Origin of the sequence: Paenibacillus tianmuensis, from assembly GCF_900100345.1 — a bacterium.
Classification (GTDB): Bacteria; Bacillota; Bacilli; order Paenibacillales; family NBRC-103111; genus Paenibacillus_G; species Paenibacillus_G tianmuensis.
The window spans coordinates 57672-115342 of the sequence record NZ_FMTT01000010.1 but is presented as its reverse complement, the minus strand read 5'-3'; the positions used below and the strand labels follow the sequence as shown (position 1 = coordinate 115342).

At 54.5% G+C, this 57671-nt stretch carries 24 protein-coding genes and 1 pseudogene (2 of these 25 cut by a window edge); 4 read left to right on the top strand and 21 right to left on the bottom strand.

Going from position 1 to position 57671, the window contains the following annotated elements; translation table 11 throughout:
* From BLO51_RS09215 to BLO51_RS09190, 6 genes are all read right to left on the bottom strand, one after another.
* Window positions 1-2690 carry the 5' portion of a non-ribosomal peptide synthetase gene (locus BLO51_RS09215; RefSeq protein ID WP_090670154.1) on the bottom strand. Its footprint begins 1798 nt before the window's first position, so 2690 of the gene's 4488 nt are visible here — the first part of the coding sequence; it begins with the start codon at window positions 2688-2690; the stop codon falls past the left edge of the window.
* A gap of 32 nt (window positions 2691-2722) precedes the next feature.
* Window positions 2723-10315: a non-ribosomal peptide synthetase gene (locus BLO51_RS09210; RefSeq protein WP_090670151.1), complete on the bottom strand. Its 7593-nt coding sequence runs from the start codon at window positions 10313-10315 to the stop codon at window positions 2723-2725.
* 6 nt (window positions 10316-10321) lie between these two features.
* Window positions 10322-16102 carry a beta-ketoacyl synthase N-terminal-like domain-containing protein gene (locus tag BLO51_RS09205; protein WP_090670148.1) on the bottom strand — a complete coding sequence of 1927 codons (5781 nt, stop codon included), beginning with the start codon at window positions 16100-16102 and terminating at the stop codon, window positions 10322-10324.
* Between the two features lie 61 nt (window positions 16103-16163).
* Complete coding sequence (fabD, locus tag BLO51_RS09200; RefSeq protein WP_090670145.1) at window positions 16164-17522, bottom strand: ACP S-malonyltransferase; 1359 nt, start codon at window positions 17520-17522, stop codon at window positions 16164-16166.
* Window positions 17523-17549: 27 nt separating this feature from the next.
* Entirely contained in the window at window positions 17550-24299 is a 6750-nt protein-coding gene (locus tag BLO51_RS09195; protein WP_217266708.1) for an AMP-binding protein, read from the bottom strand.
* A gap of 102 nt (window positions 24300-24401) precedes the next feature.
* Complete coding sequence (locus BLO51_RS09190) at window positions 24402-25061, bottom strand: MBL fold metallo-hydrolase (RefSeq protein ID WP_245719591.1); 660 nt, start codon at window positions 25059-25061, stop codon at window positions 24402-24404.
* Between the two features lie 275 nt (window positions 25062-25336).
* Between BLO51_RS09190 and BLO51_RS09185 the strand changes: the two genes are divergently transcribed.
* Window positions 25337-26932, top strand: coding sequence for a spore germination protein (locus tag BLO51_RS09185; protein ID WP_090670137.1), 1596 nt, complete (start codon window positions 25337-25339; stop codon window positions 26930-26932).
* Between the two features lie 16 nt (window positions 26933-26948).
* On the top strand, window positions 26949-27326 hold the full coding sequence (locus BLO51_RS09180; RefSeq protein WP_090670134.1) for a GerAB/ArcD/ProY family transporter: 378 nt from the start codon (window positions 26949-26951) through the stop codon (window positions 27324-27326).
* On the opposite strand, the pseudogene ltrA reads toward BLO51_RS09180, so the two are convergent.
* The 6 genes and pseudogenes from ltrA to BLO51_RS31165 all read right to left on the bottom strand — a co-directional run.
* Window positions 27319-28061, bottom strand: a pseudogene (gene ltrA / locus BLO51_RS09175) (group II intron reverse transcriptase/maturase); the annotation flags it as partial. The gene BLO51_RS09180 and the pseudogene ltrA sit on opposite strands and share 8 nt — an antisense overlap.
* A gap of 620 nt (window positions 28062-28681) precedes the next feature.
* Entirely contained in the window at window positions 28682-29236 is a 555-nt protein-coding gene (locus tag BLO51_RS29725) for an SAVED domain-containing protein (protein ID WP_245719590.1), read from the bottom strand.
* Window positions 29237-29247: 11 nt separating this feature from the next.
* Window positions 29248-29823, bottom strand: a complete 576-nt coding sequence (locus BLO51_RS29720) for an HNH endonuclease (RefSeq protein ID WP_217266706.1) — start codon at window positions 29821-29823, stop codon at window positions 29248-29250.
* A 166-nt stretch (window positions 29824-29989) separates the two neighbouring features.
* Window positions 29990-30313, bottom strand: coding sequence for a type II CBASS E2 protein (locus BLO51_RS31360; protein WP_483825083.1), 324 nt, complete (start codon window positions 30311-30313; stop codon window positions 29990-29992).
* Window positions 30201-30857 carry a helix-turn-helix transcriptional regulator gene (locus tag BLO51_RS09160; RefSeq protein WP_090670128.1) on the bottom strand — a complete coding sequence of 219 codons (657 nt, stop codon included), beginning with the start codon at window positions 30855-30857 and terminating at the stop codon, window positions 30201-30203. The genes BLO51_RS31360 and BLO51_RS09160 overlap by 113 nt, the downstream gene beginning before the upstream one ends.
* Window positions 30844-31161, bottom strand: a complete 318-nt coding sequence (locus BLO51_RS31165) for an HTH domain-containing protein (protein WP_090670125.1) — start codon at window positions 31159-31161, stop codon at window positions 30844-30846. Before BLO51_RS31165 ends, BLO51_RS09160 begins: the two co-directional genes overlap by 14 nt.
* 79 nt (window positions 31162-31240) lie before the next feature.
* Between BLO51_RS31165 and BLO51_RS09150 the strand changes: the two genes are divergently transcribed.
* Window positions 31241-32107 (top strand): SDR family oxidoreductase, encoded by an 867-nt coding sequence (locus BLO51_RS09150; RefSeq protein WP_090670122.1) that lies wholly within the window; start codon window positions 31241-31243, stop codon window positions 32105-32107.
* A 111-nt stretch (window positions 32108-32218) separates the two neighbouring features.
* Entirely contained in the window at window positions 32219-32644 is a 426-nt protein-coding gene (fabZ, locus tag BLO51_RS09145) for a 3-hydroxyacyl-ACP dehydratase FabZ (protein ID WP_090670118.1), read from the top strand.
* A 55-nt stretch (window positions 32645-32699) separates the two neighbouring features.
* Here the strand turns inward: fabZ and BLO51_RS09140 are convergent, their stop codons facing one another.
* The 9 genes in view from BLO51_RS09140 to BLO51_RS09100 are tightly spaced (at most 57 nt apart) and all read right to left on the bottom strand, a layout consistent with a single transcriptional unit that may run on beyond the window.
* Window positions 32700-40484 carry an SDR family NAD(P)-dependent oxidoreductase gene (locus tag BLO51_RS09140; protein ID WP_090670115.1) on the bottom strand — a complete coding sequence of 2595 codons (7785 nt, stop codon included), beginning with the start codon at window positions 40482-40484 and terminating at the stop codon, window positions 32700-32702.
* 14 nt (window positions 40485-40498) lie between these two features.
* Window positions 40499-40891 (bottom strand): hypothetical protein, encoded by a 393-nt coding sequence (locus BLO51_RS09135; protein WP_090670112.1) that lies wholly within the window; start codon window positions 40889-40891, stop codon window positions 40499-40501.
* Window positions 40892-40948: 57 nt separating this feature from the next.
* Window positions 40949-52498, bottom strand: a complete 11550-nt coding sequence (locus BLO51_RS09130) for a PfaD family polyunsaturated fatty acid/polyketide biosynthesis protein (RefSeq protein WP_090670109.1) — start codon at window positions 52496-52498, stop codon at window positions 40949-40951.
* A gap of 53 nt (window positions 52499-52551) precedes the next feature.
* Window positions 52552-53301: a polyketide synthase gene (locus BLO51_RS09125; RefSeq protein WP_090670107.1), complete on the bottom strand. Its 750-nt coding sequence runs from the start codon at window positions 53299-53301 to the stop codon at window positions 52552-52554.
* 22 nt (window positions 53302-53323) lie between these two features.
* Entirely contained in the window at window positions 53324-54097 is a 774-nt protein-coding gene (locus BLO51_RS09120; RefSeq protein ID WP_090670104.1) for an enoyl-CoA hydratase/isomerase, read from the bottom strand.
* The gene (locus tag BLO51_RS09115; protein WP_090670101.1) at window positions 54097-55356 is read right to left on the bottom strand and encodes a hydroxymethylglutaryl-CoA synthase family protein; all 1260 of its coding nucleotides are present in this window, start codon (window positions 55354-55356) and stop codon (window positions 54097-54099) included. Before BLO51_RS09115 ends, BLO51_RS09120 begins: the two co-directional genes overlap by 1 nt.
* Entirely contained in the window at window positions 55329-56594 is a 1266-nt protein-coding gene (locus tag BLO51_RS09110; protein WP_090670098.1) for a beta-ketoacyl synthase N-terminal-like domain-containing protein, read from the bottom strand. Before BLO51_RS09110 ends, BLO51_RS09115 begins: the two co-directional genes overlap by 28 nt.
* Complete coding sequence (locus BLO51_RS09105; RefSeq protein ID WP_025683541.1) at window positions 56572-56820, bottom strand: acyl carrier protein; 249 nt, start codon at window positions 56818-56820, stop codon at window positions 56572-56574. Before BLO51_RS09105 ends, BLO51_RS09110 begins: the two co-directional genes overlap by 23 nt.
* Window positions 56817-57671, bottom strand: partial view of an SDR family NAD(P)-dependent oxidoreductase gene (locus BLO51_RS09100; protein ID WP_090670095.1) — the final stretch only. It continues 15537 nt past the right edge of the window; only the last 855 of its 16392 coding nucleotides appear in the window; its start codon lies off the right edge, out of view; its stop codon occupies window positions 56817-56819. Before BLO51_RS09100 ends, BLO51_RS09105 begins: the two co-directional genes overlap by 4 nt.

Sequence of the window (57671 nt, the reverse complement as noted above, 5' to 3'; positions counted from 1 at the left end):
TCATGTACGGTCACAACCGCATCCCGCACGCCACTCAGCTTCCGGAGCGCGCTTTCGATCTCTCCCAATTCGATGCGGAAGCCTCGGAGCTTGATCTGCTCGTCCATCCGCCCCACATACTGCAGATTGCCGTCCGGCAGCCATCGGACCAAGTCCCCGGTGCGATACATCCGCCCTTCCCCGAACGGGTCGGCTACGAATTTCTCCGCCGTCTGCTCCGGAAGATTCAGATATCCTCTCGCTACTCCGTCTCCTGCGATACACAGCTCCCCGATCATCCCGATTCCACAAAGCTTCCCTTCGTTCACTACATAGGCCCTCGTATTGGAGATGGGCTTTCCGATCGGCGTCTTCGCTCGGAGCGTGCGGTCCTCAATCGGATACCAGACGGCAAACGTCGTCGTCTCTGTCGGCCCATAGATATTCGCAAAATCGATCCGCAGGTTCCGCTCCACCAGCTTTCGGACATGCGTCTCGGACGTCTTCTCCCCGCCGAATAACAGGGTGCCCAGACCGTCAAATACCGTCTCATTCATGCTCATCAGCTGGTTAAACAAAACCGTCGTGGTAAACATGGTCGTGATCGTCTTCTCTTGTATGACTCCTTTCAGTCTCCGGGCATCGAGGATAACATCGCGGTCAGCCAGATGCACGTGTCCCCCATGAAGCAGCGCTCCCCAGATTTCAAAGGTCGAGGCATCGAAGCTGAGAGCTCCCGTCTGCAGAATCACCGTCCGTTCATCCAGCTTCGCATAGCCAGCGTTCTTCACCAGGCGGATCACGTTTTTGTGCTCGACCATGACGCCCTTCGGCCTTCCTGTCGTTCCCGACGTATAGATGACATAGATCAAGTCGTTCGGCCGACTGACCGGCTCCAGCTCCGACTCCTCATCCTCGGCTTCCCGCCGGTCCGCCTCGGACAGGTTGATGACCGGCACACCGGCCTGATCGTCCGCATCATAGGTCAGCATCGCCTTCGGCTTGCAGTCCTTCAGGATGTACTCGATTCTTTCCCTGGGGTTGGCCGGATCGATCGGCACGTAGGCACCGCCCGCCTGAACAATGCCGCAGATGGCGACGATCGTCTCGATCCGCCGCTCGGCCATGACCGCCACATAGTCGTCGCGGCGGACTCCCAGCTTCCTCAATTGCGCGGCAAGCCGGTTGGCCTTGCGGCTTAGCTCCCGATACGTGAGCGCTTGATCCTCGCAGCTAACGGCGATATGATCCGGCACTTTGGCTGCCTGCTCGTTGAACAGCTGCGCGACAGACTTTTCTTGCGGCATGGCCGCATCCGTGTCATTGAACGTTCCCAGGATTCTCGCTTGTTCCTCCTCTTCGAGCACCTCAACCTCCGCGATCCGCCGTTCGGGAAATTCAACCATTTGCTTCAAAACGATGCGGTACCTTTCGAGCAGCATTTGCATTTCTTCCTTGCCATAGCGCCTGGGATCGTACAAAATATCCAAATTCAAGGTTTCTTCCATCGAGACGCTCACATTAACCGGATAATTCGTTTGTTCTCTGCTTTCGCCCAGCTCGATCTTCAGCCGGCCGTCCAAATCCTCCAAGCCTTGAGTGAATGCCTCTCTATCGATAAAATAGTTTTCATAAACAAAGAGCACATCGATTAATCCGCCGCCACGGCCGTTTAGCTGCTGAATATCGGATAACGGGCAATAATCGTAACAAGAGCTATCCAGCGCTTGATGATGCATGGCCTTCAGCAATTGCTCGCAGGTCGTTTCCGCATCCGTTTTTACCCGCACGGGAATCGTATTGATAAACAAGCCGACAATCCGGTCAATCCCCGACAAATCCGCGTTCCTTCCGGACACGACTTTTCCGAACACCGCGTCGCTGCTCCTGTTGTATTTTTGAAGAAGGATGCCTAAGGCGCTTTCCAGAATTGTATTGATCGTGATGCTCTTGCGCTTGGCGGCCCGCTTCACCTGATCTGTAAATTCGCGGCTCGTACGAAGCGTTATTCGTTCCATTTCCTCTTTGGTTTCCGCACTTGGCCCGATAGGCAGCAGGGCTGTAGAGCCCGAATAATCTCCGAGCAGCGCCTCCCAATAGGTCATTGCCGCCTGCTTATCCTGCTTTTCCAGCCAATGTATATATTCTTTATAGGAAGCCGTATCGGCTGCCGAAGCGCTGATGGCATGCTTCAGCTCGCCATACGTTCTCCCTTTGCCCAAAGCCGCATAGTACTGCATAAACTGAATTAACACCGTAGAGCTGCACCATCCATCCAAAATGATATGATGCAGGCTCCACAACGCAATGCTTTCCTCAGCGGACAGCTTGATGATCGTCATTCTGAGCAGGGTGTCCTTCTCCAGATCAAATCCGCGCCGGAGATCCTCCTGTTTGATGGCTTCGACCCGCTCCGCCGCCGAGGGCTCTCCCGATACATCCACGACGTTCAACTCGATCGGCCGGGCTTTCAATACGACCTGCCACGGCCGCCCCCCCTTTTTGGGCATGACGATGGCCGTGCGCAGCACTTCATATTTTTCCGCGAGCAGGTCCAAAGCTTCTCTGACCCGCTTGACTTCAAACTCTCCGGTCCATTGGAGGACATGCCGGACAACATATTCGGTTGATTGTTCGTTAAATAATTTGTGGAACAGCATCCCTTCCTGCATCGGGCTTAGCGGATAAATCGAATCAATCTTATGGTCCATCCAGCAACTGCTCCTTTCCTGCCGATCGTCATTTAGAAACTATTGATAATATCCTTCAAGACGTCATCTGTTAATTCCTCATGATAATCAGAGGCTGTTTTTACCGTTTCTTTCCGCGAAATGCAGAATTGGACGACATTCGTCAAAGCCTTTTGATAATCCATGTTGAGCGTTTGAATGGATGAGTGGCTGAATTTGCTCTTGTCATATTCGATGGTCATCGCGAGCTTTCCGTTATAGATGCTTCCGTTCAGCGATATGCTGTTCGTTCGTTGATTCTCTTCTGCTATATTCACTCCGCTGGACAGTGTCGAGGCGGTTATTCCCGTCCCCTCATTGGATTCCATATTCCACTGGCCCAAATAATTAAATCCGATATCCGGTACCGTTTCGGGAATTTCGTATTTTCCGCCGTAACGAATCACCCCATAGCCCATCCCGCGGTTAGGAATATGCCTCAGCATCTCCTTCGTTTGAACAATAACGTCTTCCATCTTCTCCGAGGCTTCCAGAATAACCGGGTAAATGCTGGTAAACCAGCCCACCGTTCGATGAATATCGATCGCTTGATTAATTTCTTCCCGGCCATGCCCTTCCAAGTAGATTGCGACTTTATTCTGACGCTTCCACGAATTCACCGCCATGCCCAGCGCCGAAAGCAGGATATCGTTTATTGCCGTATTGAAGGCTTTACCAGCTTCATACAGCAGTTGACTTGTCAGTTCTTCGCCGAATTCAAAAGTTAGGCTCTCATACCCCTGCTCCGTACCGTCCGCATCGGCTTCGATGATCCCGGTGTTCATTTGGGCATGAATGCCTTCCCAATACTGGATTTCACGTTTCAGCTCCCCGGATTCGCTGTAGGCCAATAAAGCTTTCGACCAGTCGAGATACGATGCGGTTTTCCCGGGAAATAGAATCGGCGTCCCCCTCCTTGCTTGGAAATATCCCGCTACAAGGTCTTCAAGCAGGATTCTCCACGAAATGCCATCGACAACGAGGTGATGTATACAAATCATCAAATAATCGTATGCCGGCGCCCGATACAGAGCGGTTCTCAGCAGCGGCCCCTTCGATAAGTCCATACTTCGCTGAATCGCGGTGCTTTGCTCAAACATCGCTGACTCCAGCAGACTTTCATCCATGATGCCGCTGTAATCAAAGCTCTCCAGATGAAACAAGCAACTCCCGTCCACCTTCCGTATTTCCTGCCTGCCATCGGTAAACACAGCCCTCAAAAGGTCATGATGCGCGGCCAAGGCTCGCAACGCTTCCCTTAGTGCCTCTTCCTCCAACCGGTCTCTTGATTGCAGGGTCACAGCCTGATTGAAATGATCGGGCTTCTTTAAGTTCCATTGAAAAAACAAATGCTGTATCGGTGTCAAAGGAACTTCTCCCGTAACCTCCCCCTGCTCGTACTCCACCCTGTCTGCGTCCTTTCGGACACGGGATATCATGTCCTCGATCACTTGCAGCTGCAGCATTTCTTTGACCGTCAGCTCAAAATTCAATTCTCTAAGCCGCGATATAATCCGGATCGCCTTAATGGAATCGCCGCCAAGTTCATAAAAACTGTCCCTCATCCCCACTTGATCGATTCCGAGGATGTCCTCAAACACCTGCACGATCGCCCGCTCCGTCTCATTCCTTGGCGCCGCATAGGCGCGCTCGCTCTTGATCTCGATTGGGGACAGCGCTTTTTTATCGATTTTGCCGTTTCGGTTCACCGGAATACTCCCGATGGTCATCATATATACAGGGATCATGTACTCCGGCAGCTCCTTGCGAAGCTCTTCCCGGATGCGGCTGATCGACACATCCGCTTCTTCCGCCACCAGATAAGCGCAAAGATGCTTTTCTTCCCGCTCTTCATGTACGGTCACAACCGCATCCCGCACGCCACTCAGCTTCCGGAGCGCGCTTTCGATCTCTCCCAATTCGATGCGGAAGCCTCGGAGCTTGATCTGCTCGTCCATCCGCCCCACATACTCCAGATTGCCGTCCGGCAGCCATCGGACCAAGTCCCCGGTGCGATACATCCGCCCTTCCCCGAACGGGTTGGCCACGAATTTCTCCGCCGTCTGCTCCGGAAGATTCAGATAGCCTCTCGCTACGCCGTCTCCCGCGATGCACAGCTCCCCGATCATCCCGATTCCGCAAAGCTTCCCTTCGTTCACTACATAGGCCCTCGTATTGGAGATGGGCTTTCCGATCGGCGTCTTCGCTCGAAGCGTACGCTCCTCAATCGGATACCAGACGGCAAACGTCGTCGTTTCCGTCGGTCCGTAAATGTTCGCAAAATCGATCCGCCGGTTCCGCTCCACCAGCTTTCGGACATGCATCTCGGACGTCTTCTCCCCGCCGAACAACAGGGTGCCCAGACCGTCAAATACCGTCTCGTCCGTACTCATCAGTTGATTAAACAAAGCCGTCGTGGTAAACATGGTCGTGATCGACTTCTCTTGTATGACTCCTTTCAGTCTCCGGGCATCGAGGATGACATCGCGGTCGGCCAGATGCACGTGCCCCCCGTTAAGCAGCGCTCCCCAGATTTCGAAGGTCGAGGCATCGAAGCTGAGGGCTCCCGTCTGCAGGATCACTGTCCGTTCATCCAGCTTCGCATAGCCAGCGTTCTTCACCAGCCGGATCACGTTCTTGTGCTCGACCATGACGCCCTTCGGCCTTCCTGTCGTTCCCGACGTATAGATGACATAGATCAAGTCGTTCGGCCGACTGACCGGCTCCTCCTCCGCAGCTTCCCACGGGTCCGCTTCGGACAGATTGATGACCGGCACACCGGCCCGATCGTCCGCATCATAGGCCAGCATCGCCTTCGGCTTGCAGTCCTTCAGGATGTACTCGATTCTTTCCCCGGGGTTGGCCGGATCGATCGGCACGTAAGCGCCGCCCGCCTGAACAATGCCGCAGATAGCGACGATTGTCTCGATTCGCCGCTCGGCCATGACCGCCACATAGTCGTCGCGGCGGACTCCCAGCTTCCTCAATTGCGCGGCAAGCCGGTTGGCCTTGCGGCTCAGCTCCCGATACGTGAGCGCTTGATCCTCGCAGCTGACGGCGATATGATCCGGCACTTTGGCTGCCTGCTCGTTGAACAGCTGCGCGACGGACTTCTCTTGCGGCATGGCCGCATCCGTGTTGTTGAACGCTCCCAAAATTCTCGCTTGTTCCTCCTCTTCGAGCACCTCAAGCTCCGCGATCCGCTGTTCGGGGTCGAACGTGACCTCCTTCAAGATTTTGCAAAAGTGAGCCATCATTTGACGTATGCTGCTTTCAGCAAACAGCTCGCGGCCGTACTCGAAAGTGACTCCGTAACCTGTATCCCTGTTCGATACGGTTACGGTCAAATCAAATTTGGCGATGGCATGCTCGATAAAAATTTCCTTGAATTGAAATCCGTCCAGATCAAGCTCCACATCATCGGCAGGATTCTCCAAACTGAACAGGACGTCAAACAACGGATTTCGTGACAGATCCCGATTCACTTCGACCTCTTCTACAAGTTCGTCGAACGGATACTCCTGGTTTTCCTGCGCATGGAGGCATGTATCCTTCATCTCATTCAAGAAGGAGCCAAAGGTTTTGTCCGCTTCGGGCTTTCCCCTCAAAGCCATGGTGTTTACAAACATGCCCAGTATGTTCTCCGTGTCCCGGTGTGTTCTTCCCGAAATCGGGCTCCCGACGACAATATCCTCCTGCCTGCTGTACTTGCTAAGCAGCACCATCAGTATGGAGAGAAGCACCATATATTCCGTGGTTCCTGTTTTTCTGCATAAAGCCATCACCTTCGTCTTCAGCTCTTGATCAACAAAGCATTCCACGCTGTTTCCGAGAAAGCTTTGGATTGGCGGCCGCTTATAATCAAGCGGCAGATGAAGGACAGGAACGCTGTCCTTAAATTCATGAATCCAATAGGCCCGTTGACCGGAAAGATCCCTTGTCCGCATCCATTCGCTATAATCTTTATACTGGATACCGGGCTCCTCTAATGTCTCGCCTGAGTACAACCTTGTAAAATCCTCAGCGAGAATATTGATGGACATTCCGTCCGAAATAATATGATGCATATCAAAGAACAACAGGTCGTTCCCTTGCCCGACACGAATGACCTTGATGCGAAGAAGCGGAGCCTTGCCCAAGTCAAATGGCCGCACAAATTCGGACAGCAGCCTGATCTTGTCGGCTTCGCCGACCTCCTCCGCCTCATCGTATTCGATCTCGGCGCTAACTTCGTCGAGTACCTGCTGCACAGCTTCCCCATCCTTCATGAAAAAGCCGGTTCTCAAAATTTCGTGACGGCTCACCAGTTGAAGGTAAGCATGCTTCACTTTAGAGACATCCAATTTTCCGTTGATTTCCATGCCTTTGTACATATTGTAAACGACGCCCGTGTTGTCCATGCTGGAAATGACAAATATTCGCTTTTGTGAAGACGACATTGGATAGCAGGGCTTCGATTCCGCTTTGGGAATCTGGACATACGGTTTTTCTTTATTTTTGATCTTCCTGCTTAAAGCTTCAACCGTTGGTTCTTTGAGCATTTCGATCAGCGATAATCGGATCCCCGTCACTTCTTCGATCCGGTTGATTACCTTCGTCGCCTTTAAAGAGTGGCCTCCGGCCTCAAAAAAATTGTCATAGATCCCTATCCGCTCGACATCCAGCACTTCTTCGAAAATTCGCGCAAAGGACTTCTCGATGTAGGTTCCGGGAGGCACGTATTCCATCTCGCTGCTTGCCTCGATCTCGGGCAGCGCTTTTTTATCGACCTTCCCGTTAACGGTCATCGGTATTTCCCCGATCTGCTGCATATAGGCAGGGATCATATACTCGGGCAAATGCTCCGCTAGGGCACTGCGCAAGGCGCTCAAGCCGATGGAATGATCTGAAACAAGGTAGGCGCACAAGCAGGATTCTCCGGCCTTTTCTCTTGCCATGACAGCGGCGTTCCGAATTCCGGGCTGACGCTTGAGGATCGTTTCGATTTCGCCAAGCTCCATGCGATAGCCCCGTATTTTAACTTGATCATCGATTCTCCCGATATACTCCAGCTCGCCGTTAGGCTTCCATCTGGCCAAGTCGCCGGAACGATACAATCTTCCTTCCCCAAACGGGTTTGGAACGAATTTTTCCTGAGTGAGCTCCGGTCGATTCAAATACGCTCTTGCCACACCGCTTCCGCCCACGTATAGTTCGCCCTCGACGCCGATGGGAACGATTTGCTGCCGGGAATTCAGCACATAGACTTGATAATTGGGAAGCGGTACGCCGATCGAATTCACATGGGATGCGATTTCTTCGTCCGTCACCTTCTTGAACGTTGCGAGTATGGTTGTTTCCGTAATCCCATAACTATTCACAAATGTCATTTCCGGATATTTCTCTCTTAGCTCCCGTAAATCCCCTACACTCAAAGCTTCTCCGCCGAAAATGATCGTTCTGACTTTCAGGTCAGCCCCGGGATGCTTGATTTCCTCATGGATAAGGGCGTTGCATGCCGTCGGGGTCTGGCACAGCACCGTCACGCCGTATTCGCTTAAATAATGTCTAAAGCGCGCCGTATCCTTGACAACACTTCGCGGAACAATGACAACCCTTCCCCCTGTCAGTAGTGCGCAGTACATTTCCCATACCGAAAAATCAAAGCTGTAAGGGTGGGACATGGACCATACATCGTCTGCCGTATAGTCAAACAAGTGTTGACTGTGGCAGACGATTCTCGCCAGGTTTCGATGCTCAAGGAGGACGCCTTTAGGCTTGCCGGTCGTACCGGACGTATAAATCACGTAAGCCAGATTCGCATGATGGCATGGGCTTGTAACTTCCTTCGGCTCGCCGGCCTTGTTCTGCAAGAGAGACTCCAGAATCACAGCCTGTTCCCCGTGGGCCGCGTCGGCATAACGCTCTTCAACAATGACGAGCTTGGGACGGCTATCCTCTAAAATATACCGCCGCCTCTCCACCGGGGCATCCGGCTCGATCGTCAAATAGCATGCGCCGGCCTTCAAAATACCGAGCATCAGTTCCACGGTGTGAATATTTCGATCCATGACAATGGCAATGATGTCTTCGCTTTCGATCCCGTGACGCTTGAGCCAATTCGCAATTTGATTCGACGATTCCTCCAATTCCCCATAGGTCATCGTTTGTTCATCATACTGCACGGCAATATGATCGGGAGTTTTGAGGGCTTGCCGCGAAAAGAGATGATGCACGCATTCCTCGGTCATGGCCTCGACATTCGTATTCGTCCATTGAGATAGCAGAAGATTTTTCTCGTCTTCGTCAATAAACTCGGCATGAAGAACCGGTTGATCCGGGTCCCCGCATAACGCCTCGCATAACGTCATGAAGCTATGCGCCAGCTGCGCGGCCTGCTGCCCGGAATAACAACAGGAATCGTAAGTAACATACAGCCTGGTCTCCGACTCCTCTTCCTGAACCAGAACGTGATAATCAGCCTTGCCCCATCCGATATTCGACTCTATGACCTGAATTCGGGATACGGGCATATCTTCGTCGGCATCCCAATAATGGAACAAAATATCGAAGAGCGGAGCCGCATCGCCGCTATTCCGCAACTTCATTTCCTTTGCAATTCTTTCAAAAGGAATGATACTGTGGTCCTTGGCCTCTTGACAGGTTTGAGCGATCTGCCTCGCGATGTCCAGAAACGGCTTGCTGTCGTACAATTCGTCATGGAGAATCAACGGATTCGAAATCGGGCCCACCGTATCCAATAATTCCTCACTCATCCCCTCGGATACGGTTGTGCCGATATGGATCTCTTTCTCCCCCGTGAATTTCAGCAGCAGTATCTTAAGCACCGTCAGGAAGATGATTCTTTTTTCCAGACCGGCTTGAATTCGCAGCCGCTCCACTTTCTCCATCAGCTCCGGCTGGAATACAAGCCGGTACTCCGCAGGTTGATACGCAGGGGCTTCCGTTTTTTTCCTCTGCATCGGCAATACGATCGGCCGAAGCTCTTTATTCAGCTTTCTTTTCCAATACATGAGATGAGTTTCGAGAATTTCATCGGGCAATTCGTGTTGCCACTCCGAGAAGTCGGCATACTGCAAAGGAAGCTCCGCCGCATCATCCGGTTGTTCATCGTTGGCATAAGCGGTAAACCGTCGAATAAAGTCTCTTTTCAGGATTTTGACTGACCGCTCATCACAGATCGCACGATGGATCGTAAGCAAGAGGTAGGAGATTTCCCGATTTAAGGGCAGAAAGACGCTTTTGACCAGCGGAGCCTCTAACCCGTCCAGAAAAGCCTGCGCGTTGAGTTCCTTGAGAACAGCTAACGCTTCGATCTCCGTTCGATTCTCGCCAGACCAGTCCAGAGTGATCAAGACGGGCTCCGCTTGCTCGCGAATGTGCTGCGTGACCGCTCCGTTGCTCATCAGAAGCGATGTTCTCAGCGCTTCGTGCTTTTCCAGCAGCCTTGTTAATGCTTCGCGTATCTCATGCTCATGAACGATGCCATTGATTCGAAAGATGATTGGAATGTTGTAATAATCGGCGCCATAAGCCGATAAACGCTTTCTTTCGAATGCATCATGCAGCCAAAGCTGTTCCTGAAAAGCCGAACTTTGATATTCCATGTTCTTCTACCCTCTTTTCCTCTTTTGAATGGGCGAAATACGGCTATACGGGCTCTCTTCCGTTTGCAATTCACGAACCGTCAATTGTGCGTTATTGGAGTATTGTTCAAAGATCCGTTTTAATCTTGCGATCATTCGTTCCATCGTTTCCTCTTTAAACAAGCTATCGCTATACTCCAACTCCAATGTAATTTCTCCGCGTCTCTCGAAGAAGTTGAAGACCAGATCATATTTGCTTTCCAAGGATTCGATCGGGATTTCGCGGATGCAGCCATGATTTACCCGCATGCTATCGTCATTCGACGGATCAATGATAAACTGCGCCAAGACATCGAATATCGGGGACCGGCTCTGGTCCCGCACAACATGTTCGTTGTCCATCATCAGCACTAACGGATAATCTTGATGTTCAAGCGCCCCCAGTGACTGCTGCCTGACTCTGCCGAACAATTGGATGTAGGTATCCTTGCTGTCGATTTGGATTCTCAGAGGCAGCACATTGACGAAATAGCCGACTTGATCCTGCAACTGATAGTGCTCTCTTCCCGATGAATTGATCCCCACAATCATATCGTTCTGCCCGGAGTACAAATGCAAGAGCGAAAATACTCCCGATAACACGGTCATAAACATGGTTCCTTGATTCACGTCCGCCATATGTTTCAGACGGCCCATCACATCCATATCGAATTTTGCATCCAGTCTTTTGCCGCCCAGATCTTTTTGAAGGGGGCGCTCAAAGTCGGTCCTGAGGTTCATCACTGGCAGCGGACCTTGAAGAATGCCGTTCCAGTAGCACTCCAGCTTTTCTTTGTCGGTCTCCATTTTTTCTTTATGCCACGCTACAATATCCGAGAATTTGACCGACAACGGTTCCAACTGCGGCGCCGTATTCGAACTGAACGCGTTATAATACTTGACCAAATCATTCATGATCAAATCGATGGACCACCAGTCGGAGATGATATGGTGAATGACAAACACCAGAAAATGGCGCTCCTGACCGATGTTGGCCATCGTCAGACGAATTAGCGGATCACGCTCCAGATGAATCGGTTTCTTGACCTCGGTCCTCTTCAGCCTTTCTAACGATTCTTCGATCCCTTCACTGCCGCTAAGATCAAGATAATGATATGCCCTCGCTATCGTGTCGCCGGAATCAAGGGTCTGCCGGGGCTCTCCGTCTTCGATAACGACGCGTGTTTTCAAGATGGGATGACGTTCCACGACAGCCCAGAACGCTTGGAGCAGCAAGGCGATGTCCACCTTCTCCAGCAGCCAGCCGGAGGTTATATTCATGGCGCTGGTGTCTTCATACAGCTGTGTCGACAACCAGAGATCCTTTTGCTTAACGGTTAAGTCGTAAAATTCCTGCTCCGGCAGTACCGGTATCCTTGTCATGGTCTTATTGTCTTTAACCAGCTGTTCGATGTGATTCACAAAATCCCGAACCGACGGATAGATCAAAATATCGCTCAACGGCATCAGCACTTCCAGCAGCTGATAAATCTTGGAAGCCAGCTTCGTCGCTTTCAGGGAATTTCCCCCAAGCTCGAAGAAATGATCCTCCAATCTTACCTGCTTGATTCCCAGAACTTCCTTAAAGGCTTGAATGACCGCATGCTCAATCTCCGTAAGACCGCTCATCGCCTCTGCGCCGGCAGCGGCGACCTCGGTCTCCATCCGCCTCCGATGTTGTTGTTCCAATTCAAGGAGCTCATAGTCGTTCACTACATCCTCTTCCACAATGGAGAAGCTTCTGTTTCTGGCTTTTGGCTGAAACCAGCATCTCTTGCGCATAAACGGATAGGTCGGCAGCGGCAGGACATGCTTCTCATGCTCTTCGTACAGCTTGTCCCAGGGAATATCGGCGCCTGCCGCATAGGATAAGCAAATCTGTTTTAAGCCCGCCGGACTCCTTGTCATTTCGTGGATGCGGCTTTCTTCCCTGACGCTTCCTCTGGGAATCGACGCTGATGTTCCGTAATAAATGTCTTCCAGCCGGATGTTTTCCCCATGATGCAATAATAACTGGTTTAATTTATGTTTCAGGTCGTCTTGATCCTTCACGATTAACGCCAGTCTTTCATTATAATGACCTCTGCCTGCATTGGTTGTAAAACTCAATCGCCCCATGTCGATATCCGGTCGCTGCTCCAAAAATTCCAGGTAACTGCGAACCAGATTGTGCAGCACCTCTTTGCTTTTCCCGGACAATGTTACAATATATGGCCCCGTGGCTCCCTGCTGCTCTTGATCGTTCTCGTCATATTCTTCAAGGACGACGTGGCCGTTCGTTCCGCTGAATCCAAACGAGCTTACACCGCACCGCCTTGGAATGCCATGGGTCTCCCAATCCCTCAATATATTGTTGAAATAAAAGGGAGATTCTTCGAAATCGATGAGCCGGTTGGGCCGGTCGAAGTGCAAGCTGGGAACCAGCTTTTTGTGCTGCAGCGATAAAACCGCCTTGATGACGCTGGCGAGTCCGGAGGCTTGGTAAACGTGCCCCAAATTGGTTTTAACGGAACCTAGCGCAATATACTGCTTCTCGTTCGTATATTTCCCGAACGCTTTTTTCAGCCCGTCATATTCTACCAGGTCACCTAATTTCGTGCCCGTTCCATGCGTCTCGATATAAGTGATGGAGGCCGGGTCAATTCCGGCGTCTTTCCAGGCATCCAGAATGACTTGCGTCTGCGTTTCGGACCTGGGCGCCATGATCCCCATACCGGTGCCGTCTTGATTCACGGCGCTTCCCTTGATCACCGCACGGATATAATCGCCGTCTGCCATGGCCTTCTTGAGCGGCTTGATCATGATCGCAGCGACAGCTTCACCTTCCGCAATGCCATCCGCATCGTCATCGAATGCCCGGATCATCGCATGCTCCGATTCCACGCCGACACGGCTTTCCGGATTATGAATCGGAATCAGCTTGATTTTGGCGCTGCCTACAATGGCAGTATCGCATTCGCCTGTTTTTAGGCTTTTTAAGGCCGCATTCAGAGCGACTAAAGATGAAGAGCAAGAGGTATCCAAGACAACGCTGGGGCCTCTTAAATCAAGCGAGTACGATATTCTGGCCGATATATTCGCGCTCAGGTTCCCCGACAACGAATACTTGGTTAACGAAGGGTCGGAATCGTATATAAATCTCCGGTAATTATATAGATACTCGTCGATGTAGCCGACAAAAACGCCCGTATTGCTGCCAACCAGCCGGTTACCGCCATAGCCGGCCTCTTCCGCCATTTCGTACACAACCTCCAGGAAGCAGCGTTGGGCAGGGTCCATAAGGGTTGCTTCTTTCAAGGTCAATCCGAAAAACTCATAATCAAACTTGTCAATCTCCTGCAAATACCCTGCTTTGGCAAATTGGATGTCGTTCTCGTCATACCCCAGCTGTCGAATATAGTTTTTCAAATCTTCTCTTCTATTCGCGGGAATGTCTCTGACACAGTTCACTTTGCCACAAATGTTTTCCCAATACTGCTCAATATGATCGGCCAGCGGAAACTTGCCTGCCATACCGATGATTGCAAATTCATCATGTGCATCCTGCGCCGGCGTGCGGTCTGCCGGAACGGTCCATTCGCTTGCTTCGCTCTTCGATAAACATTTATCGATATATTGGGACAGCAGCGCAATGGATGGATAGGAAAAGATGTCCGCCGCTGAAATATTCACTTGGAACCATTCGTTAATTTTGGTATAGGCTTTCATGGCGAGCAACGAATCGCCGCCAAGCTCATAGAAATTCTCATAAATATTGATTTGGTCATAACCCATGACTTCTTTTACGATGGCTCCAAGCTTTCTCTCCGTAGCCGAATAGCTGCCGTCCGTACGTCCGTCAAGCACAATTTCGCGGTGTTCCTCGGCCCATTCTTCCACGTGGTCCGCTCGCTCAGGCCTTCTTCCAGCTTGAGGAACATCAATCCAGTACCTTTCCAGCTCAAAGACCCAGGATGGCAATCTTGCTCTTTTTCTTTTGGCGGAGCCGTACAAATCAGCCCATTGTATTTCAAGATGATGGACATAGGCAAGGGCCAGCTGCCGCAGGTCTTCTTCTTGATTCGGTGCGTTCAAGTCGAGGGTGTTTATTTTTCCGACAAGGTCGGGCTCATGGTTTCCTTCGATGTCATTGTAGTAGATGCTTGCGTGATTCAATTCGGCCAGCGGAGTTTCGGAGATTTCCCTTAAAGCTTCGAATAATTGATCATAGGTAGAGAACACAATCGCCACTCGATGCTTGTAATGATGTCTTCCTACCGCTGCCGTATAACAAACATCTTTCGGATGCTGCGCTCGAATGCGTTGAAACTGCGTCAAATACCGATCCACAAGCTCCTTGACAATGCCTTCCGCTTTTCCCGACAACGTCAGCACCGAAGGGCCTTGCTCTTCTATAGCCGGGCGCTCGCGCGTCTCTGGTTCTTCCAGAATAAGATGACAGTTGGTCCCGCTCAGGCCGAACGAACTCACCCCGCAAATTCGTTTCCCGCCCGCGTGGTTCCATTCTCTTGTCTTGACATTGACGTACACGGGAGAGTCATGAAAATCGATCGCCCGATTCGGAATATGATAGTTGATCGACGGCGGAATGATCCGCTCGTTTAAGGCATATATGCATTTCACCAAAGACGCGAGCCCAGCCGCTTCATATAAATGGCCGATGTTGCTTTTAACCGACCCGATCGCGCAAAATTGTTTTTTCGATGTATATCTGGAAAATACTTTATTGATCCCGTCAATTTCAATCGGATCGCCCAATCGGGTCCCCGTTCCGTGAGTTTCCATATAAGAGATATCTTCCGCTGAAACCCCCGCATCCTTCCACGCCCTTTCGATCACATCCGCTTGAGCGTCGGCATTGGGAGCTGTGATGCCAATCGAATTGCCGTCTTGATTGATGGCTGTTCCCTTAATCACCGCGTAAATGTGATCGCCGTCTGCTTTCGCTTTTTGCAGCGGTTTCAACATGACGACGACCGCGCCCTCGCCGACCCCGGTTCCGGTAGCCGTATCATCGAATGCCTTCGTTCTTCCATCTTTGGACTCGAATCCGATGCGGTAATTGGTCTGAAGTGGCAATAAGTGCAGACGTACGCTCCCTACGATGGCTGCGTCGCATTCCTTGTTGCGTAGAGCCCGACAAGCCAAGTGAACCGTGACAAGCGAAGAAGAGCAAGCCGTATCAACTACCATGCTCGGACCTTTTAAATCAAGGAGGTAGGAGATTCTGGTCGGAATAATGGCCTGAAAATTCCCTGTGCTCCCGATCTCGATGGAGCCGGGATCGACATGGGTCAACATATCAAAATAAGTTTCACTGCCGAAATCGCTAAGTCCCGTGTACACTCCGATTCTTTGTCCCGTTATTTCCTTCAGGCTGTATCCGGCATCCTCAATCGCATTCCACGTATGCATTAAGAAGAGCTTCTGTTTCGGGTCCATCACCTTCGCTTCCTTGGGCGTAAGGTGAAACAGCCTGGGGTCGAATTGATCGATACGATCCAAAAAAGCGGCATCGTAATAGCTCAGCTCTTCTGCCGCCATGCCCTTAAACGTTAAATATCGATCGGCATCTTGTTTTCTTGTGGCAGAAAATTCTTTTACACATTCGATTTTATTCAGGATATTTTCCCAGTATTGATCGAGATGATCTGCCATGGACATCTGCCCGGATATCCCGATGACCGCAATATCTTTGGAATTCGCTTCCTTGATCTCGATATCCGGTTCATCCGAATTTCGAATACTGGAGAGACGCATAAAATCCATTATCGATCCGACCCCTCTCTTCAATCATGAGCAGATAATAACGCTGTTACGATCGGCATTCCTAGTACAATGCCTCTTCCTTCGGGATCAGCCGCTCGCAGATCAGCTCCATTTGCAGTTGCTGCTCGCAAATGGGAACCTTCTTGGTCTTGAATACGGAAAGCAGCATTTGAAACGCTTCTTCAATCTCTTCTTCCCTGGGCATCCTTTCCTCCTGTTCAATGACCGCCTGCATCTTCCGCACTTTTCGGTAGGGCTCTACGACACCCGTTTGATATTCCTGTTCATTCGGATTTTGATTGGGAACACAAACCGCGCCGGCAAGACATAACGTCACCGGAGTCACTCTGTTCAAATCCGCTCCGGTCTCCTTCATCGTCCGCCATCCCGTCTGATGATAGCGGGATAATTCCTTCAATAGGTTGATATGAGTTCTTAGCGAGCTTTCCAGTTCCTTTTGCGCTTCAAGCGCCGCTGCCGATTTTCCGGTTATCTCGTCCATGAAACGATAGAACGAATCATTGCGGTCATCATACGAAAAGGCCTCGATCCGGTCCGTACAATGGGTCACCAAATTTCTCAGTATGTTTTTGGGCCCCAGTTCAACGACAAACCCGACATCATGATCAACGAAATAATCTACGGTCGTTTTCCACAGCACCGGACGGACCAGATGCTCGGATAAGCTGGGTACAATCTGCTCCGGCCCATGATACGGTCGGGCTGTCCTATTGGAAATGACAGGACATTGCAGGTCGCGATAAGTATACTTGATTAATTCATTCCTGAATTGTCCCACGGCCTCTTGAAGCAAGGGGCTATGAAAAGGCGCACTGACCTGTAAAGCCGTATATTTGCCATTCTGGCGTTCGACCGCCTCGCCTACCTGCACCACGGCTTCTTTGTCACCGGAGATGACAATCTGATCGGTCGAATTATAGTTGGAGATCACCGCTATTTTGCCATTCACGGAATAGGCTTCGCATAATTGTTGAATCGCCTCAACCCCGGCCCCCCTGATCGCAACCATATTTCCCAGCGATTTCTCTGCCACCCGCTGCATCAGCAATCCTCTGGCCCTTACCAGCCGGATCGCATCTTTGAAGGAAATCGCTCCGGCGCATGTCAACGCAGTGATTTCACCCAAGCTGTGTCCGGCCATGAAAGAAGGCTTCAAGCCTTCCTTCATGAATACCCGATAGGCTGCATAGGAAGCTGTCAATATGGCAGGCTGCGCGTTTTCGGTTCTTGTCAGTTCATTCATATCCGTATCGAAACAAAGCTTCTTCAGATCCAAATGAATCATGTCGCTCGCTTCCTCAAATACGTGGCGCGCAACTTTATCACGATCATAAAGATCCTTGGCCATGCCCGGATACTGCGAACCTTGTCCGGGAAATACAAACGCTACGCTGCCCAATCTCGTCAACCTCCATGAACGTTATAGTTAGTTATTTTCCATATAGGCTCTGACTGTCCTGACATAATCCTGAATCAAAGCTTTGGCTTTATCGGCTCTCAGCTTCGTTCCATTGTATTCGCAAGTAAAATTGAGCTGACCCTCGTCCTCTTCCATCTCCAATATCAAATCGTAAAATCCGTGAAGCTCGATTGAACTCGCGCACAAACCTTTCTTTACAAATGCAGGCACGACGGATGTCTGCTCCTTCGTCATATTCACAGAACGAATGTCGCGGATATCATAGTGATCCCCATGACTTCTCTCCTGGAGGCTGCGGAGCAAGTCATCGAAACGGGCAAGCCGGTTAAAGTCCACTTTCACGGAACATGCGGTATTTCTACGATCCAGCACGGCTTGAATAGTTACCCTGTTCTCCCCGGTAACCTGATGAATAACGTACATATACAAAGCGGCCAGCAATTCATCCAGAGACAGATGTCGGGTTGCCGCTATCCCTTTCAGCCGCTTCGTCATCATGGGTTCCAAAGTAAACAGGAACGCAGGCGCGCTTTCTGCCGCATTTCCCGGATCGGCGTAATAATCCGGAGGAAATGTGACCGCGCCGATCTCCACTTTCTTCCTCAGCGCGAGCTTTTTATTCAGAAATTCAGTTGCAGCCGATATGGACGTATGAGCAAACAAATCTGTGACTTTCAGCAGCTTGGGATATAGTTCATTGAGCTTGGAATAAACGTGGGACAGCTGCATGGAATCACCGCCTGCTTCGAAGAAATTATCATTTACTCCGAAATCGTCCCTGTTCAGCACAGCCTTCCACAAATCGAACAGCTGTTGTTCCAATTCATTTCTCGGCTTCACATGATCCCGATGACTAGTTTGGCTCACATCCGGCTTGGGCAGAGATTTTTTATCCACCTTGCCGTTGGAGGTCAAAGGGATCGCGCTGACTTGAATGAAATAGGCCGGCAGCATATAGTCGGGCAGCTCTTTTAATATATGCTCCTTTAATTCGCCGGCAATCATTTGTTGATCCGACACGATATAAGCGCACAAATAGGTTTTCCCGTCAGTTTCCGTAACATCAACGACAGCCGCACCTTTGACCACCGGATGCTTCAACAGACCATGTTCGATTTCCCCAAGCTCGATTCGATGCCCGCGAATCTTCACCTGATGATCCATTCTCCCCAGAAACTCGATCAGCCCGTCTTCCTTCATTCTTCCATAGTCGCCTGTTCGATACAGGCTTCCAAGCACGGGATGGGTGATAAAGGCTTTGCCGGTTTTCTCCGGGTCGTTCCTATAACCTTTAGCCAGTCCGACACCCCCGATGTACAGCTCGCCGGTAACGCCAAGATGGCACGGGTTCCCCTTCTGATCCAGCACATAAAATTTCTGGTTCGCCAGCGGTTTCCCGTAAGGAATGCTTTTCCACTTCGGGTCTTCATAAGCAATGGGATAATAGATCGACCAGATGGATGCTTCCGTCGCACCGCCTAAACTAATCACCTCAGCACCGGCAAAGTGATGCTTTATGTTTTGGGGAAGACGGAGCGGAATCCAATCGCCGCTGAGCAGCACCAGACGCAGGCTCAGTCGCTCCTTGTGCCGATTCCCGCTTGCTGCCGTTACAGCCGCCGCCGTTTCTCGCACGGTCTCTCCCGCCGCATATTCGGGCCGCTTGACATCGACATGCTCTTTCAAGCCCATTTCAACGGCATGGATGAACAGCTGATTGGGGCCAAGCTTAAAGTAATCCTTAATGCTGTCAAAATTCATATCCCCGATCGAGCAGGTGCCAAGGTTCAGCTTTTCTGCAGCATGTACCATGGCGCCCACCATGATTCCCGTATCAAGGCAAGCATACAAATAACCGGAGCCCCCATATTGGGGCATATTGGCTTCCGCATTATAGACCAAGTAGACGGAGACGGCGGAAGAGTTGAAAATTCCCCTATTGATATAAGCGTGCGCGTCATTCGGGATCGTGCAGTGTTCATTTACCATGCGAAGACTATGATCTACAGGACTATAGTAGTAAATCCCCTGCTTAAGATGCTCTACCCTGTTCTTCTTTACGTAGAGAAATACATCAATCGGGTATAACCCGCCTGCAGAAGGATAATAGTATTTGATCTGGCCGCCGCTCTTCCTTTGCTTGAAGACTGACAAAAACTGCGAAAGATAAGCGAATGGGATGATTTCCTTCTCGTTAAATCTCCGGTGAGTCGACCTGTTCTCCCATGCGTCCGAAAGCGGATAACCCGCTTCTAAATAGACGGTTTCGCCTGCCGCTCCGGCAAACCTTCGATTCAATTGCTCTTTCTTAAACCTCTCATACGATTCGGGATTATACCTGATGTCCTCATCATAAGGATTGTCAAACAGCTTCTCCTGAGCCTTGAATACGTCATGTGGGCGATTCATCGAGGTGACGAGCACTCCGCTTTGAATTAACTCTTGTACAAATGCCGTCAGCTTCTCCTTGGGAATGTCCGTAAAGCGATCGCAGATTTCCTCCGGGAAGCGCCCCTTTTGCATAAAGAAATAAAATCCGGGGAATAGAGTCAACAGCTCCGGGTCCACTTGGACATCATCGTCGATATGATGTTCTTCATCCCATACGACAACCGGCGACCAGAAATATTTTACTTCTTTACGCTGAGTTGTTGGAATGCCGATCTCTTGTTCTTCAGAGGAGATGTCCTGCTTATGCTGAATCAACATATCCATAATTGCGGGAACGGAATTCCATATGGTTACTTTTTCCCGCCGGATGACCTCAAGTAAGTGCGGAGTATCCCGATGATCCGGAATCTGCACCAACGCCGCCCCGGAGAACAGCGCTCCGAAAATGTCGTAAACGGACAGATCAAAGCACAAGGAGGAAATTCCCAGAATTCTGTCCTGTTCGTTGACCTTGAATTTGCGGTTGATATCCAGAATGGTGTTGACAACCGCGCGATGAGTCACCATGACCCCTTTGGGTGTTCCTGTACTTCCCGACGTATAGATGACGTAAGCCAATTGTTCTAAGGAAACCCCGGTTTCCAGATTTTCTCCGGAATAGCTTTCCAGCCCATGCTGGCTATAAAAATCGGGCTCAAGCATGAACTTGCAGTTGCTATGCTCCAAAATATAGTCCATTCGTGCCCGAGGGTATTGAGGATCAATAGGAACATAAACGCCGCCCGCTTTAAGAATTCCCATGATGTTGACGATGGATTCTTTTCGTCTTTCCGCATAGACGCCGATCGAATCCTCGCTTTTTACCCCAAGCTCGACAAGCTTTCTTGCCACTCGATTGGCCCTTTCATTCAGCTCCCGGTACGTCATTCGATAAGTACCTTCAATAATGGCAATATGATCGGCGCTTTTCTCAACCTGTCTCTCGAACAGCTGATGCAGCAAGGCCGGTTTGATTTCCTCCTCCGTCCTGTTGTATTGCTCGATGATCGGCCGTTCTCTGGCCGTGAGCGCCGTCAGTCCGGAGCGATCTATACCGGCCGGGCTTCCGATGGACAAGAGCATGTCGATATACTGGTGAAACATATCCTGTACCATTTCGTCATCCAGAACGTTGGAGACATAATCCCAGTTCAGGAGCAGCTGCCCGTCCATCTGCGACACCTGGTAATCCAGATACACCTGCGAGGTTTGGCCAATCATGTAATGAATATCGCCAATTTGATTCCATTTGCCCCATATTTCATTGGTCAACAGACTTGTAAAGACAACGGGGAGAACCGCCTTATTGCCGTAATGATTGAACTTAGCCAATTCCCGGATGAATTCGACACCGTCATAATGTCTATGCTCAAGCCCCGCCATAATCGTGTCCTGAATCGTCTTCACGCGGTTCCAGAATCCGTCTGCCCGGCGCAAATCGGCATCGACCGGAATGACAGAGGTAAAATCTCCAAGCAGAGCATCCACTTCTTCATGGAATGGAAACCGGTTCACATGCGTCAGACTAATGGCTAATCGAGGCTGATTGCTCCAGACGGCCAGCACCTCTAGGAAGATCGTACATAGCACCGAAGACGGAGTCACTTGATGAGCTTGCGCTTCTTTTTTAATGCGTTCCCAGCTTCCGGGTTCAATCAGCCTTTGCACCCTCTTGAAACAGGGCTTTTTAATTTCAAATAAATCGGCTTTGGCAGGTAAGTTGGGGGCAGCAGGAAAGTCGCTTAATTTCCCCAGCCAATACTTCTTGTCATTCTCGTACATTTCCGACTTTTTCAGCTCTCTATAGGCCAACACATAATCTCTAAAAGAAAATGCGCTTTCTTTCGCTTCCAGCTCCTCGTTGTGATAAAACTGTACCAAGTCGTTAGCGATATTCTCAAAGCTGGCGGCATCAATAATTAACATATCAAGGCCAATGCATAAATAATGGCTGTCAGGACTATATTTAAGAGCTTTAAATTCGAAGAGCGGCCATTGCTCCGGTGAAAATACATGATGCGACATTCTGTCCCGCTCGGCCAACAGCCTTTCCTGAATTTCATCTGCCTTCCTGTGACTCAAGTCTTCCACTTCGATCACATATTCCGGCACCTGCTCAAGTATTTGCTGCTGGTTGTCTGCAAAAACCGCCCGCATCATGGCATGCTTCCGGATCAATTTATGAAGCGCCCGGTTCAGTCTGGGGATATCCATCGATGTCTTCAATTCAATGTATGCGTGTGTAGCGATGCCGCCCAATTCATACCCTTCGTTACGTCCCAATAAGTACGCCATCTGTACATCCGTAAGCGGAAATTTTTCATGCTTGTTCGCCGTATCCGCCTGCACGCTGGGGTAGACGTTCTCTTCTTCAAGACCGGTCTGTTGATCAATCACGCTTGCCAAATCCCTGATCGTGCGGCATTCAAAGAGGGTCCCCAGTTCCATATGTACTTTGAATTCAGACTTAATCTTTCCGGATATCTTCATCATTTGAAGCGAATTAAACTCGTATTCGAAATAATTAGCCGTCACGTCGATGGCCTTGGAATGAATCGTATCCTGCCATATACGCAAGAGGCGTTTTTCCGTATCGCTCTCCAAGTCGCTTGCAGGTCTTTCCAATTCCATGTGCTGTCGCATGAAAGCAAGCGTGATCTGATGAAGCTCATCTGCAAACTCGCCTTCGTTGTACATTCGTCCTAATTTATGCCGGTTGATCTTCCCCGGCCCATTTCTTGGGATGGTCCTAATCGGCACAACATCGTAAACTTCCAATCCCATCTTTTCGCTTACGGTTCTCCTGATATTTTTGATGATATCGATAAAACCGCTGATCTCGTCCTCGTAATGAACAAAAATGCCTACGCCTTCCTTTTTGTTGCCATCATATTTAACTCCGCAAGCAAGGATTTTTCTTCCTTCCACGCCTGCCGCCGTTTCCGCAATTCTTTCAATATCATACGGATAATAATTGCGGCCGTTTACAAAAATGACATCCTTCACTCTTCCCGTTATGACCAGACTGCCGTTGTGCAGGAAACCGAGGTCGCCTGTCGTCAGCCATCCGTCCTGCGAAATGGCCGCGCGCGTAGCCTCTTCATTTTTATAGTAGCCCTGGGTCAGCGATTCTCCGGCAATCTGGACATAACCCACCTTGCCTTCCTCCAGCGGATGATGGTTTTCATCCCCTATTCTAAGCGTGCAGCAAGAAATCGTCGTGCCCAATTCCACAAATCCGGTTGCATGTGGATCGGCAGGGTCCAGCAGAATCACCTCGCTGCCTACTTCAATACGCCGGCGGTCGATATATACGGTCTTCATCTCTTGTCCGACTTCGGAGATCGTTATGCCCGTTGTAGACTCGGTCATGCCGAACAAGGGGACAATCGTATTTCTTGCCAGGTTATACCCTGCGAAATGATCCAGAAATCGATTGCATACGTCGATTGAAATGGGTTCGGCGGCATTGACAATGATCTTGACGCTTGATAAATCCAGAGCGCCTTCAAACGGCTTGTCCGCCATCGCTTCGTTAAGAACGTTCATTGCAAAATTCGGCAAGAAAATAAAGCTGGCCTTATACTGATCCGCTTTTTTCAAGACCGAGAGCGGATCGGAAGCGAATAACGAAGGCGGCATAAGAATCTGCTTCACCTGTGCATAGGCTGCCATGAGATGGTGAAGAAGGAGGCCCACCACATGGGTAAGAGGCATCCAATTCAATAAGCAATCGTTATCGGCATCAAACCTCCATCTTTCGTTCACGGAACGCATATTAATCATTAAATTGGCTTGCGTAAGAATAACAGCCTTAGGGTCGCCCGTGGAACCTGATGAAAACATGAGCAATACCGTATCTTCCGGCTTCGAGTCATAGATCGCAGACTGACCTGAGGTCGAATGATCGATATCTTCGACATCAACCGTCTGCAAGCGAATTTCCCGCGCGATTTCTTCGGCGGCATTCTTTTCGAAAAAATCGTGGATCTTATTCCCCGTGACGCGATTGGTAAATAAGACTGGATGATCGAGCTGACTCCAGATTCGCATCAATTGCATTCTCTGCTCATAGTTAGCCGCAACGCTAACAACAACCGGCACAATACCTCCCAAGAAGCAGGCCCAGCACATCGTCACAAATTCCCGGATATCGGCTAGCTGGAAGATCGCCTCCGTCCCCGGTTTTATCCCTCTTGCTTGCAAAAAAGCCAAGGCACGCAGCGATTGATCATACAGCTCCGCGTAGGATATAAAAGCGTCGTCATGCTCGCCGTTTACCAAAGTCACTCCCTGATCCCTGGTGTCCTGCAACTCGGCTAACATGTCTTTCAGCGTAAGACTCCCTTTTAGGTTTGCTTGTAAATTCACAATCATCCCTCGCTTTTTCCAAATTTACGCCTCTTTGAAAACCCTTTCAAAATAAAATTATTTAAAGTCAAATAACCCCGTTTGATTCGGGCGCATCCGGAAGGTAACAAAAAGCTCCTTATCCGCAATTTGATAATATATATTTTGCTTCAAAACGTGACCGAACGAAAGCCCGGGCGCTTGTTCGAAGGCATGAGCAGGGTAAATTTTAACGTAAGCTTCAAGCTCCCGTTTTATTTTTTGCAGGCTGTCATATAGCTTCTCGGGATCGCCTCCATTCGGATCACAGAAGCCACAGCCTTCAATGAATAAGGTATCTCCGCTAAATAAATGATCCGACAAAAGATAGCAGCAGCTTCCCGCGGTATGTCCGGGAGTCGATAGAGTGATGATTTCTGTTTCGCCAAGCTGGATGGAGTCGTCGCCTTGAATAGGATGTAAATTGCGGCATCTGAAGTTGTAGTAATCGATCTCTTCCTTGGACATGAAGACTTGCGGGTTGTATCGCTCCAGAAGGGGGTTCACTAAGTTGATGTGATCAAAATGGGAGTGAGTTAGCCATATTGCTTTAAGCTGGCCATTCAATCGTTGAAGGCAAGATTCTACTTCGGATAAGTTCCAGGACGGGTCAATAATGGCTATATCTCTTGTTTTCTTATCCACGACAAAGTATATGTAATTCACGAAGTTCATAAAACGGACTCTGAGCTGTTCCATGAAATATGTCGGACTCATGTCGGATTCACCGGACCAACCTCCTCGGATGAATGAAGGATTTATCTCTAATAGAATAGATTGATAAATTTACTTAAAAATAATTTATATTCCAGTAATTAACTTTTATAATCATATCACTTTTCTGAGGAAATAACAACGCCCGTTTCGCGAAAAAGCGACAATGAATGCCCGAGCCGCTTCGCATGATTCCTTTTGCATGAATACCCCTGAATTGGGAATAATTTTGTATAAACTCCCGATTCGGAGGCTTCCTCATGATCCGTATCCTAAACCGATTATTGAAGTCAGCACATAAAAAACAGACTGAAGGAGAAGTGCTGCTGCAAGAAAACCAGGACCTTCAGACTCAACAATTCGTAGGAAATTTAGATCAAAATAGGCAAGCCATGAAAGAACGGTTTCGAAATTGTTCGGATGTTACATACCGGCCCATTCAACTTCAAGGGCAAATGAAAGCACTATTGATCTATATCGATGGAATGGTTGATACGGTCAAGCTTGAAGAAAACGTTCTTAAGCCGCTATTGATCGAAGGATTGCCACAAGAGTTGAATCAACTGGAATCGTTCGAAGAATTCATCCACAATCAAGCTATCGCTACTCGGCAAACCAAACTGACAAGCTTTGTATGGGAAGCCGTACAAGAGGTCTTAAATGGTCACGTCGCCATTTTTGCTGCGGGGGAGAACCAAGTTTTACTCGCCGATCTCCAAGGCTTTGAAAAACGGCAAATTACAGAACCGGAAACCGAATCCGTGGTACGCGGCCCCCGGGAGGGGTTTACGGAATCGCTGCGAACGAATACGAGTTTGCTGCGCCGAAAGGTGCGGAGTTCCAGGTTAAAAATCGAATCGGTAACCCTTGGCGAAGTATCGCGGACGGATGTGGCCCTTGCCTACATTGAAGGTATCGCGCAAGACTCCATTTTGGAAGAAGTTCGAAAGAGGGTTAGCCGCATTCAGATCGATGCCGTGCTGGATTCGGAATATATTGAAGAATTTATCGAAGACGCTCCGTTTTCCGTGTTTCCGACCGTGCAAAACACGGAACGTCCGGACGTTGTGCTCGCGAACTTGCTGGAAGGCAAGATCGCCATTATTGTTGACGGTTCTCCATTTGTGCTCATCGTTCCCATGACGTTTTGGTCGGTCATCCAGGCAGCGGAGGATTATTACGAGCATTTCATCTATACAACATCCATTCGATGGTTGCGATTCATATTGCTCTGCGCTTCTTTTCTGCTTCCTTCCCTGTATGTTGCATCTACGACGTTCCATCCGCAGTTAATTCCAACGGAATTATTGCTAAGTATCGCGGCAGCCCGCGAAGGTGTTCCTTTTCCGGCTGTTGTCGAAGCGATCTTGATGGAAGTGATGTTCGAGGCTTTGCGGGAAGCCGGCATTCGTTTACCTAAACCGGTCGGTTCAGCGGTAAGTATGGTAGGGGCGCTGGTCATTGGAGAATCAGCAGTACGTGCCGGCATCGTTTCGGCGCCTGTTGTAATTGTTGTCGCTTTTACGGGTATCGCCTCATTTGCTCTACCACGATATAATTTGGGACTGGCTTTTCGCGTCCTTCGGTTTCCCCTCCTGATCTTGGGGGGCACGCTCGGTTTTTACGGAATTGGCCTCGGATTGATTGCGCTGCTTATTCATTTAGTCAATCTTCGTTCGTTTGGCGTACCCTATATGTCTCCGGTTTCCCCTCAGATTCCCGGAAATTTAAAGGATATTCTCATACGAGCGCCGCGATGGGCGATGGTTGGGCGTCCGACATTTTTTGTAGGAAGGGACAAAAAACGTATTCCGGAAGGTCAAAAACCCGGCCCGCAACGCGGGAAAACCAAGTAGACGTTGGAGGACCGGCATGTTTATTTATTGGATAGGAGCGCTCTTACATGAAAATATCCGGACTGCAGCTCTTTGGCTGATGTTCAGTCTTGTAACCGGCTCAGGCATGCTGTTTACGTTGTCTCCAACGATTATCGAGGTCAAGCAGGATGCTTGGATATCTGCCGCATTCGGTGGAGTGGTCGGTCTATGCATTGTTTTTCTCGCCGTGAAGTTAAGCCTCCTATACCCGGATCAAACCTTTGTCCAATATAGCCAACAGATACTGGGAAAGTGGTTAGGCAAAATCATCATCGTTCCTTATTTTGCGTTGTGGTATTCGTTAGATGGCATGATATTACGCGACTCCTCCGAATTCGTATACCTCGCGCTGTTTAATAAAACCCCTGTTTAAAAAATCTTGTGACGCTTGCCTTTACTCTTTCTCCGGCTCGTTTCGTTTTCACATAGATGTTACAGTCATCCGCGTAGCGACAGAATCGAAGTCCTCTTCTTTCCAATTCCTTATCTACATCATCCAACAGAATGTTTCCCAACAACGGACTCAAAGGGCCTCCTTGTGGCGTTCCTTCCTCGCTGCTTATACACACTCCGCCGATCATCATCCCTGCTTTTAGGTAAGTTCGAATAAGCTTCAATGCTCGCTTATCCTTCACCTTTCTCGCTATTCTGCTTAATAGGATATCGTGATTGACTCGATCAAAGAATTGCAAAAGGTCAATATCTACCACCATTCGATAGCCTTGTCGGATATATCGTTGTGCTTGTCGTACCGCATCATGTCCGCGACGCTTCGGTCGAAATCCGTAGCTACTTTCTGAAAATTCCGGATCGAATATTGGCGTTAGCACTTGGAGGATGGCTTGTTGAATGAGTCGATCCATCACGGTTGGGATCCCTAGCAATCTCACTCCGCCATCGGGTTTCGGGATTTCGACCCTCCGGATCCCAGTTGGTTTGTAGGTTCCCTCCAGCAATTGCTGGCGAATCTTTCCCCAGTGCTCCTTGATATATTCTCGGAGTTGCTCTATTCTCACTCCGTCGATACCTGCCGCCCCTTTGTTGGATCCACCCGATGTAGGGCATACAGTAGATTCTGCCGCGATATGATTTGTTCCATCAAATCCATCTTCGATACTTCTTCCTTTCGCAGGATGAGCTTCAGATTTTGCCGGTCGATGCTCTGCCCTCTCGGGTACCCTCGGGGCTTCACCCCTACTCTCCCAAAGTAGTTCCTTTTTTTTTTTTCGGAATTCTGCATTCTTCACATCGCTTCTCGAAAGGTTCTGATTCATCCTTGAATTGACGTTCGCCCTTCCGCTTTCCGGCGTCCCATACTTGCGTACTATGGCTTCTGCTGACTCCTGTGCGCTCAACGGAGCCTTTCGATTCCGCTTACCATCTTCAGATGGCGTTCCACACAGGCCTCCCCATGTAAGGGCACCATCTTTCCGCTCATGTGCCTACCCAAGTATACTAGAATAGCCTTTGGCGGCTCTGGACTTTGCCTTGTTAAGCAGGCTCATCCGACTATCCTAGCCTCAAATTGGGTTCGTGTACCTTAGGCCAAGCGTTTGCCTCCAGCTTCCTTCAGATTCCACCTCACGATGGACACCCTTGCTCTTGGCTAACGGTAGGCGCTCGCCAGCCCCCGTTCGGGACTTTCACCCTAGAGATGGCGCCCATGCTGGGCGCACCTACAAAAAAGAACCGTCAGGAATCTGACGGTTCTTTTCTACACGCTTCACACTATGCGGTCAGGGATTGCCCCACCGAAGTAATCACAATCGCCTTGGAGAATCCTCCATTCTGACGATTCTCATCGTAAACAATTAAAGGAAGATCCGCCTTCGGCATCCATACGCGACCAATTTCTACGGCAATAGCAACAGGGGCAGCCAAGAACAGATGCAGCTCGTTGTCATGGCCGTGGACAGATTTAATTTGGTCCATCAGAATCCTGAACTTCTGACGGAACAAACTCAGTTGCTCCTTGCTTTTAAGAAAATCATTGTAGGGGGTATCGATCGTCATTGTCCAGATCGAAGTATCATCCCCCAAAACGCTTGTGATGCGACTGTTATCAACAATCGCACTCAACGAAAGGTTGAGTGCCACAGTCGGATAAGTTATTTCCGGCTTTTTCACCATGAAATCAAACCCATCCGGATGATCTTGCCACTTCCAATCAGGAGGTTCACGATGAAGCTGATACACATCAGCAGCAGGAATGTCCGATAGCAATCTCCCCAGTTCAATCAACAGTGGCTGAGGCGCTAAGGCGAATACTGACAAATGCTTCATATCTCCCGATCCTAATCTCGGTTTAATCTTGTCGGCAAATTGAGATTCTGACGTTCCATCTCCCAATAAAAAGACTCGTTGTCTTTAAAAGGACTGTTGCCAATACCTAACTCTACGGCTGGCTTTTCTGCAGGATATCGCTCCGGATGCATTGCATACACTGCCTTGTCCCAACTAACCGGAGAATGATGCTGGCCGACATTCGCTCCATATAGAAGCACATGACTTTGATAATCTTCTGTGATTGAAGTGAGCATTTCAATTCTTTGTTCGTGCTTTCGTTTCATCTCTTTCAAACGGGTTACCGGGTGCCCCTCTACATCCACTTTATCTATTAGTCGGTGATGTTCATCACATGCCAGCATTAGGTTCTCAATATCGTTCTTTAGTTTTTCCGAAAGAACACTATCTCCACGAGGACCATTGGGTTTGTCTGCTACGATATGTGCGATGTAGGAGATGTTGAACTCAACCTTTGTAAGAGGATCTAACCACAGCGGCTTGTTGCATCCCTCATATTGACAACGGCCCGCAGCCTTTCCCCATAACCGAACTTTTACTTTGTCAGGAATATTTGAGACAGACATGCTATTACACCTCCATTTGAAAAATTCCCTAAATAAAAACACAAGGGCATTCTCCTTCTTGCTTGCGCAATCTGTTGTGAAGGCGTATCCCCCTGTGTTCGCCACTCAGTTAGGCTCGTCTGAGTGAATTCCCTGTGCTTTTGTCAAACAATTCAACTGCTTCGGATTAACCTAACTCTGCCTTTTTCAACTTCTTGACAGTGATTCTCCTGGTTGGAATTCTTGGATGTCTACCTCCACCGAGCCACTTTCCCGTTGCATGCCACATTTCGTAGAAATACAACCAAGCACTCGTCCACGGCACAATCGTCTGAGCGATGTACTTCGTGTTATTCCACTCCCCAGCTCTAGGATAAAAAAGACAGAGCCGCTCTTGATTATACATGTGCGGTATCTTTTCTTTCCCACGACGTTGTAGCTTCGGTGATTGTACTTTTACCGAAATATTCCTCTCGCCGGAGAATTCGATTCCCCCCCATCCCCCGCACATGAAACCGGGCATTCTCCTCCCCTTCAAAATCCACTCGCATCGTCACCCAGCCGTCCTCGTCCGGCTCTGATCGCTCCAGCACCGTCGCGTGGCTCCACAGCCTCATCTGCGCCTGTCCTTTGGGCGACACTTTCACCGTCACGACATACTGGGGCAGGCGCTCGCGGAATGTAGAAGTGGATTCGGTCCAGTAAGCGGCAAGATCAAAATCGGGTGGGCGGGTGAAGCGCTCTTGAGTGGTTTGCGCGTCTTCGATGCGGTCCAGTCGGAACGTGCGGGGCTCCCCTTCGCTGTTAAGGGCGACGAGGTACCACGTCTTCCCTTTTACGACCAGACCAAGTGGGGAGATCAGGCGGGTTTTGGCAGCGTAGGTGATCGTGACTTTTTGACAGGACCAGATGCTTTCTTGAAAAAGGGACAGGGTGGCGGATGGGGATTCGGAGTGTCGCCAGCCGGTGGTGTCGATGTGAAGCCATTGCTGCATCGCACGAGCCTTTTCCCTCGCAGGGGCGGGCAGGGTGTTCAGCAGTTTATGGGACGCCATCTGCGCCACGCTTTCCAATCCCAAGTCGCGCAGGACGTTTGGAGGCGGGGGGAGGAGCAGGAGGAGGCGTTCTTGTTCGGAGAGTCCGTTTAGCAGCGTTCGGGGATTGTAGTCGTCCAGCAGTCGCCAGCCTCCCCCGGTGCCACGGTCCGCGACGACGGGGAGGCCCCGCTGTGGAGAGGGCTTCCATGTCGCGCTGGATCGTGCGGATGGAGACTTCGAGGCGTTCGGCGGGGTCTTTGGCAGTCATGCTTTTATGGAGCTGCAAGAGCATGATGATCGAAATGAGTCGGTCTGCACGCATCAAAACGCACCTTCTTCCTTCAAATAGGACACTAGATGTCTTATTTCTACTGTACTGTAGAAGATGGAGGTGGAACAAGATGGATCTACAAGGCAAAGTCGCAGTCGTCGCCGGGGCCACCCGTGGCGCAGGGCGGGCGATTGCGGTGACGCTCGGGGAAGTGGGGGCGACTGTGTATTGCACGGGTCGCAGCGTGCGCGGGCAGAGCTCAGACCTCGGGCGTACGGAAACGATTGAGGAGACGGCGGAGATGGTCACCCAGGCCGGCGGCCTCGGGATTGCGGTGCAGGTCGATCATACGGAGGAAGAACAGGTGCGGGCGCTGTTTGCACGGATTGAGGCCGAGCAGGACGGGCGACTGGACATTTTGATCAATGACGTGTGGGGCGGCGACATGCTGACCGAGTGGCCGCTGAAGTTCTGGGAGGCTTCTCTTGAAAAAGGTCGCCTTCTGCTCGAACGCGCCGTCTGGTCGCATATCTTGACGAGCCGCTATGGCGTGCCCTTGATGGTCAACCGAGGCGCAGGGATCGTGATCGAGGTGACGGACGGGGAAAATTATCAGTATCGGGGCAACCTCTTCTATTCGCTCGCCAAAACGGCAGGCGTGCATCTGGCCGTGGGCATGGCCGCCGATTTTGCATCTCGCGGGCTGCCGATCACAGCGGTTGCGGTCACGCCCGGTTTTCTGAGATCGGAAGCGATGCTCGACCTCTTTGGTGTCACGGAGGAGAACTGGCGGGAAGGGGCGGCGAAAGACCCGCATTTTATCGCGTCGGAAACGCCTTATTATGTGGCGCGCGCGATTCGGGCGCTCATCTGCGACCCCGATGTCGGGCGGTTTGCCGGGCAAACGCTGAGTTCGTGGGGGCTGTCGGAGGTCTATGATTTTGTGGATCTCGACGGACGGAGACCTCATTGGGGACGGTACTTTCGGACGATCTAAGCCTAAAGACCTGAACGCGGGCCTGTCCTCCCTCATGCCTTCTTTTCTCTTCTTGTGAATGCTATAATACTCATATCCATTACCAGATATCGTAAAGGAGGGCATCCGTTCATGAACGCGAACCAAATTCTCGAAACGTTGCCGCATCGCTATCCGTTCCTGCTTGTCGATCGAATTGAATCGGTTGAGGAAGGTCAAAAGGCGGTCGGGATCAAGAATGTCAGCATCAACGAACCGTTTTTCCAAGGGCATTTCCCAGGATTTCCGGTGATGCCGGGGGTGCTGATCGTCGAGGCGATGGCACAGGTTGGAGCCGTCGCGATGTTGAGCGTGCCGGACTTTAAAGGCAAGATCGCCTTCCTGGCCGGGATTGACGGTGCTCGCTTCCGCCGCCAAGTCGTTCCGGGCGACCAACTGCGCATCGAAGTCTCGATCACGAAACTCAAAGGCGTCATCGGCAAAGGACAGGCCGTTGCTTATGTCGACGGCGAGCTGGCCGCTGAAGCGGAACTGACCTTCGCGATCAAAAAAGACTAATTTTGAAGACAAAAAAAGGGATTCTCACGACCCGCGTGAGAATCCCTTTTTGGCGTTATGAAGTGGTGCCGACGAGACTGCGATGCTCGTGGGCAAACGTTTCAAGGAACGTCGGTTCCAGGCCGAATGCGGAGTAGAGCTCTTGGCAGAAGGCAAGGATCGACGCAGCTGCTTTTGGTTCCGAGAGCAGCATCATGTGGTTGGACGAGTCGATGTCGAACAGGTGGAAATCGTCGATCTGACGTTCAAATTCGGTCCAATAATCCCCTTGGTCGAATACGGGGCTCGTCTTGACTTTGAAGTACGGTTCCAGCGCCCCGAGGAACGAGCCGCTTTTGTTGCGGAAGAAATAGGCGCTGACCTCTTGCGGATTGGGCAACGGCAAGATGGTAAATCCGCTGCGGTCGAACGCTTCCTGCACGTCAGAACTACTCTGAATCATGGTGTTCAGGTAGTCTTCCGTGCGCTTGTAGCCGCGCTCGCGGGCCAGGGTCAGCAACTGCTTGGAATATTCCTCATCCGAGAGCGTCGGGTCCAGATCATCACGGTGAATCAATGTGGTCGGAATCTTCTCCGGCTCGTGCTGAATCTCGGTGAGCAGGGTCATGTTGAGCGATTGCAGGATCGCGGTTTTTCTATTGAACATCGCTTCCGGCAACATGGTCTTGGTGTAGATTTTGTCCGAATACAAGGTGTCGAGGAACACGATGGAGTTCACTTTTTGCCCCAGTTCCTGCAACTGACGGGCCACTTCGTAGGCGAGGAGGCCGCCGAGCGAATAGCCGCCGAGGTCATACGGCCCTTCCGGCTGCACGGTCTGAATGATGTGCACGTAATACGCGGCCATCGCGTAGATGCCTCGGATCGGGGTGCGGTTGCTCATCCAACCACGCGCTTGGATGCCGTAGAAGGGTCGGTTGCTCACTTTGGCGATCATCGAGTAGATGCCGACGCCGCCTGCCGTCCCGTGCATCCAGAAGATCGGACGACCTTCCGTGGCTTGGTTCAGCAGGATGAGTTCCGGGAACTGCGACAAGCTGGTCTGCACGGGCTTGTGGGCCGGCGGTGCTGCGAGCGGTGCTTGCGGCGGTGCGGGAGTCTGGCTCACGATCTCCGCTTTCGGTTTCGCCCTGGTCGCCCCATTGGGGACCAGCTCTCGAATCAGGTCTTCCATCGATCGGCATTCGCTCAGTTTGACGAAGGAGAAGGACGGGTCGATCTGCGTTTGTATCTGCTGTAGCAGCTGCATGAACAGAATCGAGTCAAACCCGTAGTGGTCGAGCGGCTTGTTCACCTTCAGCTCCGCAGGCGTGAGGCCCACCAGTTCGGAGATGATGCCGATGACTCGCTCCTGCAGATCCTCCGCGATGGCGAGGTCCTGTTCCTCACAAACGGGAACCGCCTCGGAAGCAGAAGCTGCAGCGACTGCTGGCAGGCTCTGCGTTGTCAGCTCTCGTCTTGCGATTGTCGGAGCGGTCAGCCAGCAGCGGCGGCGCTCAAACGGATAGGTCGGCAAGGAGATGCGACGGGCGGACGCTCCGCCTTGCAGCGCTTCCCAAGGAATCTTGCCGCCTTTCGCCCAGTAGAGGGCTAATCTTCCAAGATTGCCCTCTGCCAGCAAGGCTCGAAGAACGGTCTCTCCGGTGATCACAGCCAGAAGATCGAGGATCTCGGAATGAGACTCGTTCAGGTCGCCGAGATAGAGCGCGATGGGCACGTCGCCTTTTTTCAAATAGCCTCGCAGACCTTGCATCAGCTCGTCGCGGCTTTGTACCACCATCGCAAGTCGCGCCTCCATCTCGTCACGGCCGACTTGCAGCGTGTGCGCGATGTCAGGCAGCTTCAAGCTCTCGTCGGCTTCGAGGAACGCGAGCAGCTGTGCGGCAACCTCGTCCAGACGCTCGCGATTCTTCGCGGAGAGGACGATGATCTGCGGTGCATCCGTCGGTTCGTGATCGACCGCCTCTTGCTGCGCCGGGATGTATTCTTCGACCACAAGATGCGCGTTCGTGCCGCTGATGCCGGTCGTGCTGACTGCACCGAGGCGCGGGCGCTCATCGGCCGTGGTCCACGATCTGTTCTTGGTATGAAACACGAACGGGCTGTCTGTCAGGTTGATGTAGTCGTTGCTCGACTCATAGTTGTGCAGAGCCGGAATCGTCCGCTCTTTCATCGCCATCAGCATGGAGATCAAGCTGACGACGCCGGATGCGGCGAACGTATGCCCGATCAACGGCTTGATCGAGCCGAGCGCGCAGTATTGCGTCCGGTCGGTGTGTCGGCGGAAGGCGTTGGTGAGCGCCTGCACCTCGATGGGGTCTCCCAATCTGGAACCGACGCTGTGGGAGAGCACATACTGGATGTCGGCCGGGTTGATGCCGAAGCGCTTGTAGACTTGATGAAGCAGCTCTGCTTGGCTCGCAGGGCTTGGCGCGGTGATGCCGTTGGTCTGGCCGTCGTAGTTGACGGCGCTGCCCTTGATGCAGCCGTAGATCTGATCGCCATCCTCCAGCGCTTTGCTCAGCGGCTTGAGCACGACGACAGCTACCGCTTCGCTCGGCACCAGGCCATTTGCACGCCCGTCGAACACAAAGCAGGTGCCATCCGGGGAGAGCATGTCGAGCTTGCCCATGCCGTTGTGGATCATCGGCGAGATCAACAGGCTGACACCGCCGGCCAGCGCCATGTCGCATTCGCCTTGGCGCAGGGCTTGACAGGCTTGGTGAATCGCGACGAGACCGGACGAGCAGGCGGCGGTGATCGCCATGTTCGGGCCCTTGAGGTTGAGCGCATAGGAGATGCGGGCCGCGAGCGTGGCGTTCTGGTTGCTGTTCAGCGGACTGTCCTCTCCGACCAAGAACCCGTACTCTCCCTCTTCCACCCCGACATAGACGCCGCATGCGGTTCCGCGAATGCGCTCGCCCATATAGCCGGCATCTTCCAGCGCATGCCATGCTTCCTGCAGGAACAGGCGCTGTTTCGGATCGATGTACTCCGCTTCTTTGGGCGAGATCTTAAAGAACAAGGGATCGAAGCGGTCGACGTCCGGGACAAATCCGCCCCATTTGCCCATGCCCTTCTCTTCCCGCCAGTCCCAGCGGTCAGACGGGACGACCGTGATCGCTTCCTTCCCGTCTCGGATGTTTTTCCACAGTTCCTGCACGTTGCTCGCCTGCGGGAATCTGCCGCTGATCCCGACAATGGCAATCGGCTCCTGCGCACTGCGCACCGCTCCTCCGGCCGCGAATCGCGCCTTGCCGGTCTTTTTGCGCGAAGGGCGCTTGGACGGGGTGCTGACGATTGGAGCGACAGGTGCTGCCGCGATCGCCGGTGCGGATGCCGCTTGCTCTTGGTAGAAGTCCCGCATTGCCTCCCCATGTGTGACCGCGTAAAACTGGGACAGAGCTCTGATCGTGGAATGCTCAAAGAACAAGGCGGGCGTCACGGCAATGCTGTAGTGTTTCGACAGGAAACCGGCAAACTCGGCCAAGCTGATCGAATCAAACCCGAAATCGGCCAAGTTCTCCTCGACGTCCAGTTTGGTGCGCGGAATCTTGAGAACGGAGCTGATCTGCTCTTTGAGATCCCACTCCACGCACTGTTCGAGCGTGAATCCTTTCATCTCCGGACGTCTTCCCTTGCCGGAAGAGGTGTTGCTGCCGGAATGCACTGGCACCGGAGTGGGCGCTGCCGACTTCGCGAGGCCCAGCATGCGTTCGATGCGGCTCGGCTGGCCGACCATCACAAGATGCTGGGTGCGGTTCTGCGACAGGATGCGGTCAAAGATCGCAAGGCCCTCTTCCACTTCCAAGAAGCGTTGCCCGCTGGTCTTGAAGTAGGCTTCTGTGTTTTCTTTCTTCTCAAAATGCATGCCCCCGGCTTTCCAAAGCGGCCAGTTGATGACGAATGTTGTCCCGTTGCGCAGCTCGCCATAGGCCATTTGGAAGCGGTTGGCAATCGCATAGTCGCACGAGCCGAAGTCCCCGATGATCGCCGACGAAGAGGAGAAGTAGCAGGTAAAATCAAGTTCCGGCTCCCCTTGCAGCAGTTCGTCGAGCAGAAGCGTTCCTTTGACCTTCGGGGCGAGCACTTGCTGGAACCGGCGGTCATCCTTGTCGAGAATGCTCTCGGCTCCGACGAGGCCGGCTGCGTGCAGGACGCCGTGAACACGGCCGAACTGCGACCGGGCTTCTGCAAGCCCCGCCTCCATACGCGTGCGGTCACAGACGTCCGCTTGCAGATAGAAGACGCGGCTGTCTCGTTTTTCAAGCGCTTCGATCTTCGCCTGTTTGGCAGCATCGAGCGCCGAGCGCCCGGTCAGGATCAGGTTGACCGGGTGTTTGCCAGCCAGATGCTCGGCGAACAGGTAGCCCAGACCGCCGAGCCCGCCGGTGATCAGGTAAGTGCCGCCCGATTTCAGCAAGGTGGAAGAGCCGGCTTGGATGCGGGTCGGCTGTACCTTGCAGACGTGGCGCTTGCCGTTTCGGTAGAGGACGCTTTCGATTTTGGAAGCATTGAGCTCGTCCAGAAGGAGATGCATGTTCTCCTGCAAGGAAACGGCCCCGGCTTCTTGCATCACGACAGCCGCTCGGGTATCCGGGAGCACCAAGCCCAAGGAGCGCTCAAAGCCGATCCATGATTCAAGGAACGCACGCTCGGTCGCATTTCGGTGCTGGCCGACGAGCATCAGGCTCTTGGCTTTAAGCTTCGTCGTCGCAAGGGCTTGTACGATGTCGAGGATCGGTTTCGTGTCCTCCACGAGCGAAGCGTCTTCCAGCGGCCAGAGGTAGAGCAAGGCATCAACTTCCCCCTGCTGTTCTTGGACGCTGCGGAGCGCCTGCTGGCAGGATGTCCCTTGCGCGACGAAAAGGACCTGCGTCTGCGGGCTTCGCGCCTGCACCGCTTCCACGACCGCACGCTGAGCCTCCGCATTCGAGAGGAAGCAGAGCAGCGTGTTCAAGTTGGACGGCGCGTGGTTGTTTCGAGCTTGTTCTTGCCAGATCTCCTCAAAGGTCATCAAGGCAAACGGCTCGGCGGATGGAGAGACCGCTTGCGGGCGGTTCTTCTGCGTTTGCAGACCGCTGATTTGCAGACAGACCTTGCCTTGTTCGTCGCAGAACGTGAAGTTGCCGTCGTCTGCCACAACCCACATGGAGGAGGGGCAAGGGGCATAGATCGCGACCTCTTGCAAGGTGGCGGGCACACTCCCTTGCAGCACGGCATCCGGCAAGTGCGGATGGAGCAGAAACTGCGAAGGCACCATCGGCAGCGTGACGCGCGCGCCCCGCTCCTGCAAGGTGGACGCATCGAGGAGTGGCGCTTCGTCCTCTGTCAGCACGGCGCTTCCTGATGCGTGCAGCTCTTCCTCGTCGTTGTAGATCTCAAAGGAGATCTCGCCATTAGCGGCCGGGTACAGTGCGATGTGCACCTGCGACCCGTCAGCACCCACTGCGAGCGGCGACTCCCAGACGATATTTTGCAAACGAAGGCGGGTGCGACCTTCCTTCAGAGCGCCGGACGCCTGTTCCACAGCCGCGCGCGCCATCTCCAACAGGGCGAATTCCGGCACCATCCGATCGCGAAGGAAGGTCTCCTCGCCGGTAAAGACGGTGCTGTAGCGCATTTCGGTCAGGTCTGACGTGTTGCGATGGAGCAGCGGATGCAAGGCGTTGACGGCAGATTTTGCCTGCTTGCCGAAGCCTGTCTGCACGATTTCAAACGCAGGCAACGGGTAGCGCTCTTGCGCAAACGAATAGGTCGGCAGTCCGGTCAGTCGCTTGACCGTCCCCGCCGGGTAGAGCCCTTCCCAGTCGATCCGGTTGCCGTTGACCCACAGTTCTGCAACCGTCTTGAGCTTGCGGTTGTGCAGCAGGCTCAGGAGTAACGCTTGTCCCTCTTCGGTGTCGGCCAGATTGATCCCGTTGACGCTGCCGTTCTTGCCGACGGTGCCCACGAAGACTTCTCCAGACTTGCCGGCCCCTGCTAGGTAGCGTTCGAGCTGGCCGATCAGCTGGTCCCGGTCTTTGACAACGATGGCAAGCCGTTGTGCCATGCTCTCTCTCGCCACTTGGTAGGTGTACAGGAAGTCGGGGAGCGAGACGTCCGGGTGAGAGCGGAGGTAGCGGAGCGCGGCATCGGCATTGGCTTGCAGCGATTCTGCACTTTGGGCCGACAGCACGAACAGACCTGGCATCGCTTCGTTGATCGGCGCTGCAACCGTACGCGACGGATTGGGATAGTCTTCGATCACCACATGGGCATTCGTGCCGCTGTAGCCGAACGAGTTGACGGCAGCCAGGCGCTTGCCATTTCGATTGGGCGTCCACTCGCGACGAGCTGTGTTGACATAGACCGGGCTGTTGGCAAAGTCGATGTGCTTGTTGCCCTGTGCATACTGGATGGAGGGCGGCATCTCTCCATGCTTCATGCTCATCAAGACTTTGATCACGCCCAGCACGCCTGCTGCAGCCGTCGTGTGACCAATGTTCGCCTTGAGCGAACCGATTCCGCAGAAGCCTTTCTGAGTCGTGAACTTGCGGAAGGTGTTGTTAAGGGCGTGAATCTCGATCGGATCGCCAAGCTTGGTGCCCGTGCCATGCGCTTCGATGTATTGAATGTCTTCCACGTCGATCTCGTACTTGCGGTAGATCGATTCTTGCAGCTGGCTCTGCGCGAGGAAGCTCGGCGCGGTGATGCCGGAGGTCTGGCCGTCTTGGTTGGTGCCGCTGCCTCGGATGATGCCGTAGATGTGGTCGTTGTCCCGCTCGGCATCGCAGAGGCGCTTGAGAATCAAGACCCCGACGCCGTCGCCGACGACGATGCCGTTCGCTCCATCGTCAAACGGACGGCACTCGCCATTGGGAGACAGCATCCCGGCGTTGTGCATGGAGATGAACGAGCCCGGATGGCTGTAGACCGTGATTCCGCCTGCGATGGCGAGGTTAATCTCCCCGCTCTTCAACTGCTGGCAGGCCAGGTCGATCGCCACCATCGACGAGGAGCAGGCCGTGTTCACCGCCAGCGCCGGCCCTTTCAGATCCAGATAGTACGCCATGCGAGCCGCGAGGATGCTGATGTCATATCCGAGCATGGAATAATGGGAAAAATCTTGAGCGAGCGCCGAGGAACCGGCGGTGCCGATAAAGGTGCCGGCGGGCTGCCCGCGCAGCTGCGTCGGGGTGTAGCCGGCATCTTCTAAAGACTTGTACGTTTCTTCCAGCAAAATACGCTGGGTGACGTCCATCTTCTCAGCTTCGATGGCCGAGATGTTAAAAAAGAGCGGGTCGAAGCGGTCGATGTCGTCCATCTTGCCATAGTTGATCGGAAACGGATTGGACGAATGGGCTTGGATGTATTCCAGGCATTTCGGATCGCTCACTTCGCTGATGCATTTTTTCCCGTCGCGAATCAGGTTCCAGAATTCTTCTTGATCGCTCGCCCCGGCACTCCGGACGGAGAGACCGATGATGGCGATCTCATCGGTCTCGACCCGTGCTTCGCGAGCGGGCGGAGTGGGTGTCGGTGCTGGTGTTGGTGTCGGCGTTGGTGCCGATACCGTCGGCTGTGCTTGTTTTGCAGGTTGTACGAGGGTACGGAACTGCTTTTCCATGTAGACCGCCAGAGACTCGAGGTCTGCACATTCAAATACAATGCTGGTCGGCAGGTTCAGGTCGAACCGGACGTTGATCGCTTCGAGCAGTTCAACCGCATTGAGCGATCCGATCCCCATTTCCTTGAAGGTATCCGATTGCTCCAGTTCGGTGCGTTCCAAACCCAAGGTCTGTTCGAAGATCTCGAACAGGATCTCTTTGATCTCAGTTCTGGTCATCCCGGAACTCATGCTCCCTCACTCCTTTAGATTTGTTGCAACATGTTGCGCCGAGCTTCCGGATACGGCGTCCTGTTGGACATCTGCTTTGCGTTGTGCTCTCGCAGTTCTGCCGGGCTGAGAGCTGAATTTTTGCTGATGACAAACAGACAGTAGCTGATCCAGCCTTTCTCAAGCGAGATCGAGCTATTGGCAAAGTTCCGAATGGAATTTTGCACGACTTCCGGCAGACCTTTCGTATTCTCCGCGTGCTCAGGATCATGCAGAGAGTTGGCGACCTGCTTGGAGACGTCAATCACTTCGTCAAGAACGAGGTGATGCTCCGCCAGCAGGTCGATCCAGCCTTGTACAGTCGGGATGTAGATGTCGATGCTCGGATCGGCGATGGCTCCGCGCAGGTTCGCGATGAAGTCCATCATCAGCACCTGCCCCCTTCGTTGAGGGCCGAGGACATGTTCTGGAACAGCCCCTGCTTGTCAGGGATGTGGCAACTGACTTCGATCCCGATCATCATGTCGTAGCGACCTGGCCTCCACCCAGCATCTACGCTTCACAAATGGATAGGTCGGCAGCGAGACGCGCTGCACGTTCTTGCCGTCATGTAGTCGCTGCCACGGCACTTTGCTGCCGGAGAGCCAGAGGGCGGCCAGCTGCTCAAGATTGCGCTCTTGCAGCGCGGTTTCCACAAGGGCTCTGGCTTGGTGGCGATCCGGTGCAGGACGGGTCTCGTCCACAACAGGCGAGGAGATGTATTCCTGCAAGCGCTGCAGCAGTTCTTCTTTGGAAGAGACGATGAAGGCTGCGCGCTTTTTCATCGGCTCGCGACCGACTTGCAGCGTGTAGGCGATCTGGGCGAGCGTCAGGGATCGGCCCGCTTCGCTCGCGAGATGCTCGGACAGACGAGCCGCCATGTGCTGCAGGCGGTCGTGGTTTCGGGCCGAGAGGATCACCAGTTGCTGTGCTGCGCCCGGTCGTTCTACCTGCACAGCCATCGCGGTCGGAATGTATTCTTCGATCACGGCATGGGCATTCGTGCCGCTGATCCCTGTCGTGCTGATCGCGCCGACTCGCGGGCGGCCTTCCTGCGTCGTCCACGCTCGGTTCTCGGTGCTGACGACGAACGGACTCTCCTCAAATCGGATGTACTCGTTGCTCGATTCGTATCCGTGCAAGCCCAACAGGGTGCGTTCGCGCATCGCCATCAGCATGCTGATCAGGCTGACGATGCCCGATGCGGCAAACGTGTGCCCGATGAGCGGCTTGATCGAGGAGAGCGCACAGTTCTGCGTTTGAGCGCCAGGCTTGCGGAAGGCGCTGGTCAGCGCTTGGATCTCCATCGGATCGCCTAGCTTCGACCCGGTGCTGTGCGACATGACGAACTGGATGTCAGACGAATCGATTCCATAACGGTCATACACGCTGCGGATCAGATCGGCTTGAGCGTCCGGGTTCGGCGATGTGATACCATTCGATTGGCCGTTGTAGTTGACTCCGGTCGCTGTGATGCAGCCGTAGATCTGGTCGCGATCGGCGATCGCTTTGGACAGAGGCTTGAGCACGACGACGGCAACGGCTTCGCTCGGCACCAACCCGTTCGCACGCGAATCAAACACATACGAGTGTCCGTCCGGGGACAGCATGTCGATCTTGCTCATCCCTCGGTAGATCATCGGGGAGATCAAAAGATTGACCCCGCCGGCCAGCGCCACGTCGCAGTCCCCTGCGCGCAAGGCTTGGCAGGCTTGATGGAGCGCAACCAGCCCGGAAGAGCAAGCGGCGGTCAACGCCAGATTCGGCCCCTTCAAGTCGAGGGTGTAGGCGATGCGGGCGGCCAACGTCGCATTTTGATTGCCGTTGAGCGGGCCGCCATCCCCTGTCAGGAAGCCGTATTCACCCTCTTCGACACCGACGTAGACGCCGCACAACTTGCCGCGAATCTGATCGCCCATGTAGCCGGCATCTTCGAGCGCGTGCCATGCTTCCTCCAAGAACAGGCGTTGTTTCGGGTCCATGTACTCCGCTTCTCTCGGCGAGATCTCGAAGAACAGCGGATCGAAGCAGTCGACGTCTTTTACGAATCCGCCCCATTTGGACGTGATTTTGCCTTCTTCATAGTCACTTTGCCAGTCCCAGCGATCCGAAGGAATCTCGGTGATCGCGTTCTTGCCCGCTTTGAGGTTCTGCCAGAAGTCCTGCACGCTGTCTGCTTGCGGGAAGCGTCCGCTCATCCCGATCACGGCGATCGGTTCGTGAACGCCGGATGTCGGCGGCGGCACGAGAATCTCTTTTGTCACCGCGACTTCTTGCCGGGCCGGAGCCACAATCGGAGCGACAACCGGAACGGGTGTCGGTTCGGGGGCTGGTTCGGCAGTCGGTTCAAGGTAGTGCTGCGTCATCAACGCCTCGTGTTCGCGCAGGAAGTGCAGGGTCAATTTTTCCAACGTGGAGTGGCTGAAGAACAAGGCCGGCGTCACTTCGAGGCCGTAGTGCCTGGAAAGACGGTTGCCAAGCTCGGCCAAGCTGATCGAGTCAAACCCGAAGTCGACCAGATTTTCCTCGACATCGAGTTCGTCGCGGGAGATTTTCAGGATCTGGCTGACCTGTTCTTTGAGATCCCACTCGATGCATTGCTCAAGCGAGAATCCTTGCAACTCCGGACGCATCGCTGTGCCCGACGAGACGCTGACAGTCGGCGGCGGCGTAGTGGGTTGAACCGCTGTCGGCGCTTGTGCAGCCATTCCGAGGAAGCGTTCGACGCGGCTTGGCTGCCCGACGAGGACCAGCTGCTGCACGTCGTTCTGCGAGAGGATCAGGTCAAAGAGCTCCACTCCCTCTTCCGCTTCCAAGAAGCGCTGTCCGCTCGACTTCAGGTAGTTCGCCGTGATCTCTCCTTCATCAAGACCCATTCCGCCTTCTTTCCAGAGCGGCCAGTTGATCACCAGCGTCTGGCCCGGCAACTGCTGTTCGTGACGGTGTTGCGCGTAGGCCATCTGGAAGCGATTGCCGATCGCGTAGTCGCAGGAACCGAAATCGCCCAACACGGCGGATGACGAGGAGAAGTAGCAGACAAAATCAAGCTTGGTCTCCTCCGCCAGCAATTCGTCGAGCAGCAGGGTTCCTGCGATCTTCGGGCTCAGAACCCGTTCAAACGCCTTGATGTCCTTGGCAAAAAGGCTCTCGTCCCCGGACAATCCTGCTGCGTGCAGCACGCCGTGCAGAGGTCCGAAGCGATCGCGTGCACGAACCAGCCCGGCTCGCATCTGCTCTTCGTCACATACGTCCGCTTGCAGGTAGAAGACTTGGCTGCCCAGCGTCTCCAGATCGCTCAGCTTGCTGCGCTTCTCTTCGTCGAGCTCGGAGCGGCCGGTGAGGATGAGGTTCACAGGCTGTTTTTGGGCCAGATGCTCCGCGAACAAGTAGCCGAGCGCACCGAGACCGCCGGTGATCAGGTAGGTGCCGCCTGCCCGCACCGTGCGTTGGCCCGCTTCAAGGCGGGTCGGCTGGACGGTGCAGATGTGGCGCTTGCCCGCTTCGTACAGGACGCTTTGCGCTTGCGGGGCATGGAGTTCACGCCAGAGCAGCGGCATCCAGTCTTGAAGCGAGGAAGAGCCCGCCTGCAAGACCGCCGTCACCTTCGTGTTAGGCAGCACTAGGCCCAAAGATCTTTCAAAGCCGATCCACGATTCGAAGTAGCTTCGCTCCACTCCGTTCTCGAATTGCCCAGCCAGCAGCAGGCGTTCGGGCTTCAGACCGGAAGCGTCGAGGAACTTCAGGATGTTCACGATACTGGAATACTCTCGGATCAGAGCCTTGTCTTCAAGCGGCCACAGGTACAGCATCCCGAAGACGTCTCGACGCTCCTCCTGCATGCGTTGGAAGGACTCTGGAATCGAGCTTCCCTGTGCGATGAACTCGACTTGCAGGCTCGGGCTCAGGGACTTGAGCGCCTCCCGCACCGTTTGCTGCAGTGCCGGATCGGACAGGAAGCAGACGAGCGTTCCAGCGTTCCGGGCTGTGACAGAAGGCAGGGATTGCTCTTGCCAGATTTCTCGGAATGTCATCAACTCGAAGGATTCCGGCTGCTTCTTGGCTTGTGCAAGTTTCGCTTGTGCAGGTTCGGCCTGCAGTCCAGTCAGGCGAACGCAGATGTTCCCTTGGGCGTCGCACAGTTCGATGTTGAGCGTGCCATCGCTTCCCTCTTGCACCCTTGCTTGCAGGTTCGTCGAGACCGGGGCCAGCACTTCAAGGTTTTCCACGACGCTCGAAGACATCAGGGTGCGTGCCGCTCCCGCCGTTCCTTCCGGCACCCAGTAGCGCTGTTTGGCAAACGGATAGGTCGGCAGGCTGATGCGGCGCGGCTTGTGTTCGCCGTAGAGCTTGTTCCAGTCCAGCTCCAATCCTTTGACCCACAGGTCGACGAGCTTGACGTGCTTGCGGCGCTGAATCCATTTTTCAATCGCTTCCTGCAGCTCTTCATCGGCGAGGAAGAGCGAGAGGGTGTCTCGGTTGGCTTTGACATGGCCGCGATAGAGGGTTGGGACATCCTCTTGGCGGGACACGCAGGCGCGCAACTTGGTCGCGAGGTCTTGAAGCGAGTCGACGAGCAGCGCCATGCGCGCATCGTGCGCTTCTCGACCGATCTGCAAGGTGTAGGCGATGTCAGCGAGGTCCGCATCTGTGAACGGCTGCGTCTCGATGGCGTGAAGCAGGCGCGCGGCCAGCTCCTGCAACCGTTCTTCGTTCTTGGCCGACAACACGATCACGGCCGGATTCTGCGGCGTCACCTCGACAGGCGTGCGCAGCGACTCTGCCGGTACGTACTCTTCGATGATCACGTGCGCGTTGGAACCGCCCGCTCCAAACGATGAGATGCCAGCGATGCGCGGCACTTCGCGAACCTGACCGCCGATCTCCACCAGCGGGCGCTTCCACTCCGCCAGCTCCTGCTGCACGACGAACGGGGTCGCGTCAAAGTCGATGTTCGGGTTGAGCACCTTGGCGTGCAGCGATGGTGCGAGTTGACGATGCTTCAGTTGCAGCAGCACCTTCGTAACGCCGGCGATGCCCGCCGCGCTCTCACAGTGCCCGATGTTCGACTTGGCCGAGCCGATGGCACAGGATTGCAGTTTAGCGTTTTTCCCTGCTTGGAAAGCCTTGGTCAAGCCTGCGATCTCAATCGGGTCGCCAAGCGAGGTGCCGGTTCCGTGCGCTTCGATGTAAGAGACCATGCTCGGGTCAAGCCCTGCCTTGCGCAACGCCTGCTCGATCACATTCGCCTGCGCATTCGGGTTCGGGATGGTGTACCCGTTGGTTTTGCCCCCGTGGTTGATCGCGGTGGCCTTGATCACGCCGTGGATCTGATCTCCGTCTTCAATCGCCTTGGACAGAGGCTTGAGCAGCACAGCGCCCACGCCTTCGCCCGGCACGTAGCCGTCGCCCCCTTCGCCAAAACTCTCGCATCTGCCCTTGCTCGACGCGAACTTGCCTTGGCCGAGCAGCAGGTACTTGTTCGGGTGAATCGAGACGTTGACACCGCCGGCGATCGCCAGTTCACAGCCGCCTTGCTGCAAGCTCTGGCAGGCCAGATGAATCGACGTCAGCGAAGACGAGCACATCGTATCGACAGCAAGGCTCGGCCCGTGCAGGTTGAAGAAGTACGACACCCGGTTGGCGATCGACGAGGGGTTGCCAGACAGGGCAAGCGGTCGGCCGAGGATCGTCTCCTCTGCGCCGTACAGCTGATACTCTTCGTACATCACGCCGACATAGACCCCGACGTTGCCGTCAAGCCCCAGCCCGCGATGTTTGGCGAGCATCTCGCGCGTATACCCCGCATCTTCCAGCGCCTCGTAGACGGTCTGCAGGAACAGTCGCTCCTGCGGGTCCATGATCTCCGCCTCGCGCGGGGAGATGTTGAAGAACTTCGGATCGAATTGATCCACGCCGTCAATAAATCCGCCCCATTTGCTGTTCGTCTTGCCCGGCTTGCTTTTGTCCGGGTCAAAATAGAGGCTGTGATCCCATCGGTCTTTTGGAATCTCCGTGATGCAGTCCTTGCCATCCCGCAGATTTTGCCAAAACTCCTGAAGGTTGCGCGCCCCCGGATAGCGGCCGGAGACGCCGAGGATCGCGATGTCCTGTTCTCCCTTGGCCGCCTTCGCAGGTTGCGCGACCGACGCTGCATGCACAGCCGTCGAACTCGCGGCCAGCCTCGAACGTCTGCGGCTGCTGACAGCCGACGGCTCAGGAGTGGACGCGGCCGCCACCGAAGCGGATTCCGAAACCCGCTCCTGCTCCCCGATGCCCAAGAGCTGCTGCAAGAGAACACGATGGGCGTCCAGGAAGTATCCGGTCAGCTCGCGGAGGTTTTGATATTCAAAGAACAGCGTTTTCGGCAAGGAGCCAAACGTCTTTTCCAGTTGGTTGGTCAGCTGCATGACCAGAATCGAATCGATGCCGTATTTTTCAAAAGGCGCATTGGCTTCAATCCGGCTGGCTGGCATCTTCAGGACGGAAGAGAGCAACGTCTTGAAATACTCGATCGCTCTCTCTTCAAAATCGCTCGAAATGAGAGTCGGCTCTTCTTCCAGCCTAGACACTGGCCCAGCTGCGGCTGTCGGTGCTGTTTTTGCAAAAACGGCGCGGATGCGATCCAGATCGCCTTCGACGACAAGAATCTGGTCTTGCTCGGAAGCCATGCCCTGATACAAGGCGCGAATCCCGGTTGCCGTCTGCATCGGGATCATGCCGAGGGTCTCTCGCAACGTCTGCTCCGTCTCCTGCTCCACCTGCATCCCGCCGTCTTGCCAGAGCGGCCAATTGATCGACAGCGTCCGGCCGGAGCGTTTGCCGTTTGCGACCCGCTCGTTTCGATACCCCGCAAAAGCATCGAGGAAGGCATTGGCCGTCGCATAGTCCGCTTGCCCCGGGTTGCCGATGGCTCCGGCCACCGAGGAGAACGTCACGAAGAAGTCGAGCGGCAGATGTTGCGTCGCCTCATCGAGATGCACGGCACCGGCCACCTTGGGAGCCAGCACGTCCTGCAACTCCGCTGTCGTCTTCTTGAGAATCAAGTTGTCGCGAATCACGCCTGCGCTGTGCAGGATGCCGTGCAGAGCGCCATGCTCAGCTTGAATGCTCTCGATCAGCTGCATGACCCCCGCGAAGTCGGTCACGTCCACTTGCCTGTACACAACATTTGCGTCCAAGGACTGAAGTTCTGCCTGTTTCTCAGCGCTCAGCGGCCCCCGTCCCGTCAGGACGAGCGTCGCCCCTTTCACTTGCCGTGCGATTTCGTCAGCAAAAATGCGGCCTAGGCCCCCTGCGCCCCCTGTGAGCAGGTAGACGCCTTGGTCCTTCCACGGAATGCGCAACACCTCTTCGCCCGGCTCGACTTCGCTCCATCCTGTTCCCCAGCGTTTGCCGCCTTGGTAACGGACGTGTGCGTCGCCTGCACAGCGAGCATTTTCTCGCAAGGTCTCCGCAAGGTTGCTCGCATCGTCAACTTTGATCAGCTGCCCGACAAGGTTCGGATTCTCCAGCTGAGCGGTCTTCAGCAGTGCAGAGAGGCCGGCGAAGACCTGCCCGTCCCCTTGCGCCGGAACGACGATCTGCACGAGCGCCTTCCCTTTGCGTCTTTCTTGCAAAATCGACTTGATCGCCTCAAACGCATGTGCTGCATAGGCCTCGAAGCGTTGGGCAAGCCCTTTTTCCTCTGTCTGCAAGATCAGGCTCCGCATCCCGCTCTGTTCGATCTCAGCGTCCACTTCGCAGAGCATCACCAGATGGTCCGCATACACCGTCTGCACAGCCTGCAGATTGACCGGACGCTCTGTCCAGTCCGGTCTGAGCATCAGCGTCCCCGCCTCGGCTCCTCGCTCGCGGTCGAGTATGCGGGAGGAATAGCCCTTCATCCGCACGCGGACGCTTCCGCTCTCGTCGCACAGGTCGAGATCGAGCTTGTGTACCTTGTCCCCTGGCTTGTTACCTTCACTGCGGCGCACGAAGGCCCACATCGAAGTGGTGCAAGGCCCGAAGATCTCCAGCTCCTCCAGCGCGAACGGCAGGGCCGGCTGGAGCGTCGTTTCGTCAGTCAGGAAGCCAATGGCCGTCTGCAGAGCCGAGTCCAGCAGGCTCGGGTGCAGGATGAACTGACGCGCGGTGCTCGCGACGGCGGCTGGCAGCGACAAGCGGGCCAAGATCATCTCCTGCCCGACATAGAGGTGCTCCATCCCTTGGAAAGCCGGCCCGTACTCAAGGCCCGCTCGGCGGTACAAGTCATAGCATTCCGCCGCGCCTCGTTCGCGCTGCCCGCACTGCGCTTGCAGAGAAGCAAGGTCGAGCACGAGAGCCTCGACGTCCGACAGAGCCGGTACCGCGCGCCCTTGGCTGTGTACGATCTCGCCGTCCAAGCCGCTGTACACTTCAAATCCGATCTCGCCGTTCTCTTCCGGGAACAGCCCGATCTGCACCGACACCGCGTCTTCTTCTGCGATGATCGGACGCGCCCAGACCACATTTTTCAAAGAGATCGACGGCATGTCGGCGGCCTGCTCCAGCGCGGCGCGCGCCATTTCCAGATAGGCGACACCCGGCAGCACCTTCCGCCCTTGCACCTGATGATCGGACAGGAAAAATTCTCGCCCGGTAAACGTCGAGGAGAAGCGTTGCTCCGTCAGTTTGGAGGTATTGCTGTGCAGCAGCGGATGCAGGGCGGCTGTCAGCGTCGAAGCCTCCCCTTCCTCCATCTCCGGCTCCGGCACCCAGAAGCGCTCTCTGGCAAACGGATAGGTCGGCAGATGAGCACGGCGCGGTCTCGAATCGGCATAGAGTTCCGACCAGTCGAGTCGGACGCCCTTCACCCAGAGTTCGGCGATCTCTTGCAGCGGCTTGTTTGCAATGCCCTGCGCCTCCTCCTGCCCCGTTCCCGACTGCGACGTCAAGAGACCGGGGAGTGTCCGCCCCTCTGCATAGGTTTCAAAATTCTGACGCGCTTCGTCTCTCGAACGGGCCACAAACGCCAGCCGCACCTCTCTTGCATCGCGTCCCGTCTGCAGGGTGTACGCGATGCTCGCAAGGCTCAGGTCGCGCTCCCGTTCGAGGAAGCCCGCCATCGAGGCTGCATACGTCCGCAGCTGTTCCTCGGTCATGGCAGACAACACAAAGAGCAACGGCGCATCCGCTTCTCCCGCTGCCGAAGCCAGACTCTCTTTTTCCAAATGCTCTTCGATGACGACATGCGCGTTCGTCCCGCTGAATCCGAAAGAGCTCACCCCGGCACGGCGCGGCATCCCGGCTGGCACCTCCCATGGAATCAGGTCGGTATTGATGTAAAAAGGACTCTTCGCGAGCCGAATGTGCTCGTTCAATTGGTTAAAATGCACCGTCGGCGGCACCTGTCGATGCTTCATGGCCAGCAGCACCTTGATCACCCCGGCCACTCCGGCTGCCGTCAGCAGGTGTCCGATGTTGCTTTTCACCGAACCGAGAGCGCAATAGCCGGTTTTCTCCGTGAAGTGCCGGAAGGACTCGGTCAGCGCCTCGACTTCAATCGGGTCGCCCAGCTTCGTGCCCGTTCCATGCGCTTCGATCAGGGAGATCGTCTCCGGGTCGATGCCAAATCGTTCATACACGTCCTGCTCCAGCAGGATCTGCGAATTGACGCTCGGCGCGGTGATCCCGTTCGTCTTGCCGTCCTGGTTGACACCCCAGCCGCGAATCACGCCATAGATCGGGTCTTCGTCCCGCACAGCATCTTCAAGGCGCTTGAGCACCAAGACGCCCACGCCCTCCCCCGGCACAAAGCCGTTGGCGCGCGTATCAAACGAATAGCAGCGTCCGTCGGGCGACAACATGCCCGCCTTGCTCGTCATGATGTGCAAGGAAGGCCCGGCCGCCGCGTACACCCCGCCGCTCAATGCCAAGTCGCTCGTTCCGAGCAGCAGGCTGTTGCAGGCTTCGGCCATCGCCACCAGCGAGGAGGAGCAGGCGGTGTCGATCGCAAGGCAAGGGCCTTTGAGGTTGAGCAGATACGAGATGCGAGCGCTGAGGATCGAGGAAGCCGCCCCCATCAGGCCTTGTGCGTTCAAGCCTTGATGGTTCAGCGCCTGCCCGTAGTCGTTCGTGCCGCAGCCGACGAACACGCCGGTTCGGCTGCCGGACAGAGAGGACGGCGCGATGCCGGCGTCTTCGATGGCCTGCCATGCGCTCTCCAAGAACAGCCGCTGCTGCGGGTCCATCAACTCCGCTTCGGCAGGCGAGATGTTGAAGAACAGCGGGTCGAACTTGTCCGCATCCTCCAGCACGCCCATCCACTTGGAGTAGGTTTTGCCCGGTGCGCTCGGGTCCGGCGAGTAGTGCTCGTCGAGCGACCAGCGCGTCGCCGGAATCTCGGAGATGCAGTCGCGGCCTTGTGCGAGGTTGTTCCAGAACTCGTCTGCATTCTTGGACTTCGGGAATTGACCGCTCAGCCCGATGATCGCGATCGCCGCCCCTTCAAAACTCGGCACCGCTTCTGCGCCGGCTGCCGAAACGGACGTGGACTGACGGGATTCCAGATGTTCACACGCCTTGCGCATCAGCATTTCTGCCACCGTGTTCACATGGCGCTGCTGCCAAGACTCATACGGCGTGCCTTGTACCCACCTGTTGAACGCCCCCATCGCCGGGCCGCAGAAGATCTGAAAATTATCCCGCTCCTGCTCATCCCCTCGCAGGGTCGCCTGTGCGGAATCGGCAAAATACCACTTGAAGATCAGCCCCATCTTGAAACGCGGGTTCTCGGCCGCCTCTTCGAGCTGCTCCGGATGTTTGGCGCGCTTGTAGGCGCAGACGAGATCCCAGACTTCCTCAAACGTCTTCTTAAAATATTTCGTTTCGATCTCATGCCGGATCGACAGCGGAATCTCGTCGATCGAGTTGTATTGGTGGAACAGCTGGTGCAGCTTGTTGGCGCGGGCGGCGAACTGGGTGTGTTTTTTCACCACCTGCACCTTCGCGCCGATCTCAAACATATCGCCTGCAACCGTGATCGCCATGTCGTGGATCGAAACGGACTGCAGCAGGTCCTTGACGACCGGATGGGCCCCGCTCTCCACCGTGCATTGATTGATCGATCCTGTGAAAATAAAATCAGCCCCGAGCATGAAGGCCGACGCGACCGCTTCCGGCGTGCCGATCCCTCCGCCGCAGCCGATGAGAATCTCCTCTTGGTAGCGGTACTGCCGCTGGAGCTGGTCTTTGAGCGCGCGGATGGCGGGCAGGAGGGAGAACGATACGCCTTGGTTCGTGTGACCGCCCGAGTCCGCTTCGATCGCGAGGTCGTCGACCAGCGGAATCGTTTGCGACAGGGCGGCTTCTTCCTCGCTGATCAGGCCGTAGCGCAGCAGCTGCTGGACGAGCGGCTCCGGCGGCGGCGAGAGAAACACGCGCGCCGTGTCCAGATGCGAGCATTTGGCGATCAGACGGCGCGGGAAGATCAGCCGGCCGTTTCGACGGGACAGGCCCTTGAGGCGCAGATAGACCAGCGGGAGCGTCGGAGCGGAGAAGGCGGACACTTCGATCGCCTTCACGCCGTAGTCGACGTACAGTTCCGCTGTGCGCCGCTCTTCGTCCGGGTCGTTCAGGTTGGCGATCAGGCACATGCCATACGGCTTGTCCGAACCCAGCCGCGCCTGAATGCGCTGCAGGACGGGCTCCAGTTCATGCACCTGAAAACCGGCGCTGCCGAAAAAGGCCAGCAGACCGGCCTGCCCCATGCGCACCACCATCTCCTCAGATGCGATCCCTCGATACATCGAGCCGGCAAAGTAACTCCAAATGGTGCGGTATCTCGTTTGGAACAGCGGATGGCCTAGCGATTCCGGCTGCAGGCGAACCGCCGGATCAACGGACAGTTCGCGCACAGCATTCGCAAGGGGGGCAGACATTTGCAACTCGTGGGATCGAGCCCGTGCAAGGGCCTGTTTGGCCTCTTCAGGGCTGATCTCTTTGGCTTCAAGCGCACGTAAGATCTCTTGTATCTTCATCTGAACCCCTCTTTTACAGCAAAATGTATGGTCGCAAGCACGGCGAGTGCTTGTTAATTTCCGAACAGGGAGATGATTCTGTCTTTCACTTCCGGTTCATGGAATGTCTTTTCATGCATGGCCATCTCTTGCTCGATCACGCGAGGCAGTTCCTCCCGAATCGGTCGGACCAGATGGTCCTTCAAGGTGATCAGCGACACTCTCGGTTTTTCTGCCAGTTGGCGCGCCAGCTGCAGCGCCCGGTTCATCACGTCTTCACGCGGAACGACGGGGAACGGCACGCCCCTTTTTTCCAAATCGGCGCCTCTGTAATTGTTGGCGCTCATCAGCATCTCTTCTCCGAGGGAGAAGCCCAACTTCTTCAGCACGATGTAGGTAGCCCCCATGCCGGGTGTGAATCCAAATCGCATAAAATTGGTCGTGTACACGCTCTCACGGCTCAAGATCACAAAGTCGGCAAACAGCCCGACGACAAACCCGCCGCCGATCGCGTGCCCTTGCATCGCGGCGATCACCGGAACCTTGCACTCCAAGGCGAGCGCGTAGACGTTCGCATCGGTGAACCGGCCTCTTCCTTCATGAATCGCCAGCAGCCCTTCCATCGTGCCGCCGGAGCAAAAATAATTGCCATAGCCGGTGAGGATGACCGCCTTGCAGCGTTCATTCGCGGCGATCTCCTCGAACGCTTCGATCAGGCCGCGCACCAGCCCTTCGGTAAAGGTGTTCTTCTGTTCCCGATCCTGCAAGGTCACTTGCACGATCCCCGTCTCGATCTCTCTGCACTCCACCACTGGATTCGTCATGTTCTCCTCCACTCTCCGTGGATCAGCTCTCCCACGGGAATTGCCCCGTTTCGATATAACGGAAAATCAGCTCTTGGTTGCGCGGATCTGCAAACACTTCCCGGTTCGCTTCGAGCGCCAACGGCTTGGCGCGGTGCAGACCGTCCTGCAAGCTGTTCATCAAGCGCTTGTATCGCTCGATGCCGCGCTTGGGCACATAGCGCAGCCGCATGAGATGCTTGCGAAGCAAGGTCTCGCTCTCTGCATCGCAGGCATCGACAAGCCCCCACTCCACGGCTTGTCGGACGTTGACCGGCTGCGTCATCAGCGTCAGATAGTTCGCCTTCTGAAAACCGATCCGCCGGATCAAAAACGGCAGCACGCATGCCGGCAGAAGTCCGAAGAGCAATTCGGACAAGGAGAACTCCGCCGTTTCATCCGCCAGCACGATATCGCAGGCGGCGACAAACCCGACGCCGCCTGCGTTGACCTTGCCGCGAACGTGCGAGATGGTGATAAACGGGCCAGTCGCCAGATCGAGCCACAGGTCGTACAGCGGCTCCGGTGACGGGTCGAGGCTCTGCCCGCTCGCCTTTTTCTCATGCAGCTCTTGAAAATCGGCCCCGAAGCAGAACACGTCCGGCAACCCCTCCAGCACGAGGATCGAAGCCTGTTCCCGGCAGTGATCGATCACCTGGCGACACTCGTACACCAAGCGCTCGTTGATCGTGTTCTTCGCCTCGGGACGGTTGAACTGCAAAAAGCACACCGGGCCTTGCATCCGCACCCGGATCGTCTCGTAGGCGGCCGTGTTCATCAGCACCACCGGTATTCTCGATGGAATTCTGAGATCTCTTCCAGATACAGGCGCTGTCCGGCTTGCCCGGAAGCGAGGGCGCCCGGGATCAGGTTCAAGTCCAGCTTGACATTGCGGGTGCCGAATTTGACGGCGCTGCTGCTGTGGAGAATCTTTTCATATTCGTCCATCGACAGTCGGTAGCGGTTGTTCAGTTGCTCTTGAAGCTTGAAGCCGCGCAGGACTTCTTGACTGCGAGGGGTGACAACGCCGCTGTAAAATTCGGAGCAGCAGCCCGAGCCATAGGAGAAGATCCCGATGCGCTTGTTCCCTTCAAACTGTCCGTTGTCGATCGTGCTCGCCAAGGAGAGCAGAACGGTGGCCCCCATGATGTTGCCCACGCGCTGGCAGTAGGTCAGACCCGGCACCACGCGCTGTTGGAAATCGGCTTCGATCTCCGGGCCTTTGACCTTGGCGATCTTGCGCATCATCGTGCGGTGCGCGCCTTTGACCATGCCGCCAAACGGCGTGTGGAAGGACAGGTACTGGAACGTGTCGCGGTACTCGACATCGGCGACGCGGCGCTGGTATTCCAGGAACGCATTCTCGCAGCAATCCAGATACGAGAGCAGGGAGAGGTCCGCGTCGCCCGCTTCGCTGTCGGCCACTGGGCGGCAGGTGTCCATCACCTCGTAGCCGTAATATCCGTTGGCTCCGACATCGACTTGGAACACGTGCGGCTTGTCGCTGACCAGAAGCGCCACCGCGCCTGCGCCTCCGCTCGGTTCGGCGAACGACCAGTCTTCGCTGAGCGCATCTCCGCCTTCGACGGCCAGGAACCGGGAGATGTCCGTGGCGACGACGAGCGCTTTGGCTCCGGGCGAGACTTGGGAGAGGATGAAGTTGATCGCCATCTGGAAACCGGCTGTGCCCGAATAGCAGGCTTGCTTGATCTCGAACAGGCGGCAGGTACGGCTCAGTCCCAGATGATGATGCACGTAGGTGCTGAGCGACTTGCCGAAGTCGATCCCGGATTCCGTGCAGGTGATCAGCAGTTCGATGCGGTTTTTTTCTTCCTCGGACAGCGCATCGACCACCGACTTGGCCGCGTTGACGGCAAATGTCACCGGGTCTTCAAACGGCAAGGCGACCGCCTTTTGCTTCATCAGCAAATTTTCAAATCTGGGGATGTCCAGGTTTCGATGTCTGGCCAGATCCATGACATCGAGATACGCGGTCCCCCCGAACACATTCATCGCTTCGATACCGACGGCAGCCATAGTCGTCCTCCTCTTACTCGTTGTAAACAGATGGCGGTGTTAACGCCGCCAAATCCCATGCTCAGGCTCAGGGCTCTGTGCATGTCATGCGGCTCCGCTTCTCCACGCACCCAGTTGAACTCGATGTCCATCGGGTCCTCCAAGTTGCGGGTCGGATGCAGCTGAGACGCTCTCATCTGCAGCAGCGTGGCGACGATCTCCACAGCGCCGGCCGCCGTCAGCCCGTGGCCCGTGATCGACTTGGTGGCGTTGATGCGCGCCGCAAGCAGCCCGCATTCGCGCAGAGCCTGCAATTCGGTCTCATCGCCGATCCCCGATCCCGTTCCATGCGGGTTGATGTAGTCGATCTCCTCGGGTGACAGGCCCGCTCGTTCCAGCGCTTGTCGAATCACTCGAACCTCCCCCTCGCACGAGGGGTTCGGGTTGCGGTTGGCATCCATCGCCAGGCCCCAGCCGACCACGCTCGCGTAGGGTCGGACCTGCCGTTGGATCGCATGTTCGGCCCGTTCGATCACGATGACGCCGCATCCTTCCCCGTAAATGAACCCGTCGCGTCCCTTGTCAAACGGACGGCATGCCCGAGCTGGGTCGTCCGCATAGCGGTCGCTTCCCATCGCGCCGAGTGCTCGTAATCCCTGAAGCTCCATGTAGGACAGATCCATCAAGCCTCCCATCGCGAGGCAGACATCAACTTGTCCCGAACGAACCGCTTCAGCGGCCTGCAAGACCGCCAACTGTCCGCTGGCCGAAGCCCCGCCGATCGTGTAGCCGAACCCGCGTATGCCGAACTGTTCGGTACACAGGCCGCTCAGGTCGCTGTCCAGAAAAGAGAGTCCGTAGGTCGGACGCAGAAAGTCGAGCTGGTCCCCGTAGGATTCATGCGTTTGCAGCAGTTCGCGCTGCTGCAGGTTGGAGCCGCCTACCACAAGGCCGATGCGGGACGGGTCGACCGTGCTGAGCTGCGCTTCGTCCCACGCCTCTTGCAAGGTGGCCAGCGCCACTTGCCCGGAAAAAGAGAGCGTGCGCAACAGCCGTTTGGTAAAACGCTCCGGAAGAGACAAGGAAGGAACCTCCGCTCCGAGGAAGGAGGTTCCTTTTTGTCTGCCCGGGCGTTGCATCACGCCGAACGCATGGCGGCCTGCCAGCAGAGCGGAGGTAAAATCCGACTTGCCCTGCCCGATGGCCGAGGTGACGCCAAGGCCCGTGATGAGCAACTCAGGCGGTCTGGAGCTTGCCATAGAGGACCTCGACCAGTTCACCGATGTTTTTCGCCGTGGACAGCTCGACGCGCGGGATCTTCAGGTCCAGCTCTTCGATGGTCATCATGACGATCTCCGCGCGATCCACCGAATTCGCGCCAAGATTGGCCAGTTGGTCCGTCGGCTGGAAGGTGTGACCTTCCAGCTCCGGGAGCACTTCACGGGTATTGCGGACGACGACTTCAAAGATCTCTTGTTTGGTCATTTTACTTCCTCCTTGATTTTGAACTGCTGAAGCAATTGATCGGCTTGCTCGCTGTCGAGATTCCCTTCATACACCTGCAAGAGCAGATCGTCTACGGAGAGCTCCGTTGCCGGCTGTTCCGCGATCGGATGCTTGTGCAGCTGCTTGCTCAAGTAGGCGGCGAATTCGCGAAGGGTCGGGTAGTCGTAGACTTTGGTCGCCGGGATGTCGGTGCCATGTTGCTGGTTGATTACGCGAATCCATTCCACTCCGACGATGGAGTCCAGGCCCATGTCGACGAACTTCCTGTCGAGGTCGATGTCGCTTGGCTGCAGGAACAGCGCGTCTGCGAGACTGGTGCGCAGTTCTTCTTGCAACGCCTCTGCGGACGGGGCACTGGGGATCGGGCTCGCCGTTTTGATCTCTGGCTGGCTAGGTTCGCTCGGCTGCACCTTCAGGGATTTTGACAGATAGGTGGCCAATTCGCGGACGGTCGGGTAGTCATAGACTTTGGTCGCCGGGATGTCGGTGCCGTACTGCTGGTTGATCACGCGAATCCATTCCACTCCGACGATGGAATCCAGCCCCATGTCGACGAACTTTTTGTCGAGGTCGATGTCGGCCGCTTGCAGGAACAACGCGTCTGCGAGACTTGCGCGCAATTCTTCGTGCAGGGTGGCCGCCGAGACGGAAGGAGCCGCCTTGGGAGCTTCGATTTGCGGTGCAGGTGTTGGTGCAGGCGTCGGCGCTGGTGTCGGTGCTGGTACAGGTGCCGTTGCCGCTCTTGGTGCGTTTTTGCTCAACACGTTTGCGATGTAGCCGGCAAACTCGCGGATGGTCGGGTAGTCATAGACTTTGGTCGCCGGGATGTC

Bases quoted from the DNA above. Each gene is read 5' to 3' on its own strand.
- BLO51_RS09140 (WP_090670115.1), bottom strand. From the start codon at position 40,484: ATGAGTTCCGGGATGACCAGAACTGAGATCAAAGAGATCCTGTTCGAG.
- BLO51_RS09205 (WP_090670148.1), bottom strand. From the start codon at position 16,102: ATGGATTTTATGCGTCTCTCCAGTATTCGAAATTCGGATGAACCGGAT.
- BLO51_RS29720 (WP_217266706.1), bottom strand. From the start codon at position 29,823: ATGTCTGTCTCAAATATTCCTGACAAAGTAAAAGTTCGGTTATGGGGA.
- BLO51_RS09125 (WP_090670107.1), bottom strand. From the start codon at position 53,301: ATGACGAATCCAGTGGTGGAGTGCAGAGAGATCGAGACGGGGATCGTG.
- BLO51_RS09115 (WP_090670101.1), bottom strand. From the start codon at position 55,356: ATGGCTGCCGTCGGTATCGAAGCGATGAATGTGTTCGGGGGGACCGCG.
- BLO51_RS09110 (WP_090670098.1), bottom strand. From the start codon at position 56,594: ATGGCAAGCTCCAGACCGCCTGAGTTGCTCATCACGGGCCTTGGCGTC.
- BLO51_RS31360 (WP_483825083.1), bottom strand. From the start codon at position 30,313: ATGTGCGGGGGATGGGGGGGAATCGAATTCTCCGGCGAGAGGAATATT.
- BLO51_RS09105 (WP_025683541.1), bottom strand. From the start codon at position 56,820: ATGACCAAACAAGAGATCTTTGAAGTCGTCGTCCGCAATACCCGTGAA.
- fabZ (WP_090670118.1), top strand. From the start codon at position 32,219: ATGAACGCGAACCAAATTCTCGAAACGTTGCCGCATCGCTATCCGTTC.
- BLO51_RS09150 (WP_090670122.1), top strand. From the start codon at position 31,241: ATGGATCTACAAGGCAAAGTCGCAGTCGTCGCCGGGGCCACCCGTGGC.
- BLO51_RS09195 (WP_217266708.1), bottom strand. From the start codon at position 24,299: ATGTTAGCCGAGTTGCAGGACACCAGGGATCAGGGAGTGACTTTGGTA.
- BLO51_RS09160 (WP_090670128.1), bottom strand. From the start codon at position 30,857: ATGGCGTCCCATAAACTGCTGAACACCCTGCCCGCCCCTGCGAGGGAA.
- BLO51_RS09135 (WP_090670112.1), bottom strand. From the start codon at position 40,891: ATGATGGACTTCATCGCGAACCTGCGCGGAGCCATCGCCGATCCGAGC.
- BLO51_RS09180 (WP_090670134.1), top strand. From the start codon at position 26,949: ATGTTTATTTATTGGATAGGAGCGCTCTTACATGAAAATATCCGGACT.
- BLO51_RS09210 (WP_090670151.1), bottom strand. From the start codon at position 10,315: ATGGAATATCAAAGTTCGGCTTTTCAGGAACAGCTTTGGCTGCATGAT.
- BLO51_RS31165 (WP_090670125.1), bottom strand. From the start codon at position 31,161: ATGCGTGCAGACCGACTCATTTCGATCATCATGCTCTTGCAGCTCCAT.
- BLO51_RS09120 (WP_090670104.1), bottom strand. From the start codon at position 54,097: ATGAACACGGCCGCCTACGAGACGATCCGGGTGCGGATGCAAGGCCCG.
- BLO51_RS09185 (WP_090670137.1), top strand. From the start codon at position 25,337: ATGATCCGTATCCTAAACCGATTATTGAAGTCAGCACATAAAAAACAG.
- BLO51_RS29725 (WP_245719590.1), bottom strand. From the start codon at position 29,236: ATGAAGCATTTGTCAGTATTCGCCTTAGCGCCTCAGCCACTGTTGATT.
- BLO51_RS09190 (WP_245719591.1), bottom strand. From the start codon at position 25,061: ATGGAACAGCTCAGAGTCCGTTTTATGAACTTCGTGAATTACATATAC.
- BLO51_RS09130 (WP_090670109.1), bottom strand. From the start codon at position 52,498: ATGAAGATACAAGAGATCTTACGTGCGCTTGAAGCCAAAGAGATCAGC.